This is a genomic window from Actinoplanes sp. CA-252034 (assembly GCF_050956125.1).
Lineage (GTDB): Bacteria > Actinomycetota > Actinomycetes > Mycobacteriales > Micromonosporaceae > Actinoplanes.
Map to the genome: position 1 here is coordinate 9,947,234 of NZ_CP191846.1, position 54,796 is coordinate 10,002,029.

General features: G+C 69.9%; 60 protein-coding genes (2 of these 60 cut by a window edge). 31 read left to right on the top strand and 29 right to left on the bottom strand.

The features are described 5' to 3' along the window. On the bottom strand, positions 1–153 hold the 5' portion of the coding sequence (gene mshB, locus ACQPZW_RS44880) for an N-acetyl-1-D-myo-inositol-2-amino-2-deoxy-alpha-D-glucopyranoside deacetylase (RefSeq protein ID WP_433792084.1). The gene continues 714 nt to the left of window position 1, outside the view; only the first 153 of its 867 coding nucleotides appear in the window; the start codon lies at positions 151–153; the stop codon falls past the left edge of the window. A 93-nt stretch (positions 154–246) separates the two neighbouring features. Here mshB and ACQPZW_RS44885 point away from each other — a divergent pair, with 93 nt between their 5' ends. From ACQPZW_RS44885 to ACQPZW_RS44920, 8 genes are all read left to right on the top strand, one after another. Next, positions 247–2,007: a prolyl oligopeptidase family serine peptidase gene (locus ACQPZW_RS44885; protein ID WP_433792085.1), complete on the top strand. Its 1,761-nt coding sequence runs from the start codon at positions 247–249 to the stop codon at positions 2,005–2,007. 68 nt (positions 2,008–2,075) lie between these two features. After that, positions 2,076–2,633, top strand: coding sequence for a Uma2 family endonuclease (locus ACQPZW_RS44890; protein ID WP_433792086.1), 558 nt, complete (start codon positions 2,076–2,078; stop codon positions 2,631–2,633). Between the two features lie 31 nt (positions 2,634–2,664). Then, positions 2,665–4,101 (top strand): TldD/PmbA family protein, encoded by a 1,437-nt coding sequence (locus tag ACQPZW_RS44895; protein ID WP_433792087.1) that lies wholly within the window; start codon positions 2,665–2,667, stop codon positions 4,099–4,101. 280 nt (positions 4,102–4,381) lie between these two features. Further along, positions 4,382–5,839, top strand: coding sequence for a TldD/PmbA family protein (locus ACQPZW_RS44900; RefSeq protein ID WP_433792088.1), 1,458 nt, complete (start codon positions 4,382–4,384; stop codon positions 5,837–5,839). Positions 5,840–6,030: 191 nt separating this feature from the next. Further along, positions 6,031–6,825 (top strand): hypothetical protein, encoded by a 795-nt coding sequence (locus ACQPZW_RS44905; protein WP_433792089.1) that lies wholly within the window; start codon positions 6,031–6,033, stop codon positions 6,823–6,825. Positions 6,826–6,840: 15 nt separating this feature from the next. Further along, a complete protein-coding gene (locus ACQPZW_RS44910) occupies positions 6,841–8,736 on the top strand; it encodes a fumarate reductase/succinate dehydrogenase flavoprotein subunit (RefSeq protein WP_433792090.1) in 1,896 nt (631 codons plus the stop codon). Further along, the gene (locus tag ACQPZW_RS44915) at positions 8,733–9,716 is read left to right on the top strand and encodes a succinate dehydrogenase/fumarate reductase iron-sulfur subunit (RefSeq protein ID WP_433792091.1); all 984 of its coding nucleotides are present in this window, start codon (positions 8,733–8,735) and stop codon (positions 9,714–9,716) included. Before ACQPZW_RS44910 ends, ACQPZW_RS44915 begins: the two co-directional genes overlap by 4 nt. Before the next feature lie 366 nt (positions 9,717–10,082). Further along, the gene (locus ACQPZW_RS44920; RefSeq protein ID WP_433792092.1) at positions 10,083–10,661 is read left to right on the top strand and encodes a GNAT family N-acetyltransferase; all 579 of its coding nucleotides are present in this window, start codon (positions 10,083–10,085) and stop codon (positions 10,659–10,661) included. 14 nt (positions 10,662–10,675) lie between these two features. Here the strand turns inward: ACQPZW_RS44920 and ACQPZW_RS44925 are convergent, their stop codons facing one another. Continuing rightward, positions 10,676–11,458, bottom strand: a complete 783-nt coding sequence (locus tag ACQPZW_RS44925; protein ID WP_433792093.1) for a TetR/AcrR family transcriptional regulator — start codon at positions 11,456–11,458, stop codon at positions 10,676–10,678. An 89-nt stretch (positions 11,459–11,547) separates the two neighbouring features. Between ACQPZW_RS44925 and ACQPZW_RS44930 the strand changes: the two genes are divergently transcribed. From ACQPZW_RS44930 to ACQPZW_RS44985, 12 genes are all read left to right on the top strand, one after another. Next, positions 11,548–13,113: an MFS transporter gene (locus tag ACQPZW_RS44930; protein WP_433792094.1), complete on the top strand. Its 1,566-nt coding sequence runs from the start codon at positions 11,548–11,550 to the stop codon at positions 13,111–13,113. Between the two features lie 9 nt (positions 13,114–13,122). Further along, entirely contained in the window at positions 13,123–13,758 is a 636-nt protein-coding gene (locus tag ACQPZW_RS44935) for an alpha-ketoglutarate-dependent dioxygenase AlkB (RefSeq protein WP_433792095.1), read from the top strand. Between the two features lie 127 nt (positions 13,759–13,885). Next, complete coding sequence (locus tag ACQPZW_RS44940; protein ID WP_433792096.1) at positions 13,886–14,593, top strand: ABC transporter ATP-binding protein; 708 nt, start codon at positions 13,886–13,888, stop codon at positions 14,591–14,593. 250 nt (positions 14,594–14,843) lie between these two features. After that, positions 14,844–15,563, top strand: coding sequence for an ABC transporter ATP-binding protein (locus tag ACQPZW_RS44945; protein ID WP_433792097.1), 720 nt, complete (start codon positions 14,844–14,846; stop codon positions 15,561–15,563). Between the two features lie 27 nt (positions 15,564–15,590). Continuing rightward, a complete protein-coding gene (locus ACQPZW_RS44950) occupies positions 15,591–16,469 on the top strand; it encodes a branched-chain amino acid ABC transporter permease (RefSeq protein ID WP_433792098.1) in 879 nt (292 codons plus the stop codon). After that, on the top strand, positions 16,466–17,524 hold the full coding sequence (locus tag ACQPZW_RS44955; protein ID WP_433792099.1) for a branched-chain amino acid ABC transporter permease: 1,059 nt from the start codon (positions 16,466–16,468) through the stop codon (positions 17,522–17,524). Before ACQPZW_RS44950 ends, ACQPZW_RS44955 begins: the two co-directional genes overlap by 4 nt. Continuing rightward, the gene (locus ACQPZW_RS44960; protein WP_433792100.1) at positions 17,521–18,792 is read left to right on the top strand and encodes an ABC transporter substrate-binding protein; all 1,272 of its coding nucleotides are present in this window, start codon (positions 17,521–17,523) and stop codon (positions 18,790–18,792) included. The genes ACQPZW_RS44955 and ACQPZW_RS44960 overlap by 4 nt, the downstream gene beginning before the upstream one ends. A gap of 44 nt (positions 18,793–18,836) precedes the next feature. Continuing rightward, entirely contained in the window at positions 18,837–19,583 is a 747-nt protein-coding gene (locus tag ACQPZW_RS44965; protein ID WP_433792101.1) for an SDR family oxidoreductase, read from the top strand. After that, positions 19,580–20,356 (top strand): SDR family oxidoreductase, encoded by a 777-nt coding sequence (locus tag ACQPZW_RS44970; protein WP_433792102.1) that lies wholly within the window; start codon positions 19,580–19,582, stop codon positions 20,354–20,356. Before ACQPZW_RS44965 ends, ACQPZW_RS44970 begins: the two co-directional genes overlap by 4 nt. Continuing rightward, entirely contained in the window at positions 20,353–21,333 is a 981-nt protein-coding gene (locus ACQPZW_RS44975; RefSeq protein ID WP_433792103.1) for a phosphotransferase family protein, read from the top strand. The genes ACQPZW_RS44970 and ACQPZW_RS44975 overlap by 4 nt, the downstream gene beginning before the upstream one ends. Beyond that, a complete protein-coding gene (locus ACQPZW_RS44980) occupies positions 21,333–22,532 on the top strand; it encodes an acyl-CoA dehydrogenase family protein (RefSeq protein WP_433792104.1) in 1,200 nt (399 codons plus the stop codon). Before ACQPZW_RS44975 ends, ACQPZW_RS44980 begins: the two co-directional genes overlap by 1 nt. Further along, positions 22,529–23,131, top strand: a complete 603-nt coding sequence (locus ACQPZW_RS44985; RefSeq protein WP_433792105.1) for a TetR/AcrR family transcriptional regulator — start codon at positions 22,529–22,531, stop codon at positions 23,129–23,131. The genes ACQPZW_RS44980 and ACQPZW_RS44985 overlap by 4 nt, the downstream gene beginning before the upstream one ends. Before the next feature lie 111 nt (positions 23,132–23,242). Here ACQPZW_RS44985 and ACQPZW_RS44990 read toward each other — a convergent pair whose 3' ends face one another. The 4 genes from ACQPZW_RS44990 to ACQPZW_RS45005 all read right to left on the bottom strand — a co-directional run bounded on the left by ACQPZW_RS44990 (position 23,243) and on the right by ACQPZW_RS45005 (position 27,044). Beyond that, the gene (locus ACQPZW_RS44990; RefSeq protein ID WP_433792106.1) at positions 23,243–23,806 is read right to left on the bottom strand and encodes a DUF6886 family protein; all 564 of its coding nucleotides are present in this window, start codon (positions 23,804–23,806) and stop codon (positions 23,243–23,245) included. A 76-nt stretch (positions 23,807–23,882) separates the two neighbouring features. Continuing rightward, entirely contained in the window at positions 23,883–24,971 is a 1,089-nt protein-coding gene (locus ACQPZW_RS44995; RefSeq protein WP_433792107.1) for an alcohol dehydrogenase catalytic domain-containing protein, read from the bottom strand. A 34-nt stretch (positions 24,972–25,005) separates the two neighbouring features. Further along, positions 25,006–26,418, bottom strand: a complete 1,413-nt coding sequence (locus ACQPZW_RS45000; protein WP_433792108.1) for an aldehyde dehydrogenase family protein — start codon at positions 26,416–26,418, stop codon at positions 25,006–25,008. Beyond that, a complete protein-coding gene (locus ACQPZW_RS45005; protein WP_433792109.1) occupies positions 26,415–27,044 on the bottom strand; it encodes a TetR/AcrR family transcriptional regulator in 630 nt (209 codons plus the stop codon). Before ACQPZW_RS45005 ends, ACQPZW_RS45000 begins: the two co-directional genes overlap by 4 nt. Positions 27,045–27,146: 102 nt before the next feature. Between ACQPZW_RS45005 and ACQPZW_RS45010 the strand changes: the two genes are divergently transcribed. After that, the gene (locus ACQPZW_RS45010) at positions 27,147–28,682 is read left to right on the top strand and encodes a long-chain-fatty-acid--CoA ligase (RefSeq protein WP_433792110.1); all 1,536 of its coding nucleotides are present in this window, start codon (positions 27,147–27,149) and stop codon (positions 28,680–28,682) included. Here the strand turns inward: ACQPZW_RS45010 and ACQPZW_RS45015 are convergent. Then, positions 28,679–29,104, bottom strand: coding sequence for a (deoxy)nucleoside triphosphate pyrophosphohydrolase (locus tag ACQPZW_RS45015; RefSeq protein WP_433792111.1), 426 nt, complete (start codon positions 29,102–29,104; stop codon positions 28,679–28,681). The two genes, ACQPZW_RS45010 and ACQPZW_RS45015, sit on opposite strands and share 4 nt — an antisense overlap. 183 nt (positions 29,105–29,287) lie before the next feature. Here ACQPZW_RS45015 and ACQPZW_RS45020 point away from each other — a divergent pair, with 183 nt between their 5' ends. Beyond that, entirely contained in the window at positions 29,288–29,599 is a 312-nt protein-coding gene (locus ACQPZW_RS45020; RefSeq protein ID WP_433792112.1) for a 4a-hydroxytetrahydrobiopterin dehydratase, read from the top strand. A 24-nt stretch (positions 29,600–29,623) separates the two neighbouring features. Then, entirely contained in the window at positions 29,624–29,986 is a 363-nt protein-coding gene (locus tag ACQPZW_RS45025) for a PH domain-containing protein (RefSeq protein ID WP_433792113.1), read from the top strand. Between the two features lie 10 nt (positions 29,987–29,996). On the opposite strand, the gene ACQPZW_RS45030 is transcribed toward ACQPZW_RS45025, so the two are convergent. After that, the gene (locus tag ACQPZW_RS45030) at positions 29,997–30,893 is read right to left on the bottom strand and encodes a hypothetical protein (protein WP_433792114.1); all 897 of its coding nucleotides are present in this window, start codon (positions 30,891–30,893) and stop codon (positions 29,997–29,999) included. Positions 30,894–31,152: 259 nt separating this feature from the next. Between ACQPZW_RS45030 and ACQPZW_RS45035 the strand changes: the two genes are divergently transcribed. Beyond that, a complete protein-coding gene (locus ACQPZW_RS45035) occupies positions 31,153–31,332 on the top strand; it encodes a hypothetical protein (protein ID WP_433792115.1) in 180 nt (59 codons plus the stop codon). 118 nt (positions 31,333–31,450) lie between these two features. Here the strand turns inward: ACQPZW_RS45035 and ACQPZW_RS45040 are convergent, their stop codons facing one another. The 3 genes from ACQPZW_RS45040 to ACQPZW_RS45050 are packed head-to-tail and all read right to left on the bottom strand — an operon-like array spanning position 31,451 to position 33,969. Next, complete coding sequence (locus ACQPZW_RS45040; RefSeq protein WP_433792116.1) at positions 31,451–32,182, bottom strand: Type 1 glutamine amidotransferase-like domain-containing protein; 732 nt, start codon at positions 32,180–32,182, stop codon at positions 31,451–31,453. After that, a complete protein-coding gene (locus ACQPZW_RS45045; RefSeq protein ID WP_433792117.1) occupies positions 32,179–33,012 on the bottom strand; it encodes a nucleotidyltransferase domain-containing protein in 834 nt (277 codons plus the stop codon). Before ACQPZW_RS45045 ends, ACQPZW_RS45040 begins: the two co-directional genes overlap by 4 nt. A gap of 48 nt (positions 33,013–33,060) precedes the next feature. Next, positions 33,061–33,969: a G5 domain-containing protein gene (locus tag ACQPZW_RS45050; protein ID WP_433792118.1), complete on the bottom strand. Its 909-nt coding sequence runs from the start codon at positions 33,967–33,969 to the stop codon at positions 33,061–33,063. Positions 33,970–34,213: 244 nt separating this feature from the next. On the opposite strand from ACQPZW_RS45050, the gene ACQPZW_RS45055 reads away from it, so the two are divergent. After that, complete coding sequence (locus ACQPZW_RS45055; protein ID WP_433792119.1) at positions 34,214–34,663, top strand: MarR family winged helix-turn-helix transcriptional regulator; 450 nt, start codon at positions 34,214–34,216, stop codon at positions 34,661–34,663. Positions 34,664–34,717: 54 nt separating this feature from the next. Beyond that, positions 34,718–35,338, top strand: a complete 621-nt coding sequence (locus tag ACQPZW_RS45060) for a phosphoesterase PA-phosphatase (protein WP_433792120.1) — start codon at positions 34,718–34,720, stop codon at positions 35,336–35,338. A gap of 4 nt (positions 35,339–35,342) precedes the next feature. Here the strand turns inward: ACQPZW_RS45060 and ACQPZW_RS45065 are convergent, their stop codons facing one another. Next, a complete protein-coding gene (locus ACQPZW_RS45065) occupies positions 35,343–35,930 on the bottom strand; it encodes a TetR/AcrR family transcriptional regulator (protein ID WP_433792121.1) in 588 nt (195 codons plus the stop codon). A 62-nt stretch (positions 35,931–35,992) separates the two neighbouring features. On the opposite strand from ACQPZW_RS45065, the gene ACQPZW_RS45070 reads away from it, so the two are divergent. Both ACQPZW_RS45070 and ACQPZW_RS45075 read left to right on the top strand, forming a co-directional pair. Next, complete coding sequence (locus ACQPZW_RS45070) at positions 35,993–36,469, top strand: GNAT family N-acetyltransferase (RefSeq protein WP_433792122.1); 477 nt, start codon at positions 35,993–35,995, stop codon at positions 36,467–36,469. Between the two features lie 4 nt (positions 36,470–36,473). Further along, positions 36,474–37,052, top strand: coding sequence for a Uma2 family endonuclease (locus ACQPZW_RS45075; protein WP_433792123.1), 579 nt, complete (start codon positions 36,474–36,476; stop codon positions 37,050–37,052). An 11-nt stretch (positions 37,053–37,063) separates the two neighbouring features. Here the strand turns inward: ACQPZW_RS45075 and ACQPZW_RS45080 are convergent, their stop codons facing one another. Both ACQPZW_RS45080 and ychF read right to left on the bottom strand, forming a co-directional pair. After that, entirely contained in the window at positions 37,064–37,153 is a 90-nt protein-coding gene (locus ACQPZW_RS45080; RefSeq protein WP_433792124.1) for a DUF1905 domain-containing protein, read from the bottom strand. 509 nt (positions 37,154–37,662) lie between these two features. Beyond that, entirely contained in the window at positions 37,663–38,751 is a 1,089-nt protein-coding gene (gene ychF / locus ACQPZW_RS45085) for a redox-regulated ATPase YchF (protein WP_433792125.1), read from the bottom strand. Positions 38,752–38,773: 22 nt separating this feature from the next. Here ychF and ACQPZW_RS45090 point away from each other — a divergent pair, with 22 nt between their 5' ends. Then, the gene (locus ACQPZW_RS45090) at positions 38,774–40,234 is read left to right on the top strand and encodes a recombinase family protein (protein ID WP_433792126.1); all 1,461 of its coding nucleotides are present in this window, start codon (positions 38,774–38,776) and stop codon (positions 40,232–40,234) included. A gap of 17 nt (positions 40,235–40,251) precedes the next feature. Here the strand turns inward: ACQPZW_RS45090 and ACQPZW_RS45095 are convergent, their stop codons facing one another. The 15 genes from ACQPZW_RS45095 to ACQPZW_RS45165 form a co-directional block, all read right to left on the bottom strand. Continuing rightward, positions 40,252–40,434 carry a hypothetical protein gene (locus tag ACQPZW_RS45095; protein ID WP_433792127.1) on the bottom strand — a complete coding sequence of 61 codons (183 nt, stop codon included), beginning with the start codon at positions 40,432–40,434 and terminating at the stop codon, positions 40,252–40,254. A gap of 894 nt (positions 40,435–41,328) precedes the next feature. Then, positions 41,329–42,903 (bottom strand): hypothetical protein, encoded by a 1,575-nt coding sequence (locus tag ACQPZW_RS45100; RefSeq protein ID WP_433792128.1) that lies wholly within the window; start codon positions 42,901–42,903, stop codon positions 41,329–41,331. Continuing rightward, positions 42,900–43,733, bottom strand: coding sequence for a DUF7221 family queuine tRNA-ribosyltransferase-like protein (locus tag ACQPZW_RS45105; protein ID WP_433792129.1), 834 nt, complete (start codon positions 43,731–43,733; stop codon positions 42,900–42,902). Before ACQPZW_RS45105 ends, ACQPZW_RS45100 begins: the two co-directional genes overlap by 4 nt. Beyond that, positions 43,730–44,686: a bifunctional DNA primase/polymerase gene (locus ACQPZW_RS45110; protein ID WP_433792130.1), complete on the bottom strand. Its 957-nt coding sequence runs from the start codon at positions 44,684–44,686 to the stop codon at positions 43,730–43,732. Before ACQPZW_RS45110 ends, ACQPZW_RS45105 begins: the two co-directional genes overlap by 4 nt. Positions 44,687–45,047: 361 nt before the next feature. After that, a complete protein-coding gene (locus ACQPZW_RS45115) occupies positions 45,048–46,739 on the bottom strand; it encodes a DNA cytosine methyltransferase (RefSeq protein ID WP_433792131.1) in 1,692 nt (563 codons plus the stop codon). Next, positions 46,736–47,176, bottom strand: a complete 441-nt coding sequence (locus tag ACQPZW_RS45120) for a DUF4326 domain-containing protein (RefSeq protein WP_433792132.1) — start codon at positions 47,174–47,176, stop codon at positions 46,736–46,738. The genes ACQPZW_RS45115 and ACQPZW_RS45120 overlap by 4 nt, the downstream gene beginning before the upstream one ends. Further along, positions 47,173–47,880 carry a MazG-like family protein gene (locus tag ACQPZW_RS45125; RefSeq protein ID WP_433792133.1) on the bottom strand — a complete coding sequence of 236 codons (708 nt, stop codon included), beginning with the start codon at positions 47,878–47,880 and terminating at the stop codon, positions 47,173–47,175. The genes ACQPZW_RS45120 and ACQPZW_RS45125 overlap by 4 nt, the downstream gene beginning before the upstream one ends. After that, on the bottom strand, positions 47,877–48,206 hold the full coding sequence (locus ACQPZW_RS45130; RefSeq protein WP_433792134.1) for a hypothetical protein: 330 nt from the start codon (positions 48,204–48,206) through the stop codon (positions 47,877–47,879). Before ACQPZW_RS45130 ends, ACQPZW_RS45125 begins: the two co-directional genes overlap by 4 nt. 11 nt (positions 48,207–48,217) lie before the next feature. Continuing rightward, the gene (locus tag ACQPZW_RS45135; RefSeq protein WP_433792135.1) at positions 48,218–48,466 is read right to left on the bottom strand and encodes a hypothetical protein; all 249 of its coding nucleotides are present in this window, start codon (positions 48,464–48,466) and stop codon (positions 48,218–48,220) included. Between the two features lie 142 nt (positions 48,467–48,608). Further along, complete coding sequence (locus tag ACQPZW_RS45140; protein ID WP_433792136.1) at positions 48,609–50,825, bottom strand: cell division protein FtsK; 2,217 nt, start codon at positions 50,823–50,825, stop codon at positions 48,609–48,611. Further along, complete coding sequence (locus ACQPZW_RS45145; protein WP_433792137.1) at positions 50,822–50,971, bottom strand: hypothetical protein; 150 nt, start codon at positions 50,969–50,971, stop codon at positions 50,822–50,824. Before ACQPZW_RS45145 ends, ACQPZW_RS45140 begins: the two co-directional genes overlap by 4 nt. Beyond that, entirely contained in the window at positions 50,971–51,138 is a 168-nt protein-coding gene (locus ACQPZW_RS45150) for a hypothetical protein (protein WP_433792138.1), read from the bottom strand. Before ACQPZW_RS45150 ends, ACQPZW_RS45145 begins: the two co-directional genes overlap by 1 nt. A 91-nt stretch (positions 51,139–51,229) precedes the next feature. Beyond that, entirely contained in the window at positions 51,230–51,922 is a 693-nt protein-coding gene (locus ACQPZW_RS45155; protein WP_433797824.1) for an NUDIX domain-containing protein, read from the bottom strand. 195 nt (positions 51,923–52,117) lie between these two features. After that, complete coding sequence (locus ACQPZW_RS45160) at positions 52,118–53,221, bottom strand: hypothetical protein (RefSeq protein WP_433792139.1); 1,104 nt, start codon at positions 53,219–53,221, stop codon at positions 52,118–52,120. Next, complete coding sequence (locus ACQPZW_RS45165) at positions 53,221–53,490, bottom strand: DUF6284 family protein (RefSeq protein WP_433792140.1); 270 nt, start codon at positions 53,488–53,490, stop codon at positions 53,221–53,223. The genes ACQPZW_RS45160 and ACQPZW_RS45165 overlap by 1 nt, the downstream gene beginning before the upstream one ends. Positions 53,491–54,148: 658 nt before the next feature. Between ACQPZW_RS45165 and ACQPZW_RS45170 the strand changes: the two genes are divergently transcribed. Together ACQPZW_RS45170 and ACQPZW_RS45175 are read left to right on the top strand one after the other, a co-directional pair. Further along, complete coding sequence (locus ACQPZW_RS45170; RefSeq protein WP_433792141.1) at positions 54,149–54,385, top strand: hypothetical protein; 237 nt, start codon at positions 54,149–54,151, stop codon at positions 54,383–54,385. Between the two features lie 163 nt (positions 54,386–54,548). Continuing rightward, positions 54,549–54,796, top strand: the 5' end (the start) of a protein-coding gene (locus ACQPZW_RS45175) for a hypothetical protein (protein ID WP_433792142.1). It continues 1,138 nt past the right edge of the window; the window shows 248 of its 1,386 coding nt (coding positions 1–248); it begins with the start codon at positions 54,549–54,551; its stop codon lies off the right edge, out of view.

Consider the following 54,796-nt stretch of genomic DNA (forward strand, 5'->3'; position numbering starts at 1 on the left):
GATCTCACCCTCCTCCCCGAGGGTGCAGGTCACCAGGGTCACGTGGGCTCCGGCCGAGACGTAGTGGGCCATGGTCGCGCCGGTGCCGATCACCTCGTCGTCGGGGTGCGCGTGGACCAGCAGCAGGCGGCGGGCGGGCAACTCTTCAGTCACGGCCGATACTGTACGCGCGACCACCGACGAGTTCGGTCCTCCGGCCCACGGTTTGCCCGGCGCGAGTCACCTCGGATCGGCGATGCTGGAGCAGTGGAGTACCCGAACGCCGTGACCGTCGGGGCCGATGGCGCCCGAGTCGTGTTCCTCCGCTCGGCGGAGCTCTGGTCGCTGGACCTGCCCGCCGGGGTGGAGCGCCGGATCGCCGTGGGGCCGGTCGCCTCCTACGCGACCGATCGCGACGCCCGGGTCGCCGCCATGGTCCGCAACGGTGAGCTGCTCCGGGCCGACCTGGTCACCGGTGCGGTCACCGTGATGCCCACGGCCGGGCCCGCGTTCGACGCCCGGCCCGACCCGCGCGGCCACGCCATCGGCTACCTCACCGACCCCGGCGAGGCGGCGTCGCTGCACGTCATCGGGCCGGACGGTGACCGGCTGCTGGCCGGGGAGCCGGGCAACGCGTGGCGCGAGCACGGCGGGACGATCTCGTGGGGGATGCCGGGGACGTGGGCGGGCGAGTTCGGGCGTACCCGGGGATGGTGGTGGTCGCCGGACGGATCACAGATCCTGGCCGTGCGCAGCGCCCGGACGGTCAGCCTGCATCTGCTCGATCTGGACGACGGCTGGGTCGACGTGCACTGGGACCGGGAGACCTACCCCTACCTCGCGCAGGTCCGCTGGGTCGGCGGCGGCCCGCTGATCACCGTGCTGCGCCGGATGCAGCAGCACGGCCTGGTGCTCTCCATCGACCCGCGCACCGGTGAGACGCAGGTGCACGCCGAGCTCGCCGACGCCCGCTGGGTGGAGCCGATCCCGGGCACGCCGCGGCATCTGCCGGACGGGCGCGTGCTGGTCGGCGGCGAACTGGCCCACGACGGCTTCGACGCGCGCTGTCTCTTCGCCGACGGCAGCCTGCTCACCCCGCCCGGCCTCTACGTGCGCCGGGTGGCCGGCACCCTGCCGCGTCCCGGCGGGCCCGCCGGGACACCGGACCTGATCGTCGAGGGCAGCCTCGGCGATCCGGCGGTGCGGGAGGTGTTCCGGGTGCGTACCTCGCTCGGCGGGGGCGGGCCCGAGATCACCCGGGTGGCGTCGCTCACCGGCACGGAGCGGGTCACCGTCGGCGGCGACGTGCTGGTCGCCGGGCGCCGCGTGTGGCACGGCGACCGGGTGATCCCGCTGCGAGCGGAGACGCCGGACCCGTCCGGGCATCCCGAGCCGGTGCTGGAGCGGGTCACCGACCGGCGACTTCCGGCCGCGGTCCTCTACCCTGCCGGGCACGTCGGCGGGACCAGGCTTCCGGTGCTGGTCACCCTGGGCGACGGGCCGGGGCATCAGCAGGTCCTCGCGGACCCCGCGGCATGGCGGGAGCGACAGCGGTTCGCCGACTCCGGGTTCGCCGTGGTCAGCGTCGATTCCAGGGGTACGCCCGGAGTGGCCCCCAGTTTCGAGAAGGCGGTCCACCGGCGCCTCGCCGACGTGGTGCTCGCCGATCAGGCCGACGCCCTGCACGCCCTGCACGGCAAACACCCCGACCTCGACCTCGGCAGGGTCGCGGTGCACGGCCGTGGGCTGGGCGGATGGCTGGCCGCGCTGGCCGTGCTGCGCCGGCCGGAGGTCTTCCACCGGGCGGTCGCGCACCGGCCGGTCGTCGACTGGGCGCTGCTGCCGACGCCGGTGGCCGAGCGCTATCTGGGCGATCGGGGCGACTCCCCCGACGTGTACGCCCACCACTGTCTGCACGAGGCCGGCACGTCCCCGGACGTGTTGCTGGTCGGCGCCGAGCTGGACGGTTTCGCGTCGCGATCTGCCGTCACCTTCGAGGAGGAGCTAACCTTCTTGAAGGACAGCTAGTCACCAGGGAGCTAGGCGTGGAGCATGGTCCTATGCGACAATCGTCACCCGACAACCCGGGAGACGCCATGACACCGTCCCTTCTTCTCGGCAACAGGACCACCTGGACCGAGTCGGAGTTCCTGGCCATCGGCGAAACGCCCGAGCGCATCGAGCTTTTCGACGGGAGCCTGCACGTGACCCCTGGACCGACGCCGATTCATCAGCGCTTCGCCTGCAAGCTGCTGATCATCTTGACGCCCCCCGCCGAGGCGATCGGTCTCTTCGTCCACGAGGGCATCAACGTGCGGGTCGGCATCAATCGGATCCCCATTCCCGACCTCGCGATCACCACGATGATCGACTTTGAGGAACTCGTCGTGGACGCCTCGGCCGTCCGGCTGATCTGCGAGATCCTCTCGCCATCGAACGCGACCACGGACCGGGTGCTGAAGATGCGGTACTACGCGGATGCCGGCATCCCCTGGTATCTGCTCGTCGCACCGAAGACCGCGAGATTGACCCTCTACAAGCTCGAAGGCTCCGAGTACCGGGAGCACAAGACCGCCGCTCCCGGCGAACTGCTGGAGCTGACCGATCCCGTGGTCGCGACCATCGATCCGGCGGATCTGCTGCCGCCTCGCTGAAACTGTCGGACCCGGCGCATAGGGTCGGGGCATGACCCACTTCGATGAGGCGGGGGCGGCGGTGCAGGCCGCGCTCGATGCCGGCGCCCGCTATGCCGACGCCAGGGTGATGGTGCGGCGATCCGAGACCATGTCGGCCCGTGACGGCGACGTCGAGGATCTCGGCTTCGACGAGAGCGCGGGGCTGGGCGTGCGAGCCCTGGTCGGCTCCGGGTGGGGCTTCTATGCCGTGCCCGATCTGACCGGGCAGTCCGCACGGGCCGCCGGGAGACGCGCCGCGCAGATCGCCGCCGCGAGCGCCGCGGTCCCCGGTCTTCCGGCCGAGCTGGTTCCGGCCGACCCGATCGTGGCGAGCTGGGCCTCCGACTGCGTGATCGATCCGCTCGGGGTGCCGCTCTCCGACAAGGGCGACCTGCTGGTCCGGGCGACCCAGGCGGCCAAGGCGGCGGGTGCCGACGTGGCCGAGGCCAACTACGCCATCTGGGATACGCGTAAGTGGTTCGTCTCCAGTGAGGGCCACCGCATCGACCAGCACATCCGTGAGTGCGGCGCGGGCGTGACCGCGATCGCCATCGGTGACGGCGAGGTGCAGCGCCGGTCGTGGCCGTCGCATCGGGGCCAGTTCGGCACCCGGGGCTGGGAGCTGGTCGACGAGATCGACCTGGTGGGCAACGCGCCGCGCATGGCGGAGGAGGCGCGGGCGCTGCTGACGGCGCCGCTGTGCCCGTCCGGCGAGACGACGCTGGTGCTCGGCGGTGAGCAACTGGCCCTGCAGATCCACGAGTCGGTGGGGCACGCCATCGAGCTCGACCGGATTCTGGGCTGGGAGGCCGCGTTCGCCGGCACGAGCTGGCTGGATCTGAGCCGGCTGGGCTCGCTGCGGTATGGGTCCGAGCTGATGAACATCACGATCGACCCGACGTTCCCGGGCGCGCTGGGCAGCTTCGGCTTCGACGACGAGGGCACACCGGCGGCCAAACGGCACGCGGTCCGCGACGGCCTGTGGGTGGGGGTGCTGGCCGGGCGTGACTCGGCGGCGATCGCCGGGCTCGACTACGCGGGCAGTGTCCGGTCGGACGGCTGGTCCCGGCTGCCGATGGTGCGGATGACCAACGTCGGCCTGGAGCCGGGGCCGCACACTCTCGACGAGATCATCGCGGCCACCGACGACGGCGTCCTCATGGATGTCAACCGGTCCTGGTCGATCGACGACCGGCGGCTCAACTTCCAGTTCGGCTGCGAGATCGGCTACGAGATCAAGAACGGCAGGCTGGGGCGGATGCTGCGCAACCCGACCTACACCGGGATCGGCCCGAGGTTCTGGCAGTCGATGGACATGCTCTCCAGCGAGACGATCGCGTGGGGCACCCCCAACTGCGGCAAGGGCCAGCCCGGCCAGATCGGGCACACCGGGCATCCAGCGGCGCCCGCCCGGTTCACGAACGTCCGGGTGGGGGTGCGGGGATGAGCCACCGTTCTCCCGGTCGCGGTCGCCCCGGCCTCCTTCCCCGCCTTCTCCCCCGTCTTCTTCCCGGCGGCGGGCCTGTTGCTCGGCCCGGGCCTCGTCCCGGCGGCGGATCTCTTGCTCGGACCGGGCCTCGTCCCGGCGGCGGATCTGTTGCTCGGACCGGGCCTCGTCCCGGCGGCGGATCTCTTGCTCGGACCGGGCCTCGTCCCGGCGGCGGGCCTGTTGCTCGGACCGGGCTTCGTCCCGGCGGCGGATCTCTTCTCGGAGCGAGGGTGGTGGCATGAGCGGCGAGGGCGGACGGGCCGGGGCCGAACTGGAGCTGGCGGCCCGGGTCATCGAGATCGTGCGGGAGCTGGCCGGCCGGTCGGCGGAGGCCGAGGTGAACGTCCGGCACGACGCCGAGGCGCTGACCCGGTTCGCCAACTCGACGATCCATCAGAACGTGGCTTCGGCGGTGACCGGTGTCCGGCTGCGACTGCACGCCGACGGCCGCACGGCCGGCGGCTCGACCACCGTGACCGGCGCCGACGGCCTGCGGGCACTGGTCGAGCGGACACTCGCGGCGGTGCGGGTGTCGCCGGTCGACAGGTCCTGGGCGGGCCTGGCCCCGCCGGCGCCGCTGCGGTTGTCGGCGGGGCATCCGGGTTCGGGTGAGCGGTCGGGGCTGGCTTTCGGGTTCGACGAGGCGACCGCACGGGCTGATCCGGCCGAGCGCGCCGAGCGGGTCGGTGACTTCGTGCGGGCGGCCGGCGGCCTGGAGACGGCCGGCTACTGCCGCACGGTGTATGTGTCGGCTGCCTTCGCCAACAGCGCGGGCCAGGCGGTCGAGGGCCGGACGGCGGAGGCCGCGATGGACGGCATCGCCCGCCACGGGGGCGCGGACGGGGTGGCCCGACTGGCCGCCTCTCGGCTGACCGACCTGGACGGCGCGGTGCTCGGCGCCCGGGCGGCGGCCAAGGCACGGGCCGCCCACGGTCCGGTCGAGCTGGCACCGGGCCACTACGAGGTGGTGCTGGAGCCGGACGCGGTCCGGGACCTGCTGGAGAACCTCGCGGTCTTCGGCTTCGACGGCAAGGCCCACCACCAGCAGCAGAGCTTCGCCGAGCTGGGCAAGGGGCAGTTCGACCCGTCGGTGACCATCGTGGACGAGCCGCTGGGCAGCCGCGCGGAGCCGGCCGCGGATCTGCCGTTCGACGACGAGGGCACGCCGCGCAAGACGCTGGTGCTGGTCCGGGACGGGGTGACCACGGCGGTGACCCACGACCGTACGTCGGCGGCGCTGGCAGGCGCCGAGTCGACCGGGCACGCCTCGCCGGCGTCGCGCTCGTGGGGCCCGAAGGCGACGCACCTGCGCCTGGAGGCGGCTCCGGTGCCGGGCGCCGCTCCGGGCACGGGCGGCACCGGCCCGATCGCCGACTCGGCCCGTCCGCTGGTCGCCGGGATGCGCCGGGGTCTGCTGATCACCGATTTGTGGTATACGAGGGTTCTGGATCCGAAGGCGCTGGTGATCACCGGTCTGACCCGCAACGGGGTGTGGCTGGTGGAGGACGGCGAGGTCACCGCACCGGTGAGCAACGTGCGGTTCACCCAGTCCTATCCGCGGGCGCTGGGCCCGGGCAGGGTGCTCGGGATCGGTGGCGAGACGGTGCTGCTGCCGGAGTCGTGGGGCCGGGCCCGCTATGCCGCGCCGGCCCTGCACCTGGCGGAGTGGAACGTCACCGGCAACGCCTCGGGATAGATCATCTACTTCATAGGCGATGATCTTTGTCCGCCGGGATGATGTTTTTGTGACCCAGTCCGCAAAGAGTCAGACCTTCGGCGTAACGTGTGCCCCACATCACTGTCGCGGCGCGACGGCGAAGTGGGGCATCACTGTGCCCTGACCTCGTCACATCGCGACCCTGCACACGGCACTGTCAGGGAGATGGAATGACGACGACGGCAACGAGGCCGGGCGGCGGCGGCAAGGCGCGCGCGGCGATCGCAGCGCGAACCCTCCGCACCGACCGGTGGTGGCTCGCGCCTCTGGTGACCTTTATCGGCCTGGGCGCGTGGGTCACCTACGCCACCGTCCGGGTGTTCATGCACAAGTGGTTCTTCGTGGACGAGTTCCACTATCTGACCCCGTTCTACTCACCCTGCATAACCGACGCGTGCGGCGATGCGGCGATGTTCGGCACTCCGCTGCCGAAGTTCTTCCTCCTCCCGGAGGCGGCGTTCACCCTGCCGTTCCTGCTGCTGTTCCGGTTGACCTGCTACTACTACCGGAAGGCGTACTACCGGGCGTTCTGGCTGTCGCCGCCGGCGTGTGCGGTGCCGGACGGCCACAAGAAGTACACCGGTGAGACCCGCTTCCCGCTGATCTTCCAGAACGCGCATCGGTATGCGTTCTACGCCGCCGTCGTCATCTCGTTGATCAACACCTGGGACGCTGTGGTGGCGCAGACGACCGGGCTCGGGCTGGGCAACGTGATCCTCTGGATCAACGTGATCATGCTGTGGGCGTACACGCTGTCCTGCCACTCCTGCCGGCACATCGCGGGTGGCCGGCTGAAGCACTTCTCCAAGCACCCGGTGCGTTACCGCTTCTGGACGTTCGTGTCCAAGCTCAACACCCGCCACATGCAGCTGGCCTGGATCACGCTCGGCACCCTGGCGCTGACCGATTTCTACATCATGGGTCTCGCCGCCGACTGGTTCACCGACCTGCGCATCATCAACTGAGGAGTAGGCGGAGCAATGAGCACCAGGATCGAGCGACACCTGTACGACGTCGTCGTGATCGGGGCCGGTGGCGCCGGCCTGCGCGCGGCGATCGAGGCCCGGATGGCCGGTAAGCGGACGGCGATCATCTCGAAGTCGCTGTTCGGCAAGGCGCACACGGTCATGGCCGAGGGCGGCGCCGCGGCCGCGATGGGCAACGTGAACAGCAACGACAACTGGATGGTGCACTTCCGGGACACCATGCGGGGCGGCAAGTTCCTCAACAACTTCCGGATGGCGGAGCTGCACGCCAAGGAGGCGCCGGAGCGGATCTGGGAGCTGGAGACGTACGGCGCGCTCTTCGACCGGACCAAGGACGGCAAGATCTCGCAGCGCAACTTCGGCGGCCACGAGTACCCGCGTCTCGCGCACGTCGGCGACCGTACCGGGCTGGAGCTGATCCGTACCCTGCAGCAGAAGATCGTGTCGTTGCAGCAGGAGGACTTCGCCGAGACCGGCAGCTACGACTCGCGGATCCGGGTGTTCCAGGAGACCACGATCACCGAGCTGCTGCTCGATGGCGACCGGGTGGCGGGGGCGTTCGGCTACTACCGGGAGTCGGGCGAGTTCATCCTCTTCGAGGCGCCGGCCGTGGTGCTGGCGACCGGCGGGGTGGGCCGCAGCTACAAGGTCACCTCGAACTCGTGGGAGTACACCGGCGACGGTCACGCGCTGGCCCTGCGCGCCGGGGCGACCCTGATCAACATGGAGTTCCTGCAGTTCCACCCGACCGGCATGGTCTGGCCGCCCAGTGTGAAGGGCATCCTGGTCACCGAGTCGGTCCGTGGTGACGGCGGGGTGCTGCGCAACTCCGAGGGCAAGCGGTTCATGTTCGACTACGTCCCCGACGTCTTCCGCAAGCAGTACGCGGAGACAGAGGAGGAGGGCGACCGCTGGTACACCGATCCGGACAACAACCGCCGCCCGCCCGAGCTGCTGCCCCGCGACGAGGTCGCCCGGGCCATCAACAGCGAGGTCAAGGCGGGTCGTGGCAGCCCGGCCGGCGGTGTCTACCTGGACGTGTCGACCCGGATGCCGGCCGAGCAGATCATCCGGCGGCTCCCGTCGATGCATCACCAGTTCAAGGAGCTGGCCGACGTCGACATCACGAAGGAGCCGATGGAGGTCGGGCCGACCTGCCACTACGTGATGGGTGGCATCGAGGTCGAACCGGACACCGGCGCGGCGTTCGGCGCGGTCCAGGGCCTGTTCGCGGCGGGTGAGGTGTCCGGCGGCATGCACGGGTCCAACCGGCTGGGCGGTAACTCGCTGTCCGACCTGCTGGTCTTCGGCAAGCGCGCCGGGGAGCACGCGTCGGCCTACGTGGAGACGCTGGGGGCCCGTCCGAAGCCGTCGAAGGTGGACGTGGCGGCCGCCGCCGAGGTGGCGCTCGCACCCCTGGTCAATGAGGACGGCGAGAACCCGTACACCCTGCAGCAGGATCTTCAGGCGGTGATGGGTGACCTGGTCGGCATCATCCGGCGCGAGGGCGAGCTCTCCGACGCGCTGAAGAAGCTGCAGGAGCTGCGGGTCCGCGTCGCGAACGTGGGCGCGAGCGGCGGCCGGCGGTACAACCCGGGCTGGCATCTGGCTCTGGACCTGCGCAACATGCTTGTCGTCTCGGAGTGCACGGCCAAGGCGGCCCTCGAGCGGGAGGAGTCGCGCGGCGGTCACACCCGCGAGGACTTCCCGAAGATGAGCCCCGAGTGGCGTCGCGTCAACCTGGTCTGCTCGCTGGAGGAGTCCGGCGAGGTGCACCTGGAACGCAAGTCGGTGCCGCGGATGCGTGACGAGTTGTTCAACCTGTTCGAGCGCAGTGAGCTGGCCAAATACCTGACCGATGAAGAACTGGCCGAGAGGGAGGCAGAGTGAAACGCCGATTCCGTGTCTGGCGCGGTGACGCATCCGGCGGCGACCTGCGCGACTTCGACGTCGAGGTGAACGAGGGCGAGGTCGTCCTCGACATCATCCACCGCCTGCAGGCCACCGAGGCGCCCGACCTGGCCTGCCGGTGGAACTGCAAGGCCGGCAAGTGCGGCTCCTGCTCGATGGAGATCAACGGCAAGCCCCGGCTCGGCTGCATGACCCGGATGTCGACGTTCGAGGAGAACGAGACCGTCACGATCACGCCGATCCGCACCTTCCCGGTGATCCGCGACCTGGTCACGGACGTCTCGTTCAACTACGAGAAGGCACGGGAGACGCCCGCGTTCGCCCCGCCGCCCGGCGTCGCCCCCGGTGAGTACCGGATGAAGCAGATCGACGTGGAGCGCAGCCAGGAGTTCCGGAAGTGCATCGAGTGCTTCCTCTGCCAGAACACCTGCCACGTGATCCGCGACCACGACGAGAACAAGCCGGCCTTCTCCGGCCCGCGATACTTCATCCGCGCCGCCGAGCTCGACATGCACCCGCTCGACTCCCTCTCCGACCGGAAGGAGTACGCGCAGGCCAGCCAGGGCCTCGGCTACTGCAACATCACCAAGTGCTGCACCGAGGTCTGCCCCGAGCACATCAAGATCACCGATAACGCGATCATCCCGATGAAGGAACGCGTGGTCGACCGGCGCTACGACCCACTGGTCTGGCTGGGCCGCAAGATCCTCCGCCGCGATCAGCTCGGGTCCGACAACATGGCGCCCAGCACCTCTCCCGGCGTGGCCGGCACCTCCGGCGGCGTCCCTGGCAAACGCGCCCGCCTGCCGGAGAACGCGCCGGTCGGCCCCGACGGCCACATGGACATCGCCGAGCTGGTCGCACCCTTGCAGGGCGGCCTCTCCCCCTTCGGCGACGACGTCACCTTCCCGCTGCCGCCGGAAGAGGTCACCTACAACCACCCCAACCCCGACAGATAACCCCTCAGCGGTACGGGAAGGGCCGTCCCACCAACCCACCCCGTCCCGTCGGCTACCACGCGAGGCCCCAGCCGGTCCCGGCCGAAACGCGGCCGCCGGGCTGGGGCCTCCGCTCACCACCCCACCCCGTCTCGCACGGACCTCAGTCGGCTCACCGGGCACCGCGCCATCCGCACGTCGTTTCGCCTCCCGGGCGTCCCGCCGCCCGCGCGGTTTCCCGTCCCTCCACCGCCTCATCCCGTTCCCATCCCCCTGGCCGCCTCATCGGCGCCGCGTCAACGGTTTCGCGGCGCCGCCTCGCCGGCTGTTCCGCGCGGTCTCTGCCGCCTCATCGGCGCCGCCTCGGCGGTGTCCTACAGTCGCTGGGTGCCTTTGCTGACCACGCCCGCGCTGCCCACCGGAACCCTGTCCGAGCGCGAGCAGCCGGAGATCCACGGTGACCGGCTCACGATGCGCCCCTGGCGGGAGACGGACGTCGCAGCGGTGGTTGCCGCTTTCGCCGACCCGGCGATCCAGCGCTGGCACTGCCGGAGCCTGTCCCCGGACGAGGCCCGCGAATGGATCGCACTTTGGCAGTCACGGTGGCGGGCCGAGACCGACGCCGGTTGGGCGATCACCGAGAACGAGCAGGTCACCGGCCAGATCGCACTACGACACGTGGACCTACCGGAAGGCCTGGCACAGATCTCCTACTGGGTGCTGCCGGATGCCCGTGGCCGACGTCTGGCACCCCGGGCCCTGACCGCGCTGACCGGCTGGGCTTTCCGGGACCTCGGACTGCACCGCCTGGAGCTCTCCCACTCGACGGCCAACACCCCGTCGTGCCGGGTCGCCGCCCAGTCCGGTTACCTGCTGGAGGGAACCAGGCGCAGCGCGGCCCGCCACGCCGACGGCTGGCACGACATGCACGCCCACGCCCGGCTGGCCACCGATCTCACGCCCTGACCCGCGAGCGGCACTCAGGTGCCGGCCGGTTCGGTGCCGGCCGGTTCGGTGCCGCCCTCGCTGACGGCCAGGCTCGCGCCGCGGTCGAGCCAGAGCTCGAGGCCGTCGAGGATGCGCTCGAGACCGAAGGCGAAGCTCTGATCCCAGACCTGGTCGGGGTCCATCTCGGTGACGCCGCTCTCCTCCCGCCAGCGGGCGTACTCCGGGTACTCCCCCGCGGTCTTCTCCATGAACGGCTCCAGGCTCTTGCGCAGCTCGGCGGCGGACTTCCCGGACCGGTGGACGGCGGCCCCGACGGCGGCCTGGGTGGTCGTCGCCCCGATCACGTGCGCGGTGACCAGCGAGTGCACGTGTGACAGGGCGGGCCCGGTGAACCCGGCGGCGGAGAGCAGGGCGACGCTGCGGTTGCCCATCCGCATCACGTTGGGGCCGATCGTGGGCCGCACACCGAGCAGCCCGATCACCCACGGATGTCGTAGCAGCATGGAGCGCATGCCGCCGGCCATCACGGACACCCCGATCCGCCAGGGCGCGTCACCGGCCTCCGGCACGTAGATCTCGCCCATCACCTCGTCGACGGCCAACTCCAGCAGGTCGTCCTTGGTGGCGACGTGCCAGTAGAGCGAGGTGGCACCGGAGCCGAGCCGCGCGCCCAGCCGGCGCATGCTCAGCCCGGCGGTGCCCTCGGCGTCGAGCAACTCGATAGCCGCGCGGACGATCTGCTCACGGCTGAGGGTCGGCTGACCGGTGCGCGGACGTGCGGGGCGGGTCCACACCGAGTCGGTGAAGTCGGGCATGAGGTCATCTTAAAGGTCATCGCACACTGTTCGATTTGACTGGTACGGTGTTCGAGCCATCCCGAACACTGTACGAGGGAGGAATATCGATGGCTGACCGTCACCCGCGGCGCTGGCTGATCCTGGGCGTCCTGTGCCTGAGCCTGCTCGTGGTCATGGTGGACAACATGGTGCTCAACATCGCGATCCCGGCGCTCATCCGGGACCTGGGCGCGAGCACCGCCGACATTCAGTGGATCATCGACGCGTACATCCTGGTCTTCGGCGGCCTGCTGCTCACCGCCGGCAGCCTCTCCGACCGGCATGGCCGCCGCCTCGGACTGGTCGTCGGCCTGACCGTCTTCGGTGGCGCCTCGGCGCTGGCCACGGTCTGCGAGACACCGGGCCAGCTGATCGCGGTCCGCGGCCTGATGGGCCTCGGTGGGGCTTTCCTGATGCCCGGCACGCTCGCCATCCTCACCACCGTCTTCGACGAGGACGAGCGCAAGAAGGCCATCGCCATCTGGAGCTCGGTGCTGATGCTCGGCGCCCTCGGCGGTCCCGCGCTCGGCGGGTTGCTCCTGGAGCACTTCTGGTGGGGCTCGGTCTTCCTGATCAACATCCCCATCGCGGTGCTGGGCATCGTGGCCGCGCTGCTGATCATCCCGGAGTCGCGGGGTCCGGCCTCCCGCCCGGACACCGTCGGAGCGCTCCTGTCCACGATCGGCATGACCGCCCTGATCTGGGGCGTCATCTCGGCGCCGGAGCACGGATGGGAGTCGTGGCGCACCAGCGGCGCGGCCGTGACCGGCGTGGTGGCTCTGATCGGGTTCGTCCTCTGGGAGCGCCGCGCCGACCAGCCGATGCTGCCGCTGTCGCTCTTCCGCGACCGCAATTTCCGGGGCGCGAGCCTGTCGCTGGTGTTGCTCTCCTTCTCGGCCGGCGGGGTGATGCTGGCGATCACGCAATATCTCCAGTTCGTCCTCGGGTACGAGCCGATCAAGGCGGGGGCTGCCTTCATCCCGATGCTCCTGACGACGATGGTGTTCAACGGCATCGGTGTGGTGGTGGACAAGCGGTTCGGCGCGCGGGTGGCGCTGACCGCCGGCCTGCTCCTGGTGGCGGGCGGCTTCGCGGTGCTCGCCTCGCTCGATTACTCGGACGGCTATCTCAAGCTGGCGGCGGCGCTGGTGCTCATCGGCATGGGCAGCGGCGTAGCGTCCCCGGCCGCCGTCGGCACGCTGCTCGGCGCGCTCCCGCCGGAGCGGGCCGGCGTCGGGTCGGCGGTCAACGACACGGTGCAGCAGGTCGGCGCCGCGCTCAGCGTGGCGGTGCTCGGCAGCATCCTGACCACGGCCTACCGTGCGGCGATGCCGTCGGGAACGGCTGGGCCGGCGCGTGACTCGCTCGGGGAGGCCCTGGGGGTCGCGGCCTCGACCGGGGACGCGGGGCTGGCCGAGGCTGCCCGGGCCGCTTTCGTGGATGCCATCGCGGTCACCTCTCTGGTCGGCGTGGTGGGCGGGATCGCCGCGGCGGTGCTGGCCGCCACGGTGTTGCGCCCGAAGCCTGCCACGGATCCGGGGGCGGCCGGCCCGTTGTCCACAGAAGCCGAATCAGCGAATCAGTTGTCCACAGATTCGCAAGCGACACCGGCCGGAATCGAACGCCCGTACTAACATGGCGCCATGACCAGCGCTTACCAGCCTTCGATGTTCGACCTGATGTCCGGGCCGGCCGAGGCGGTCGCGTCGTTGACCGGCCGCCTCACCCGGCATCGGCTCACCGCCGGCGCCTGGGTCGACGTGCTGCCCGGCTGGCTGCACGGCTCGGATGCCGTCTTCGAGACGCTGCTCGGCATCGACTGGCGAGCCGAGCGGCGCAGGATGTATGACGACGTCGTCGACGTCCCCCGGCTCCTGCGGTGGTTCGGCCCGCGGGAGCAGCTGCCACACTCCGCCCTGATCGAGGCCCGCGCCGAGCTCAACCGGCACTACGCCGATGAGCTGGGCGAGGAGTTCGTGACCGCGGGCATGTGCCTCTACCGTGACGGCCGTGACAGCGTCGCCTGGCACGGCGACACCATCGGGCGGTCCGCCTCGGAGGACACCATGGTCGCCATCGTCTCGTTCGGGTCGCCGCGCAACCTGCTGCTGCGACCACGGGCGGGTGGGCACGAGACGCTGCGGTTCCCGCTGGGGCACGGCGATCTGATCGTGATGGGCGGCTCCTGTCAACGCACCTGGGAGCACGCCGTGCCGAAGACCGCGAAATCGGTCGGACCGCGGGTCAGCGTGCAGTTCCGGCCCGCCGGAGTGGCCTGATCAGAGCAGTTCGGTAACGCGGGCATTGCAAGTGGTTGACGAGTGCGCCGAGAAAGTTACACTCCAAGTGTAAATAGTTGATGCTCCATCTCCCTTACAGGACTTCCACCGGTCCGGCGAGGCGGTCATGTCAACAGATTCCCAGCTCAAGGAGCTCGCGCTCCACGACATCTCGGTCCGCTTCGGCGGCTTGACCGCTCTCGACAGTGTGTCCCTGCGCGTGGCGCCGGGGCGGATCGTCGGCGTGATCGGGCCGAACGGCGCGGGCAAGACCACCCTTTTCAACGTCATCTGTGGTTTCGTGCAGCCGACCTCCGGGTCGCTCACTCTGGACGGCAGCCCGTGGCGGCCCCGCCCACACCACCTGAGCCGTCTGGGCATCGCCCGGACCCTTCAGGGGGTCGGCCAGTTTGCCGGCATGACAGTGCTGGAGAACGTGATGGTCGGCGCCCGCCACCGCCACGCCGAGTCCGAGGCGCTGGCCGCCCTGGAGCGGTGCGGCGTCGCCCGCTATGCGAGCGCCTATCCGGGCGCGCTGCCATACGCGATCCGGAAACGCATCGAGCTGGCCCGCGCCCTCGCGGCGAAGCCAGGCATCCTGATGCTGGACGAGCCGGCCGGCGGCCTGGACGCCGACGAGATCGCCTGGCTCGGCGCTCTGATCAAGGAGACCGGCACGACCGTGCTCCTGGTCGAGCACCATATGGACCTGGTGATGTCGGTCTGCGACGAGATCCTGGTCCTCGACTTCGGCAAGCCGATCGCGCTCGGCTCGCCAGGGGAGATCAGCGCCAATCCCAAGGTCACCGAGGCCTATCTCGGCGCGGCGGCCTGACCCTCTCCGCACCATCCGTTTCGCCAGGGGCCTGACCGGCCTCTGAGCGCGCATATCCGGAATGCCGGGCCACAACCCGGGATCTCCCTGCCATCTCCGGAAAGCCGGCCATCACCCGGCTCTCCTTGTCATCTCCGGAAAGCCGGCCATTTCCCGGCCTATTCGGCATACCCGGAAACACATCCACGAGCGGCCCCGAAGGAGGAGCGCCGATGATCACGCGTACCCCCGCGTCGGCGGGAAGACGCCGATGAGCGGCGCGTTGTTGCAGGTCGAAGGCATCACCGCCGGCTACGGCGCGGCGCCCGTCCTGCACGATGTGGACCTCACCGTCCAGCCGGGCGAGATCGTCGCCGTGCTCGGGGCGAACGGCGCCGGCAAGACGACCCTGCTGCGGACGCTGTCCGGCCTGGTCAAATGCACCCGCGGCCGAGTCCTCCTGGACGGCGACGATCTGGCCGGCACCAAGGTGGAGCATCTGGTGCGGCGCGGCATCGCGCACGTCCCCGAGGGCCGCGGCGTGGTCACCGAGCTCACCGTCGACGAGAACCTACGGCTCGGCGGCCTGTGGCGGCGTGACCGGGCCGACGCGAAAGCGGCGCTCGACGAGGTGTACGAGTTGTTCCCCTCACTGGCACAGCGGCGGACCTTCGCCGGGCACCAACTGTCCGGAGGGGAGCGTCAGATGCTCGCCCTGGGCCGGGCACTCGTCGGGCGGCCACGGTTGCTGCTGCTCGACGAGCCGTCGCTGGGCCTCGCCCCGAAGGTGACCCTCCACATCATGACCCTGCTACGTGACCTGAGGGCGCGTACCGGGCTGGCCGTTCTGCTGGTCGAGCAGAACGTTCGCAGTGCGCTCTCCATCGCCGACGAGGGCGTGGTGCTGTCACTGGGCCGGGTGGTGGTGCGCAACCGGGCGTCGGTGCTCCGCGACGACGCCGATCTCCGTCACGCCTACCTGGGGTTCTGACATGAGCGAGCAAGCCGTGGTGACGGCATGAACGAGTTCATCTATCTGACCTTCGACGGGCTCAGCCGCGGGCTGGTCTACTCCGCGTTCGCGCTGGCCCTGGTGCTGATCTGGCGGGCGGCGCGGATCGTCAACTTCGCACAGGGCGCGATGGCGGTGGCGGCGGTGTACGTCGCGTATTCGGTCACGAACGCCACCGGGTCGTACTGGCTCGGCTTCGGGGCGGCGCTGCTGGCCGGGCTGGCGCTGGGCGTCACCGTCGAGCGGGTGGTGATGCGGTTCGTGGACCACTCGTCGCCGCTCAACGGGGTGGTGGTCGCGCTCGGGCTGGTCCTGATCCTGCAGGGCGTGCTCGGCATCGTCTACGGCAACGAGTTCCTCCCGTTCGCGACGCCGTTCAGCCGGGACGCGTTCGAGGTCGGCGGGGTGGCGATCCTGTCGCGGTACGACCTGTTCGTCATCGCGGCGGTGGGCATCGTGGTCATCGCTCTCACGCTGCTCTTCACGCGTACGGCGATCGGGCTCCGGATGCGAGCGGCGGCCTTCGCTCCTGACGTGTCGAGGCTGCTCGGTGTGTCGGTGGGCGGCATGTTGACGCTCGGCTGGGCACTGGCCGCGGCCGTGGGCTCGCTGGCCGGGATCCTCGTCGTCCCCACCGAGCTGGGTGTGCACCCGACGGCGATGGACGTGGTCTTCGTGTCGGCGTTCGCGGCGGCCGTCGTGGGCGGTCTGGACAGTCCGATCGGCGCTGTCGTGGGCGGGCTGATCGTCGGCGTCCTGTTGTCGTACGTCAGCGGATACATCGACGTCACGGTCGCCCCGATGGCGGTTCTCGCTCTGCTCGTCGTGGTTCTGCTCGGCCGGCCGGGCGGACTGTTCTCCAGCTCGAAAGCGAGGGTGGCATGACCGGCCGCACCGCAGCGAAACACCAGGCCGATCCGACGAAGGCCGTGCCGGAGACCGCGCCCGACGTGGGTCCGGCCCTCCCGAGACGCCGCCTGCGCGTGCACCCGGTGATCGTGATCGCGGTCGGCGCGGTCCTGGTCGTCGCGCTGACCTACGTGCTGCCGCCGTTCCGTAACTATCAGCTGGCCACGGTGGGCGCCTACTTCTGTGTGACCGCGGGACTGACCGTCCTGACCGGACTGAACGGGCAGTTGTCGCTGGGGCACGGCGCGCTGATGGCGACCGGTGCCTACACACTGGCCCTGGCTCAGAACAGGTGGGAGAGCCTACCGCTCAGCTTCGCCCTCGCGGTGCTGGTGACGACGGCGGTGGGCGCGGTGATCGGCCTGGCCGCGGCCCGGTTGCGCGGGCCCTACCTGGCCGGCCTGACGCTCGCCGTCGCGATCGTCGTCCCGTCGGTGACCAGCACGTTCGACGAGACGTTCAACAGCGATCAGGGCCTGTCGGTGTTCCTGAACCCGCCTCCCGAGCAGTACCCGATGGAGCAGTGGCAGGCCTGGCTGTGCTGGAGCGCGGCACTGGTCGTGGTGCTGCTGCTGGCGCTGCTGGTGCGCGGCCGGTTCGGACGGGATCTGCGGGCGGTCCGTGACGACGAGACCGCCGCCAAGCTGGCCGGGATCAACATCGCGCGTACCCAGGTGCTGGCTTTCGTGGTGAGCGCCGCCTGTGCCGGTGTCGCCGGCGCCCTGTTCGCCTATCTCGCGCAGAGCGTGTCGCCTGGCGCCTTCCCGTTGACGCTCTCCCTGTTCCTGCTCATGGCGATCGTGATCGGCGGCCTCGGGAGCCTCTTCGGGGCGTTGTGGGGCGCATTGCTGCTGGTGGTGCTGCCCGCGCTGTCCCAGTCCGTCGGTGAGCAGACCGGCTCGCAGCGGCTGGAGGGAAACCTGGCGCTGATCGTCTTCGGTGTCGTGCTCGTCGTCGTCATGCTCGCCGCCCCGGGCGGCCTCGCATCCATCCCATCTCGAATTTCACGCCTGATCAGGAGGAACCGATGAAACGCATGGCAACGGCGGCTCTGTCCGTCGTGCTGCTGGCAACGGCCGGCTGCACGAACGAGGGCGGTGGCGGCAGCAGCTCGGGCGGCGGCGCGAACGTGCCGGGCGTGACCGACACGGAGATCGTGGTCGGCACGCACATGCCGCTGACCGGCCCGGCCGCGGGCGGCTACTCGAAGATCGCGCCGGCCACCAAGGCGTACTTCGACTACGTCAACGCGAACGGTGGCGTGCACGGCCGGAAGATCACCTACAAGATCAAGGACGACGGCTACAACCCGGCGAACACCCAGACCGTGGTGCGTGAGCTGGTGCTGCAGGACAAGGTCTTCGCGGTTCTCAACGGCCTCGGGACGCCCACGCACACCGGTGTGCTCGACTTCCTCAAGACCAACCGGGTGCCCGACCTCTTCGTGGCCAGCGGCAGCCGCAGCTGGAACCAGGCCGACAAGTATCCGGGGACGTTCGGCTTCAACCCGGACTACACGGTCGAGGGCAAGATCCTGGGGACCTACATCAAGGAGAACCTGGCCGGGAAGAAGACCTGCTTCCTGGGCCAGGACGACGACTTCGGCCGGGACAGTCTGGCCGGCGTGGAGAAGGTCCTCGGTGCGGTCACGGCCAAGGAGAGCTACGTGACCAGCAACCCGAACGTCGGGCCGCAGATGGGCGCGCTCAAGGCGGCCGGCTGCGAGGTGGTCGTGCTCGCGACTGTGCCCGGTTTCACTGCCCTGTCGATCGGAACCGCTGCGAAGATTGCGTTCAAACCGCAGTTCGTCGTCAGTAACGTGGGCTCCGACCCGACCACCGTCGGCAAAGCGCTCGGGGCGGGTGCTCCTCTGCTCGAAGGCGTGGTGGCGACCAACTACCTGCCACTGAACACCGACGACGCGAACCCGTGGATCCAGCTGTTCAAGAAGGTCAACGCGGAGCACAACGGCAACGCCGAGTTCGACAACAACATCGTGTACGGCATGTCGGTCGGATACCTGTTCGTGCAGGCGCTCCAGGCCGCGGGTAAGGACGTGACCCGCGACAAGCTGCTCGAAGCCGTCACGAAGAACGGTTTCCAGGGCCCGGGCCTGGTGCCGCTGCGATTCTCGGCCACGGACCACTCGGGGTACGGCGGAGCTCAGCTCACCAAGGTCGAGGGAGGTAAGGCGGTGTTCTTCGGCACGCCGTACACCACCGACGACGCCGAGGGCCCCGTCGCGGCGTACCAGGGGCAGGCCGTGACACCGCCACCGAGCGGTGTGCCTGCCGCGTAATATCTGCACTTGCACTGCAAAAATACGACTCAGGAGGTTGGGCGATGGCCGACCAGGTAGCAATCGTGACCGGAGCAAGCCGGGGAATCGGGTTCGCCATCGCGCAACGCTTCATCGCCCAGGGGGCGAGAGTCGCCGTCACCGGCCGTGACGCCGACGCCCTCGAGGCCGCCGTGAAGGAGCTCGGCGGCCCCGAGGTGGCGCTCGGCGTGGCCGGCAAGGGCGACGACCCGGCACACCGGGCCGCCGTCGTCGACGCCGTGCGGGAGCGGTTCGGGCCGGTCACCACGCTGATCAACAACATCGGGATCAACCCGGCGTACGGTCCGCTGGCCACCCTGGACCTGAACGCCGCCCGCAAGATGGCCGAGGTCAACCTGATCGGCACGCTGGGCTGGATTCAGGAGGCGCTGCGCGGCGGGCTGGCCGAGACCGGCGGTTCGGTCGTCAACATCTCGTCGGTCTCCGGTGTCCGCCCGGCGCCGGGGATCGCGTTCTACGGCACCACCAAGGCCGCCCTCATCCACCTCACCGAGGAGCTCGCGGTCGAGTTGGCCCCGAAGATCCGGGTCAACGCCGTCGCGCCCGCGGTCGTGAAGACGCGGTTCGCCTCCGCCCTCTACGAGGGGCGGGAGGCGGAGGTGGCGGCCACGTATCCGCTCCAGCGGCTCGGCAACACCGACGACGTGGCCGGCACCGTGGCTTTCCTCTGCTCGCCGGACGCCGCCTGGATCACCGGGCAGACCATCGTGATCGACGGCGGCATCACCCTGACCGGGTCAGTCCAGTGAGCCTCAAGCGCGTGGTGGTCACCGGCGCCGGCGGCGGGATCGGGGCGGCGCTGGCCCGCCGGTTCGCCGCCGACGGTGCCCGGGTCGTGGTGAACGACGTGAACGCGGAAGCGGCCTGGGCGGTCGCCGGCGAGATCGGCGGCATCGCGGTTCCCGGCGACGCGGCCCGCGAGGAGGACGTCCGGGAGCTGGTCGAGACGGCCTTCGCGGAGCTGGGCGGGATCGACCTGTTCTGCTCGAACGCCGGGGTGCTGTCGGCAGGTGACGAGACGACGCCCGACGCTCAGTGGCAGCGCGACTTCGGGGTCAACGTGATGTCGCACGTCTACGTGAGCCGGGCGCTGCTGCCGCGCTGGCTGGACAGCGGCGAGCCGAAACGGCTTTTGATCACGGTGAGCGCGGCCGGGCTGCTGACCCTGTTGGGCAGCGCCACCTACTCGGTGACGAAGCACGCGGCTCTGGCCTATGCGGAGTGGCTGCGCGCCACGTACGCGCATCGGGGTCTGATCGTCCAGGCGCTCTGCCCGCAGGGTGTGCGCACCGACATGCTGACCCGCGGCAACGACCGTGGCAGTGGCGCGGCCTCGCTGCTGGCCGAGGGCGCCCTGGCGCCCGAATCGGTCGCCGACCTGGTCGCCGGCTCGCTCGACGGCGGTAACTTCCTGATCCTCCCGCATCCCGAGGTCGAGGGCTACTACCGCTTGCGCGCGAGCGATCCGGATCGTTGGCTGGGGGGCATGAACAAACTCCAGCGCGGATTCGAGTCCCAGTGAAGGGCCTCGACCTGGAGAGACTCCAGGCCTACCTGGACAGCCCGCCGCTTTCCGGGACGATGTTCGCGGGCGGCAGGTCGAACCTGACGTATGCGGTCACCGACGGCGTCAACCGCTGGGTGCTGCGCCGGCCGCCGCTGGGGCACGTGCTGCCCACCGCGCACGACATGGTCCGCGAGCACAAGGTCCTCGACGCGCTCTCCAAGGTCGGCTTCCCGGTGCCGGCCCCGGTGCGGCTCTGCACCGACACCGAGGTGATCGGGGCGCCGTTCTACCTGATGGAGCACGTGGACGGGACGATCTACCGGGACGCCGCGCTGATCGAGAAGGTCGACTTCCGGGCGCTGACGTTCACCCTGGTGGACACACTCGCCGACCTGCACTCGCTGGACCCGGCGGCGATCGGCCTGGGCGACTTCGGCAAGCCGGAGGGCTTCAACGCCCGGCAGGTCCGCCGCTGGAAGCAGCAGCTCGACGCGTCGCGCAGCCGGGAGCTGTCCGGCATCGACGAACTGCATGCCCGGCTGGCCACCGACATCCCGGCCGGAGGTCCGGGCGCTGTCGTGCACGGCGACTTCCGCCTGGACAACGTGCTGGTCAGCGATGAGCTGGCGGTCAATGCGGTGCTCGACTGGGAGATGTCCACACTGGGTGATCCGCTCAGCGACCTGGCCCTGATGCAGATCTACGCCGGTCGGCCGCTGCTGGAACGCGACGGTCGGCCGCTCGCTCCGATCGACATCCCCGGGCACCCCACGCTCGACGAGATCGCCGCCCGCTACGCCGAGCGCAGCAAGCGCGACGTCAGCGACCTGCACTGGTATATCGGCTTCGCCGCGTTCAAGCTCGCCGTCATCCTGGAGGGCGTGCACTTCCGTTACACCAAGGGCCAGACGGTCGGCCCCGGCTTCGACACCGTGGGAGCCATGGTCCCCGCCCTGGTCGAGCAGGGCCACCGAGCGTTGGAAGGACACTGATGGACTTCGAGTACGACGCGAAGACCGAGGACTACCGCAAGCGGCTGCTCGCCTTCATGGACGAGCACGTCTACCCGGCGGAGCCCACCTACCACACCGACGGGTGGGAACCGCCGACCGCGCTGGAGGGGCTGAAGGCGGCCGCCAAGGAGGCCGGCCTGTGGAACCTCTTCCTGCCCGGTGACCACGGCGCCGGTCTCACCAACCTCCAGTACGCGCCGCTCGCCGAGATCACCGGCCGTAGCCCGGCGATCGCCCCGGCCGCGCTGAACTGCGCCGCCCCGGACACCGGCAACATGGAGGTCCTGGCCGACTTCGGGACCGACGAGCAGAAGGAGCGGTGGCTCAAGCCGCTGCTGGCCGGTGAGATCCGCTCCGCCTTCGCGATGACCGAGCCGCAGGTGGCCTCCTCCGACGCGACCAACATCGGCACCCGCATCGACCGCGACGGCGACGACTACGTCATCAACGGGCGCAAGTTCTACATCAGCGGCGCGATGAACCCGAACTGCAAGATCTTCATCGTGATGGGCAAGACCGACGTCGACGCGCCACGGCACCTGCAGCAAAGCCAGATCCTGGTGCCCCGCGACACGCCGGGTGTCACCGTCGAGCGGGGCATGACCGTGCTCGGTTACACCGACGGCGACCACGGCGGCCACGCCGAGATGGTCTTCGAGAACGTCCGGGTGCCGGCGACCAACCTGATCGGCGAGGAGGGCGGCGGGTTCGCGATCTCCCAGGCCCGTCTGGGACCCGGCCGTATCCACCACTGCATGCGGTTGATCGGCATGGCCGAGCGGGCGCTGGAGCTGATGTGCACGCGGGCGCTGGTCCGTACGCCGTTCGGCAAGCCGCTCGCCGAGCAGGGCGTCATCCAGGACTGGATCGCCGAGTCCCGGGTCCGGATCGAGCAGGCCCGCCTGCTCGTGCTCAAGGCCGCCTGGCTGATGGACACGGTCGGCAACAGGGGCGCGCACACCGAGATCCAGGCGATCAAGATCGTCGTGCCGTCCACCGTGGAGTGGATCGTCGACAAGGCGATCCAGACGCACGGCGCGGCCGGCCTCGGACAGGACTTCCCGCTTGCCGGGCTGTTCGCCAGCGCCCGTATGCTGCGACTCGCCGACGGGCCGGACGAGGTGCACAAGCGGTCCCTGGCCCACCGTGAGCTCAAGCGTTACCGGAGTGGTTCGTGACCAACCCCACCACGCGGGTCGACGGGCGTACTGCGCGGTCCGAACGGACCCGCAACGCGATCATCGACGCGCATCTCCAGCTGATCGGCGAGGGGGACATGCGTCCCACCGCCGACCGGGTGGCCAAGCTGGCCGGCGTGTCGCTGCGCGCCCTGTGGAGCCACTTCGCCGACATGGAAGCGCTGATGGCGGCGAGTGGCCAGCGAGTTCTGGAGCAGCGCGACGCGTCGTACCGGCCGATTCCGGCGGACCTGCCGCTGGCCGAGCGGATCGAGGCGTTCTGCCGTCAGCGGGCCCGCCTGCTGGAGGAGATAGGGCCCGCGGCGCGGGCCTCGGCGCTGAAGGAGCCGTTCTCGGCCGGCTTGCAGCGGTACCGCAAACTGCACACCACTCGGGTCCGCGACGAGCTGACCTCCACCTTTCCGGCGGAGATCGGCAGTGACGAGGAGCTGCTCAACGCGCTGACCGCGGCCAGTCTCTGGCCGACGTGGGCCACATGGCGTGACGCCATGGGTCTGCCGGTGGACAGCGCCCAGGCCGCGCTCGCCCGGGTCGTGACCGCCCTGATCAACCCTGCCGGGGCAGCAGCCACCCGCTGAGCAGACCGACCGCGCCGACCACGCGAGGCCAGGCCCCGCGCGAGGTCCGGCCCGCGTGAGGCCGGACCCGACGTGAGACCAGGCCCGACGTGAGACCAGGCCCCGCGGACCTCACAGGATCGCGGCGGAGCGAGGGTGTGGCCGGGGTGCGGCGTTGCGGAGGCGGATGCCGCTGAAGGCGATCGTGCTGGTGACGACCTGATCCCAGAAGGGCCACAGGTTGTCGAGCAGGCGCAGCTGGATTCCGGCGGCGGCGTGACAGGCGATCAGGTCGCCGACCGGTTCCGGTGGGCCGAGGGGCTCGACCGGTGTGGTGGCCACGTGAGCGTGTGACTCCGGCTCCCCGATCGGGCAGAACGGCCCGGCGGGGAGCCGGTACGCGTACAGCCGGATGGTCCGCATCGCCTCCCACCAGGCGTACTCGATCGCGTGGACGCGGTCGCCGCAGCCCGCGCCGATGATGCGTTCCCGGTCCTCGTCGGTGGTGACGCCGGGCCGCACCCAGGCGAGCGCGCGCGGGCACTGCCGTGGGAACCAGTAGTCCGGGGCCCGATCGTGATCGACGGCCCACACGTAGGCCTCGGGCTGCTGGGCGGTGGCCGCGACGTGCGGCACGAACCGCGTGATCGTCGGATCCTCGGAGAAGTGCAGCACCTGACCCGGTTCCGGACGCATCAGGTCTTTCTATCGCACCGCCGGCGCGGACGTCGGCCCGGAGAGATCCGACGTCCGCGAAGGCGGCGCAGTGTGGTCAGAGGATGGCTACGGAGCGGGCGCCCTCGCCGCGGGACATCCGGTCGAAGGCGGCGGGCACCTCGGCCAGCGTGATCCGGTCGGTGATCAGGTGGCTCAGGTCGAGCCTGCCGTCGAGGACGTCGCGGGCCAGGGCCGGAACCTCCAGGTCGGTGTCGGCCTGCCCGTACACCGAGGCCCGCAGAGTCCGCGCCGACGAGAAGATGTCCAGGGCGCTGAGCTGCACCATGTCGTCGGCCGCACCCATACCGACCACGGTCACCTGGCCGCCGGAGCGGGTGGCCCGCCAGGCGGCGCGGATGGTCGCGGCCCGGCCGACGCATTCGATGGCGTGGTCGGCGCCTAGCCGGTTCGTGCGGGCCCGGATGTCCTTGGACAGGTTGTCCGAGGAGACCACGAAGTCGGTGGCCCCGGCCGCCTCGGCCAGCCCCTTCTTGGCCTCGGAGACGTCCACCGCGATCACCTGGCCGGCACCGGCGGCACGGGCCGCGGTGACGACCGACAGACCGACCCCGCCGAGGCCGATGACCACGACCGATTCGCCGGGCGCCACCCGGGCGGTGTTGCGCACCGCGCCGGTCCCGGTCAGGACGGCGCATCCGAGCAGAGCCGCGAGATCGAAATCAAGCTCGGAGGGTACGGGTATGACCGCGTTCTCCGGCACCACCACCTGTTCGGCGAACGCCCCCACGCCGAGGGTCACGTGGACCGGCACGTCGTCGAGGGTGATGCCGTTGGACAGTGCCGCGACCCCGTGCGAGGTGCTGCACAGCCACGGCTCCCCGTGTTCGCAGAACCAGCAGCTCCGGCAGGCGGGCTGCCAGTTGAGCACCACGTGGTCACCGACGGCGGCCCGGGTGACGTGCTCGCCGATCTCGACGACCTCACCGGCCGCCTCGTGCCCGAGGATCAGCGGGTGCGGCGGCCGGAGCGTGCCGTTCACCATGGACAGGTCGGAGTGGCAGACCCCGGCAGCCCGGACCCGGACCCGCACCTGGCCGGGCCCGATCTCGGGGAGCCGCAGCTCGGCCAGCGCGGCGGGGACGCCGGCCTCCCGGACGACGAGCCCGGACATGTAGTGACTCACCGTGTGACCCCCAAGCCGCCGATCAACCGAACGCTCATCTCTGGATCGCCTTCACCTGCTGGAACTCGGTCAGCCCGTAGGCGCCGAGCTCACGGCCGATACCGGACTGCTTGTACCCGCCGAACGGGGCGAACGGGTTGAACGAGCCGCCGTTGACGTCGACGGCGCCGGTGCGCAGCCGACGGGCCACCGCGACCGCCCGCGCCTCGGAGCCCCACACGGCGCCGGCCAGCCCGTACTTCGAGTTGTTGGCGATCGCCACGGCCTCGTCGTCGTCGCCGAACGCGATGATCGACAGGACGGGACCGAAGATCTCCTCCTGGGCGATCTCGCTGTCCGGGTCGACGTCGGCGAAGACGGTCGGCGCCACGAAGTGCCCCTGGCCGGGGACGGGGGCGTCGAGGCCGCCGGCGACGAGCCGTGCCGTGGCGCGTTCGATGAAGCCGCGGACGCGTTCCTTCTGCCCGGCGGAGGCGAGCGGCCCGAGCCGGGTGGCCGCGTCGAACGGGTCGCCGAGGGTGTAGCCGGCGGCGGTCTTGGCGGCCAGTTCGACGGCCTCGTCGTAGTGGCTGCGGTGGACCAGCATGCGGGTCCATGCCGTACACGTCTGGCCACTGTTGAGGAAGGCGTTGCCGACGCCGACCTTGACCGCTCTGACCACGTCGGCGTCTTCGAGGATCACGTTGGCGGACTTGCCGCCGAGCTCGAGCGACACCTTGGCGATGCGGTCGGCGGCGGCGTGGCTGATGGCGGCGCCGGTGCGGGTGGAGCCGGTGAACGACACCATGTCGATGCCGGGGTGCCCGGCGATGGCCGACCCGACGGCCGGGCCGGTGCCGGTGACCAGGTTGAATACGCCGGGCGGCAGGTCGGCCTCGGCGACCGCGTCGGCCAGCAGGTACGCCGTGAGCGGGGTCAGCTCGCTCGGCTTGAGGACCACCGTGCATCCGGCCGCCAGGGCCGCGCCGACCTTGGCGACGACCTGGTGCAGCGGATAGTTCCACGGGGTGATCGCACCGACCACGCCGATCGGCTCGTGGACGACCAGGGAGTTCCCGATCGTCTCCTCCTGCGCCGGCTGGGCCGCGAGTTCCGCGTACCCCGCGAGGACCGTCAGGGGCAGGCCCGTCTGGACCGCCTTGGCGATCTTGAGCGGGGTGCCCAGTTCGAGGCCGACGATCCGGGCGATCTCGTCGGCGCGGGCGGTGAGCGCCCGGTGCAGCCGGCCGAGGGCAGCGCCGCGCTCGGCCGGTGTCAGGCCGAAGGCCCAGCCGTCGAAGGCGGCGCGGGCGGCGGAGACGGCGAGGTCGACGTCCTCGGCGGTGCCGGCTGGCACGTGCCCGAAGACCTCCTCGGTGTACGGGTTCTCGACTCCGATGCGCTCGGTGGAGGCGGACGGCACGTACGCGCCACCGATCCAGTGCTCATCACGGAAGACCGACGTCATCGGCGTACCCCCTGGTCGTAACGGTCGGAAAGGCTGTTGATCAGCAGGTCGAGCCCGAGCTCGAACGCGCCCTCGTCGACGGCGTCGCGATGCGCGGCGAGCTCGTGGGCGCGGTGCAGGTGCGGAAAGCGGTCGTACAGCTCCGGGTCGGCCTCGAAGCCGAGGGCGAAGGAGCCGAGCGCGGAGCCGGTGATCAGGTATCGCATCAGCGCGCCGATGTGGGTGGCCCGCGCCCGGGACCAGCCCGCCTTGATCAGCGCGCCGTAGACGGCCTCGGCCATGGCCAGCCCGGCCGGACGACGGCCGGGCCCGGTGGCCAGCACCGGGACGATGTGCGGATGCGCGGCGAGCACGCTGTGGTACGACTTCGCCCACAGCCGCAGCCCTTCGCGCCAGTCGTTGCCCCGGAAGACGGTGATGTCGACCTGCGCGACGACGGCTTCAGCGACCGCGTCGACGATCTCCGCCTTGGTGGCGAAGTGGTTGTAGAGCGACGGTCCCTGCACCCCCAGCTCGGTGGCGAGGCGCCGCATCGAGCAGGCGTCGATTCCCTCCGCGTCGATGAGAGCGGCGGCCGCCTCGACGATGCGCTCCCGCGTGAGGAGGGCTTGCCGGGGGCGGGCCATACCGGAACTCCTGAAGAAAGACGAAATCAACACTGGACGTGTAAAAACTTACGCCGCTAGTTTAAGCACAGCTGCGACGTACATCACTAAGGGAGATCAGCCATGACGACGCTTTCCCTCGCCACGGTTCTGGCCGAGGCCGCCCGCCGGTACCCCGAGAAGGTGGCGATCGTCGACGAGGCCGGCGGCCGGATTCCCTATCGCGAACTCTGGGCGCAGACCCGGTCGTACGCCGCCGGTTTGAAGGAATTGGGCATCGGCCGCGGCGACACGGTGGCGGTGATGATCCCGAACGTGGGCGATTTCCCGCGGGTCTACTACGCCGCGCTCGCCGTCGGCGCCCGGATCGTGCCGGTGTCGCTGCTGCTCAACGCCGAGGAGGTCGGCTACGTGCTGGCTGACAGTGGCGCGAAGCTCCTGGTCACGCACTCGGCGTTCCTCCAGGTCGGCGCGGCCGCGGCGGCCGCGACCGGCACCCCGCTGGCCAATGTCGGCCCGCTGCCGGAGGGTCTGCCGCAGTACCCGCCGCGCCTGGACCAGATCTCGGCCGGGCTGGAGCCGGTGCGGACCTACGTGACGGTCGAGGCCGAGGACGTCGCCGTCATCCTCTACACCAGCGGCACGACCGGGAAGCCGAAGGGCGCCCTGCTCACCCACCTCAACCTGGTGATGAACGCGGCCGTGAACGTCTTCGACGTGCACCCGCTGACCGGAGACGACGTGGTGATGGGCTGCCTGCCGCTGTTCCACACGTTCGGCCAGACCGTGGGGATGAACGCGACGTTCCGGCTCGGTGGGACGCTGGTGCTGCTGCCGCGGTTCACCGGCGAGGCGGCGATCGAGCTGATGATCAGGGAGAACGTCACGATCTTCCACGGCGTGCCGACCATGTACATCGGACTGCTGGAGGCGGCGGCCAAGGCCGACAGCCTGCCGAAGCTGAAGCTGTGCGTCTCCGGTGGCGCGTCGCTTCCGGTGGCGGTCCTGGAGAAGTTCGCGGCGGCTTTCGGTTCGACCATCTGGGAGGGGTACGGGCTGAGCGAGACCTCACCTACGGCGACCACCAACCAGCCCTCGTTCGGAGCGAAACCCGGCACGGTCGGGCACCCGATCTGGGGTGTCGAGGTGGAGATCGCCCGCCCGGAGGTGCCGGAGAGCATCGAGTTCGTGCCGGACGGGGAGCTCGGGGAGATCGTGATCCGCGGGCACAACGTGTTCGCCGGCTACCTGAACCGGCCGGAGGCGACCGCGGAGGCCCTGGTCGACGGGTGGTTCCGGACCGGAGACCTGGGCGTGCGCGACGAGCAGGGCTTCATCAGCATCGTCGACCGGACCAAGGACCTGATCATCCGCGGCGGCTTCAACGTCTACCCGCGTGAGGTGGAGGAGGTCCTGGCCCGGCACCCGTCGATCCAGCAGGTCGCGGTGATCGGCGTGGCCGACGAGACGCTGGGTGAGGAGATCTGCGCCGTGGTGGTGCTCGAGGACTCCGGACTCACCGGGGACGAGCTGATCGAGTGGTCCAAGGAGCGGCTGGGCAAGCACAAGTACCCGCGTCAGGTGCGGTTCACCGAGTCGCTGCCGCTCGGCCCGAGCATGAAGGTCCTGAAGCGGGAGCTGCGCAAGCAGTACAGCTAGGCCTTGAGCAGCGGTGGCAGCTCGGCGACGATCGGAACGTCGGCGGGCAGCCACGGGACACTGTCCAACTGGTCCACGGTCAGCCAGCGCATGGAGCGGTGCTCCAGCGCCTCCGGTACGTCGCCGCCGAGCAACTCGACGGCGTAGACACGGAGGACGGCACGGCCGTGGGCCAGTGGCACGTCCGGCCCGACGCGGGCGCCGACCTCGACGCGTACGCCCAGCTCCTCGGCGCACTCGCGGGCCAGCGCCTGCTGGTCGGTCTCCCCCGCCTCGACCTTGCCGCCGGGGAACTCCCATCGGCCGGCCGCCTCGGGTGGGGAGCTGCGCTCACAGGCGAGGACCCGGCCGGCGGTGATGATCACCGCCGCGACGATCACCCTGGGTGATGGCGCCGGTTTGACGTATTGTTCGGGCCGCATGCGATCCAAGATCTCACGAAAGTTCATCGTTCAGGTTGCCCGGTGGTGCCCCGATCGTCACGCAAACACGGATATGTGGGCGTGGACAGGGGTGCCCGGGAGGACGAAACTGTGGGGCACCGACCATGACGATCCGGCGACAGTTCGGCCACAAGCCGGCAACGACGCTAAGGGGGGTGCGGAGTGCGGGCGAGAAGACGCCGGGACACCGGCTCGGATTATCTCAACGACGCCCTGGCGTTGTTGAGCGGCTGGACCCGCGACGGCGTCCAGTTGCGCCGCGATCTGGCGTGTGACGACAGTCAGCACGCCGCCTTGACCGAACGTATCAAGGTGGCGGCGGACACTCTTCACATACGGCCAAGCATCCGGCGAATCAACGGTCACACACAGATCTGCCTGGGGTCGCAGGACGGCACGGCCATCACCGACGGTGAGGTCACCCTGGCGGCCCGGATCGAGGACTTCTATCGCACCGTGGTCGAGAGGCCATGATCCGGGCGGACTACGCTGCGCCGCATGACTGACGTGGTGTACGACAACAAGGGTCAGCTCGAGCAGGTCCAGAGCGGACTGCTGGAGGGCGAGCAGATCATCGCGGTCTATGACGCGATCGGCGCGGGGACCGGGTTCATCGGACTCACCAACCGCCGGATCATCATTCAGGACCAGTCCTATGTCGGGAAGCGGTTCGCCATCACCAGCATCCCGTACTCCAAGGTCAGCAGCGTCAGCGTGGTCAGCAACAAGAGCTGGGCCGGCCAGTTCTTCTCCTCGGGCACGATCGCCATCGCGGTCGGCACCAGCACGTACGAGGTCGAGTTCCGTGGCTCGGAGAAGGCCCACCACGTGCACAACCTGATCCTCAGCCAGGCATCCTGACCTCGGCCGGTCACTTCCCGCCGACCGCCTGCGTCAGATCCCATACGTACCGGCGGCCGGCGGGTCGCTCGTCGCGCCACACCACGTCCCAACGGCCGCGATGATCGCGTTCCGGCTCAGCGAACCGTCCGTACCCCTGCCGCTCCTTGACGCTCGGCGGCTGATCGCTGTCCGGGAAGCTGAAGGTGACCTGGAGGGTGAACGCCGCCGAGGTGCCACTCGCGATCGGCAGCCGGTCCTCCCAGACCAATTGGTCCCAGCCGCGTTCACGCAGCGGGCCCCAGAGCCCGCGGGGACGATACTCGACCTGCCATTCGGTGGGCGTGGTGATCGCCGGCTCGAAGATCAGCCACACCCGGAGCAGCCTGCTCTGCTCCAGCGGCAGGGCGGTGATGCCGCCGCCGGCCGGCCGCAGCATCTTGAACGCGATCTCGTCGAGCCGGGTGAGCCGGTCCGTGCCGGTCGGCACGATCGGCCGCATGGTCCGGTTGGTGACCAGCGGCTCCGGGGTGGTGATCCGCTTCTCCACGATGCGGTCGCTGTCGTCGTCGGCGCCGATCAGGACGAGGACTTCGAGGATCTCCGAGTAGAGCGGCTTCTCGCGGTCGCTGATCCGCTGGATGGCGTCCAGGTAGTGCTGGTGGCCGGCCTGCTGCAGGGTGAGCAGCCGGGTGGCGTCCTGCAGGTCGGTCTTCAGCTCGCGGATCTTGACGACGAACGCCAGTTGCCACAGGCGGACCACGAAGTAGAGCAGGCAGGCCAGGAAGATCGCGGTGAGGGCCCACTGGGCGAACCGGACGGGTATCCCCGCGAGTTGCGCGACGCCCGACGCCAGGCCGATGAGCACGACCGAGACGTTCAGGGTGCCCCTGAACAGGGTGTGAGAGATCGTCGGAGTCTCCGGCATCGTCCCAATGATGGCGAAACGATCGTTACCGACAAATCCTCATAAAGAGTGAATGGCATCGCTCGGGGACGGCTGTTCGCCCGATATCCGTTGTCCGATCAGTGGAACGGTCATGCCAGTCCGGCCCACCCGCGATTATTTTTCGCGGCCAACCCTTGCCCACCGTTTCCGGCCCGTCGCATGCTACCGGGAGTTCCACCAGAGTCGATCCCCAACCTCGCGGAGGCGATCCCCGGTGCTGAGCCACATGCAGAGGCCGTTGACCCGGAGATACCGGACCGAGATGTTCGGTCACGACCTCGACGCCCTGTCGATGCCGGGCGGGGGTGAGGGCGGGCAGCCACATCGGCGACTCCTGATCGGCCACAACGCCATCTTCGCGGCCGCGATGCTGCTCTCCGCGGTGCTGGTGGGCCTCGCCACGGTCGCTCTGCACTGACCACGCCGCGGCGAGACCACGCGCGTCAGCTTCCGCCTTCGCCGCCCTTGCCGGTCCGGTCGGACATGGCTCTCCCTCACACGAACTGATGGACTCCGGAAGTCACAACGCCTTCAGCCTAGGTCAGGACGCGGGTCGGCAACGGCGTCTCGAGCACGGTCCCGTCGGCGGCGCGCCTCAGTTCGTACCCCCGCGGCCCCTGATGATCGGCGACCGCCTCGGACAGTGACGTGCCCCGGAAGATCAGCCCCGCGCCGTCGTCGGTGGCGTAGCCGTCCGGCAGGATGCCGGACCCGATGAGCTCGTGCATCACCGGCCGCCGCCGCTCCTCGGCGTCGTAGTGCACGCCGTTGCTGAACGGCAGGAACCCCAGGCCACCGGTGAAGCCGCGCAGCTCCGGGCCGAAGCTGTCGGTGCTGCCGCCGACGTGCCAGCAGATCGAGCCGGCCGAGACGCCGCCGAGCACCACGCCGGCCTGCCACGCCTCGTGCAGGATCTCGTCGACGCCGTGCACCCGCCAGACCGCGCACAGGTTCGCGACGCTGCCCCCGCCCACCCAGATGACGTCCTGGGCGAGCAGGTGCGCGCGGATGTCGGCGACGTTAGGCATCGGGAAGAGCTGCAGGTGTGACGCGACGAACCCGGTGCCGGCGAACGCGGCGTAGTAGGCGCCGATCCGCGCCTCCGCGTCCCCGCTCGCCTGGCCCAGGAAGCAGATCCGGGGCGTCTTCGAGTTCGCCAGCTCGGCGGCGAGACGGTGGGCCCGTCCCGGCCGCAGATCGAGCGGGCCACGGCCGCCGGATCGCAGAAAGGCGCTGGTGGCGAGGATGGTGGGGACGTCGGCGGTCACCGCATCATCATCACGCACGCGTCGGTGGTCTCCAGGACGAGATCGGCGATCAGATCGATGGCGCTGCTCAGGCGGACCGGATCGCCGTCGACCGCGGCGAACACCGCGTCCATCCGCGACCGGAACCGCTCCGGCGCACCGGGCAGCAGGGCGGCTGCCGCCACCGCGCCCTTCTCGTTGACCAGCCAGTGTCCGGCCGCGCCGTGCAGGGCGTGCGCGCACACTCCGGCAATCCGGAACAGGCACCCCGCCACGTACGCGCTGTCGCCGCGCGACACCGCCTTGCGTGCCACCCCGATCAGGAAGTCGGCCTCCCACAGCCCGGCCACCAGGGCCTCCGCCAGCGGGCGCGGGTAGATCAGGGCGCGGCGCCGCAGTCGCTCCAACTCCCCGGTCGGATCGGCGAGGATCCGGCTCAGGGCCAATTCGCCGGGGTACGAGAAATCGGGCACTCCGAGTGGATGACCCGCCTGCACGTGGAATGCATAGCGCCCCTGCTCCGCATCGGCCCAGCACCGGTGCACCCGGTCGGTGTCGCGGTAGATCCAGTCGACCGGATGCCCGTCGATCCGCAACCAGCCCCCGCCGTCCACCCACGGCCCCCAGCCACCGGGCTCGGTCAGCCCGGCGCCCGGCCCGGACACCTCGGTGGCCAGCTCGCCGAGCCGCCCGGTGTCCAGCGGCACCCGGTAGTAGAGGCCCAGGTCGTAGTCGGAGTCCTCGGTGTGCGTGCCGCGGGCCCGGCTGCCACCGAGAACCACTCCCACCACGCCGGGCACGGTCAGCAGCCGGTGGGCGAGATCGGTCAGCCGGGTGTCGGTCAGCGCCATGCCGCTACCGTGTTACCCGGCCGGCGCGCACGCAAGGATCGGTGACCGTCAACACAGTTCGCCGGTATCCGGCACCCCCGCGTCGAACCTGCCGAGCCCCAGCAGCGCCCGGTCCTCCTCGGAGATCAGGATGTCCCCCGGACTCTCGTCAGCGGCGCGTGCCGGCACCGGGACGGCCGGGTCGTCGGCTCCGCCGGCCGGGCAGGCCATCGCGGTCCGCCCGAACGGCAGGCAGATGCCGAGGAACTGGTCGCACTCCACGTCCGGCTCCACGGGACGGGCCGAGCCGACCGTCACCACCCGGTTCCGCGGCTCCCGCGTCACCGCGCTGCTGAGCAGGCGCCGGGAGCTCGGCTTGCCGTCGGTCAGCGTCACCAGGTAACGCAGCGTCCGCTCACCGGCCGCGCCGCGCGTCGTGACCCGGCGGGTGCCGCGGAGCATCGACGGGTCCCGGACCACCTGGGTGTCGAACGGGACGGCCCGGGTCTCGACGTCGGTCCGGGTGGTGACGACCGGTGCGGCCGCCGCTTGGCGCAGGGCCGGGACCTCAGCGAGGGTACGGGCGCGGCGCGGCCCGGTCCGGTCGGCGCGGTCGTCGGCCACCCGGGCCCGGCTGAGTTGCTCGGCGGCGGTCGCGACCCGCGGCGCCGGTGCTCTCCGACCTGTCGACGGCGCCGCTGTGCTCTTCCCCGTCGCCGTCCCCGTCGCCCTCGCCGTCGCGGCGGTGGTCGGCGCGCTGGTCGGGGCCGTGGTCTCGCCCTGCCGCCGGAGCGGCGGCTCGGCGGCGGCCGCGGCCCGGCTGACGACCTCCGGATCGTCCTCGAGCCGCGGTGCGCCGAGGTCGGCGTCGATGGGCTGGGCGGTGATGTCGCTCGGGCCGGGAGCGGTCATCGTGGAGACGGCGCCGGCCACGCCGCCACCGACGATCACGAACATCGCACACGCGCCCGCGGTCATCCGGACTCCGAACGGCAGTCGGGCCCACCAAGACTTTCGTGGCATTTCGAGCAGATGCTGCCAAGAGTCACTAGTTGTCTGGTTTTGCACCAAAGCATTGTCACTTCTTCCGGCTCTCGGGCAAGTCACCGCCCGTCACCCGAAAAGCTGACGCCCGCGCCCCGTCACCACTCTCCCGCGTTACTCCGACGAGGAGCAGAGTCGGCCGACCGGGGGCGTGCGCCGCAGCCGTACGATCGTTGCCATGCCCGCGCCTGTGCCACTCAGCCCGGACGAGGAGGCCGTGATGCGCGCCCTCGGCCGGTTCCTGCTGGTCATGCCACGCGCCCTCGACGCCGACCTGATGCGGGAGCAGCGCATGTCCGCCAGTGAGTACGCGGTGTTGCGCAACCTCTCCGAGACTCCCGGCCACCTCATGCGAATGAGCGAGCTCGCCACCGCCTGCGACATGTCACTGAGCGGCATGACACGCCTCGCCGCCAAACTGGAGTCACTCGGCTGCCTGCGCCGCATCCGCTGCGAGGAGGACGCCCGGGGCGCCAACGCGGTCCTCACCGAGAAGGGCATGGACCGGCTGCGCGAGGCCTGGCCGACCCACCTGGCCAGTGTCCGCCGGCACATCTTCGACCACCTCGACGGGCTCGACCTGCGCCGTCTGGCCAACGCCTTCGACGCGATGGCCGCCGAGCACTGATCTTCCGCGTTTCGTGGCGCCGGGCCGGGGGCTCCGGGTTGCGATGATCTAACGGTGCTGAACGCTGCCACCGACGACACCCGGACGGCCCCGGGCGCCCTCGACCGGATCGCCGTCGTCGTCTCCGAGGTGCTCGCCCCCGCGGTCCTGGTCGCCGTGCTCCTGCTCACCATCGGGTGGCACGCCGGCGACACACCCGGCGTCTCCCGCTGGTGGGGACTGCCCGGCGCCCTGTTCGCCGCGGTCATCCCGCTCGGCTACGTCCTGCACGGCGTACGCAAGGGCCGCCTCACCAACCATCACATCCCGGAACGCGCCGACCGCCGGATCCCCCTGCTCTTCGGCACCGCGTCGCTGGTGGCCGGCCTGCTGCTGATGCTGGCTCTGGGCGCGCCCCGCGAGGTGCTCGCCCTGCTCACCGCGGGCGGCGTCGGCCTGGCCGCGTTCGCCCTGGTCACCCACTGGTGGAAGATGTCCATCCATGCCGGGGTGGCGGCCGGCACGGTGTCCGCGCTGACCGTCGTCTACGGCGAGATCGCCCTACTCGGCGCCCCGCTGGTGCTGCTCGGCTGTTGGGCCCGGGTCCGGCTCACCGCGCACACCCCGGCCCAGGTGGTCGCCGGCGCCCTGGTCGGCGCCCTCATCGCCGGAACCGTCTTCCCACTCCTGCGCTGACCGCTCACCCCAGGCCGTACGCCGTCAGGGTGGCGTCGAGCATCCGCTCCTGGTCGGTTGCCGGGAAGGCGGCCGGGTCGGCGGCGGCATAGACGGCCACCCCCTCGGTCATCGCGATCAGCGCCAGAGCGACAGTGGCGACCCGCCCGGCCGTCCACTCCGGAGCGGCCGCCGCGGTGAGCCGCTCGACCCGCTCCCGCCACGCCCGGTTGTTGCGCCTGTGCTCGGCGATCAGCTCGTCGTCGGTGACCGCCGCAGCCAGAAAGCCCATCCACACGATCGCCTCCTGCCGGGTCTGCTCGTCGAGCGCCATCCCCTGATGCAGGACGGCCCGCAACGCCGCCCGCGGCGACCCCGCCTCCGCCTCCAGCGCCTCGACCCGCGCCCGGGTCACTCCGTGCAGCAGCTGCCGCGCGTGCAGCAGGAGCGCCTGCCGATTCGGGAACCGGTGCATGACCAGCCCGGTCGTGCACCCGGCCGCCGTGGCGACGGCCCGCACGGTGAGCCGTTCGAGACCCTGCTCGGCCAGCACGCTCCACACCGCCCGGGACAGCGTCTCGCCCTGCGCCAGCCGATTCGCGGTACGTGACACCCGTCGCACCCCACTTTCCGTAACGGCTGTTACCGTAACACCTGTTCCGAATGGAGGCTGCCATGACCTGCACCATCGAACCCCGCCCCTGGGACGACCCCGACGGCGCCGCACTGAGGGCCGCCCAGCGCACCGAGCTCGACGCCCGCTACGGCACCGGCGACCACGAGCCCGGCACCCCACCCTCCGCCGCCGACATCGACCTGTTCCTGATCGCGCTCGACGCCGACGGCGCCCCGGCCGGCTGTGGCGCCCTCCGCCGGCTGGACGCGACGACAGCCGAGGTCAAGCGTATGTACGTCACTCCGGCCGCCCGCGGATCCGGCGTCTCGACCGCCATCCTGCGGGCCCTGGAGGCGGCCGCCCTGGACCGCGGCTGGACCACGATCAAGCTGGAGACCGGCCCGGCCCAGCCCGACGCGATGCGCTTCTACGAGCGAGAGGGGTACCACGAGATCCCCCTCTTCGGCGCCTACATCGGCTCCGGCCTCTCGGTCTGCTACGAGCGCACTCTGACCCTCAGCAGTCCGCTACCCTAGTCCCATGACCGCCCTACCGGAGTGGATGCATCCGCCACGCGCAGAAGGCTGGTTGGCGGAAGACCTGGATCGCCTGCCCGAGGCTCCTCGGCACACCGAGCTCATCGACGGAGCGCTCGTCTTCATGATGTCGCCGCAACGCGCCTGGCACGCACGACTCGTCACCGCACTGACGAACGCGCTGACCACTCAGGCTCCGGCCGGATTCGAGATCGAGCGGGAGATGACCATCCGGCTGGACGCCCGCAACCGTCCCGAGCCGGATTTGCTCGTGACTTCCGCCGCCTACGATCCCGACCGCACGTTCTTCGATGCGGCGGAGGTCCTTCTGGCGGTCGAGGTGGTCTCGCCCGAGTCAGCTCACCGGGACCGCGGTGTGAAACTTCGCAAATACGCGGAAGCCGGCATCCCGCACTACTGGCGGATCGAGGACGAGGACGGGGCGCCGGTCGTCCATGCTTACGAGCTGGACGAGCCGACCAGGTCCTATGTCGCCTCAGGCATTCACCGTGGTGTGCTCCGCCGGCCGGTGCCGTTCGACATCGACATCGACCTGGCCGGCCTCATCCCGCCGCGTCCCTGAAAGCGCCTCGGTCAGGATCTTCCGGCCGGGCGCAGGGTGACCGTGACGTGGTCGCCTTCGCCGACGCCCTCGGCCTTGCGGACGGCGTCCTTGAGCGGCACCAGGTAGCGGCCGTCCTTCGGAAACAGCGCCGTCCGGAACTCGGTGCCCCGAGCACCACCTGCACCGGCACCTGGCCCCAGTAGATCAGGGACCGGGCCTCTTCCTTGAGTTCAGCGCTGTCAGCCTCGGACATGGCGACGAAGAAGAACGGCGCCGGCCCACGCCACTCGATGACCTCACCGTCGAATACCCACTCCACAATGACGGATTCAACCAGCATCGCCTGCAGCCCGACGGCCCGGACCCGCCTCCCGCACAGCTTGACCATGCCGCGGTGTCATCGGCGCGAGGCGGCCCCCGTCTCGACCTGACGACAGGGGCGGCAGCAGAGAACTCCCGTTTACCCACCCGCGCCCGGATAGCCTCAGCAGTTCCCTCCGGCAGCGACAGGCTGACCCGCGTCGCCGGCCCTTCCCCGATGCGGAATACCGCTTCGCTCATAGCCCTAGTGTGTCAACGAGTAGGAAAAGTGCCACGCACGGCCTAGGCGGCAGACGTTGAACCGGAATCAGACATTGAATCTGAATTCCACGACGTCGCCGTCCTTCATGATGTAGTCCTTGCCCTCCATGCGGACCTTGCCGGCGGCCTTGGCGGCGGACATGGAACCGGCGGTGACCAGGTCGTCGTAGCTGACGATCTCGGCCTTGATGAAACCGCGCTGGAAGTCGGAGTGGATGACACCGGCCGCCTCGGGAGCGGTCGCGCCGACCGGGACCGTCCAGGCCCGGGCCTCCTTCGGGCCGGCCGTCAGGTAGGTCTGCAGGCCCAGCGTGTCGAAGCCGACCCGAATCAGCCGGTTGAGGCCGGGCTCGGACTGACCGGTCGACTGGAGCAGCTCCAGCGCGTCGGCCTCGTCCAGCTCGATCAGCTCGGACTCGATCTTCGCGTCCATGAAGACGGCCTCGGCCGGAGCGACCAGGGCACGCAGCTCGTCGAGGAACGCCGCGTTGCCCAGCTCGGTCTCGTCGACGTTGAACACGTACAGGAAGGGCTTCGTCGTCAGCAGGTGCAGCTCGGCCAGCAGCTCCAGCTCGATGCCGGCGGCTGCGGCGCCCTGGTAGAGGGTCACACCGTCGTTGAGCAGCTTGAACGCGGCCTCGGCAGCGGCCACCGTGGCCGCCTTCTCCTTCTTGAGCTTCGCCTCCTTCTGCAGACGGGGCAGCGCCTTCTCGACCGTCTGCAGGTCGGCGAGGATCAGCTCGGTGTTGATCGTCTCGATGTCGTCGGCCGGGGACACCTTGCCGTCGACGTGCAGCACGTTGGGGTCGGAGAACGCGCGCACCACCTGGCAGATCGCCGACGCGTCACGGATGTTCGCAAGGAACGCGTTGCCACGGCCCTGGCCCTTGGACGCGCCGCGGACCAGGCCGGCGATGTCGACGAAGCTCACCGGCGCCGGCAGGATCTTCTCGCTGCCGAACAGCTCGGCCAGCTTCCCCAGCCGCTCGTCCGGCAGCCCGACCACGCCGACGTTGGGCTCGATCGTCGCGAACGGGTAGTTCGCGGCGAGCACGTCGTTCTTGGTCAGTGCGTTGAACAGGGTGCTCTTGCCGACGTTGGGCAGGCCGACGATTCCGATGGTGAGAGAAGACATACGAACGCAGTACCCTTCCGGCATGGCCTATCGCGACCTGGGCGTCATCCGCCTGTCGAGTTATCACGACGAGTCTACGAGTCCGCTCAGACAGCGAAACATGGTCACGGCCAAGAGTGCATCGACCGGTGGCGAGATGGTCGGGTGGGCAGAGGACATCGGCGTCTCCGCCCTCAAGGTCTCACCGTTCAAACGCAAGGCTCTCGCGCCCTGGTTGTCCGCGCCGGAGACCTTCGATCGCATCCTTGTCTGGCGTCTCGATCGCATCGTCCGCAAGGCGTCTGACCTCACGGAACTTCTGGACTGGATCCAGAAGCACGACAAGACTCTCATATCGACGACTGAGCACTTCGATACGAGCACGCCCATGGGCCGAGCAATGATCGTCCTGGCCGGTGTCTTCGCCGAGCTTGAGGCCAGCATCGCCCAGGAGCGCATCAAGAACGCGAAAGCACACCTGCGGCGGGTGGGCCGCTGGCACGGCGGATCAATCCCCTACGGCTACATGCCGGCGCCGGACCCGGAGACCGGTGGGCGCCTTCTGGTCGTCGACCCTGATTCGGCGCCGACCGTGAAAGAAATCTTCCGGCGGGTCATCGCCGGTGAACGGCCTGGCACCATCGCCCACGACCTCAACGAACGCGGCATTCCGTCGTCGAAGACCCGAGCCGACCAACTCATGGGCCGCAAGGACAGGGACCTCAAATACTGGAGTGCGAGTTCGGTTGCACACATCGTCCGGTCGCCCTCCCGTCTCGGATACGCCGTGGAGGACGGCGAACCAGTGCTAACCCCCGATGGTGCTCCAGTCCAACGCGCCGAACCTCTTGTCACCGTCACCGAATGGCAGGCGGCGATCGGCCGGCTAAATGCCAAGGAGGACCGTGCGCCGCTTCGCAAGGATGCGAACCCTTTCCTCGGCGTTCTGAAATGCGCACGATGCGGCGGAAATCTCACGCGCCAACGCGGAGCGAAGGCCACACATGCCGATTACTACCGATGCATCGCCGCACAGACACGTAGGCTAGGCCCCGGAAAGTGCACCTTCAGGGCCACTTCAAACGCCGCATGGGTCGAGGCGGCCCTGTCCGATGCGGTCCTTCATCACATCGGCGACCTGCCGGTGATGATCCGTGAATTCGACCCCGGCAATGACGCCTCTCAGGAACTCGAAGAGACGCGGGTAGGTCTTTCGGTGCTTGCCCGCACCGTCACCACGCTGAAAACCGAAGCAGCACTCAGCGTCTTCACTGAACAGGTTGCGGCCATGGAAAGGCGCATCGCCGAATTGGAGGCCATCCCCACAAGGCCTGCCGGATGGACGTACAAGGAGACGGGGACGACCTACCGGGATCGCTGGCTAGCCGACGAGCCCGGTAGGCGTGAACTGCTCGAATCTGCAGGCATCACCGCGTCGGTGGAACCGGAAGCCGTCGACCTCAACATCCCGGAGGATCTCCGGACGCGCCTGAATCTGCCATGACTAAACGCCGGAAGCGGTCACGCCGCGCGGCGTCGAGCGATATTGCACACGTGGGAATCCGCATCCGAGTAAACGATCCGAGGTTTGGTGCCGTCCGGGCCGATCACGACAAAGCTAGCGCGCCTCCCTTTGGCACTGGTCATCTCCAGCCCCCACAGGCTTTGCCGCTCGCCGCGAACACCTGAGGTTTCACCGATCATGACTGTTCGATGCATTCCCGGAACTATCACATTCATCCGGAGGCGACGGGCTAACCGGATCGCTGTCGCGCCTGCGTAGGAACGGTCCGGCACGTCTACTCGGAGGATGCGCCAGCCCGGCGCCGGGTCATACGGTCCTTCCGACCAACTGAGATCGGATGTCGCCATGCAGGGCGCCGCGCTAGTGCGTCCGGATGGCAGCAACACAGTGACGCGATCAATGCCCTCCAGATTGTCCAGTGTGCTGGCCACGCCCCGGCATGCCCTGCCAGCTCGATCGCAGACATGACGGCTGACAAGAACTAGGCGATTCGGCATGTAGCCAGCAACATCGAGCAGGATCCGCCTCATTAGGTGCGCGTCCTGACTCAGGTCGGCTACGGCAAAGACTGCCTGTTCATGCTGTTCGGAGGTGTGGATGGTTCGCTCCTCCCACAAGAGATGAACGCCCAGAACGGCCTGTGCGCCCGTTCTGCACGCGAGAGGTGTTCGAGGGACAGTGGCCGGGCCAATCCGGTGGAACGGCTTAGATCGGGCCGCTGGGAGCGCCGTGGGGCCAAGATTTCGGGTAGCTGAGGGATAGCCCATGGGCGGGTTTGCCTCAGGGGCTCTCAGCGGGCCGGTCTCGCGGGCATCGTTGTGGCGGGGGGAAACCGCTAAATCAACTCCGCAACTCCGGGTGCCGTCGTTGACCTGCGGTTTTAGGGCGCGGAGTTGGCCTGAACTCAACTCCGGCCAACTCCGCAACTCCGGAGATCAACGGCCTCAAGATCGTCCGGAGTTGCGGAGTTGGCCGGAGTTACGGATTTCCCAACTCCGGAGACTGTTCTCCCTGGTGACGGTCCTGTTGTCCCGGCGTTCCGGAGTTGCGGAGTTGATTTAGCGGTTTTGAGGTCACTCGGCTTTCTGGACGCGGAAGATGTTCCGGTCGCCGTTCGGGGACCTCTCGGCGCGGAGCACGTAGTCACCACGCCACCTGCCGTTCTGACCGGTCAGGAGTTTGCCGAGGTGGAAGGGGTTGGGTAGGCGCCCGGATTGGGTGGTGATGAACTGGCCGTCCCACGGGTCGTGGATGTCGGAGCCGAGGTGCATCGGTTCGGCGTCGCGGCGTAGTTCGGCGGCGGACATCGGCTTGTCGCCGTGTTTGGTGTGCCAGCAGGACAGGAACCCGCGCCAGCGGGTTTCGTCATCGTCGTTGGCTCTGACGTCCTCGATGTTGGTGAGGAACCCGCCGATGCCATGGTGATGCAGGAACCCGCCTAAGGCTTGTGCCCACGGGGTGAACTGGCGCATCGAGACTCCGATGGCGCGGGGTGCGCCGGCGCGCGTCCAGTCGAGCACCAGGATGAGCAGGTGCCAGAGCACGATGTGCTGATTCTTGGTGACGGTGATCCACTGATCGAGGTGCGGGATCCCGAACCCCGACTGATCGCGGGACTCGGGGCGGGGCATGTTCGGATCGAGGTGCACCCGCACGGTCCGGGAGGCCATGTCCCCGCCGACCTGGAGGTTGTTGCCGGTGGCCATCCAGAGCCGGTCGTTGACGGTGGCGACGTTGCGCGACGCTCCGAGCTGCCGATCCGACCACACCCCGGTGGTTACCAGTTGGGCGAGCACGGCGGAGTCGATGACGGTGCCCTCGGCGAGGTTGTCCCAGATCACCACCCCGACCTGCTCCGCGAGTACGGCCGTGATCGATTTGCGGAGTTCCTCATCGGCGTAGGCCCACGGCATGACCCGCTGGCCGTAGAGCATGCCCGGCCCCGCCGTCAAGATCGTCTTGCCGGATGCGGGCATCGTCGCGTCGATCAGCGCGAACGGCGTCAGCGACCGGGTGAAGTGCCGCAGGATCGGCGTGACCAGCAGCGCCACATAGTTGGCCCGGTCCGCCTCCGACGACCAGGGAAAATCGGCGAGGAACCGGCCGGTCAGGAACCGCCGGGCCTTGTCGACCTGGGCCGGGGTCGGCGCGTCGGGGACCTGCGGCAGATCGACCTTCGACGCCAGGTAGAGCCCGGTCGCCGGGTCGTAACCGGGCTGCTGCAAAAGGGTGCCGTCCCGGCGTAGCACCGGGGCGCCGATGATGCCGCGCAGGGCGGGCAGGCCGGGCCAGGTCTTCGCGGCCAGCACGGCGGCCAGGACTTCCCGTGCGGGGGTGCACTCCTCCTCGTAGGTCTCCGGTTCCCCGGCGTCGTTCTTGCGGGTCTTCATCCGGTACGCGAATGCGTGTTCGGCCAGTAGGCCAGCCAGCATCGCCGGGTTGAGGCCGGACGCGGCGACCGGGAGCGGCGAGTCCTCATCGGCGGCCCCGGTCAACCCGCCAGACACGGTCTCCATGTGCACCAGTTCCCCGGCCGACACGTACGTTGCCGGGAGCAGCCCATCGAGCAGGGTCGTCTTCAGTTCGCGGATCGTCTCCGGGCCGGTGCCGACCTTGACCCGCCGTCGTCCGTTCCCGGTGTCGGTCATGCCGCAACTCCTTCCGTGGTGGTGAACAGCGACGGCTGGATCCACGCCGCTGTGCGAGCTGCCAGCAGCGGCACGATGTGCCGGTGGTGCCAGCGGTAGGCAAACCGGGGGCAGTTCGCACAGTTGATGTGACCGGTACAGCCCGTTAGCGGCGGTTGCCGACGCGCCGCGTAGGACCATGCGAGGCTGTCGGCGGAGGCCAGCAGCGCGCCGAAGCGCTGCAACCCTTGGACCTTGAACCCGAACCCGTGCAGGCGGGTGACACCGACGCTGTGCAGGTTCGTCAGGATCCGTCCGGCATCATCGGTGGACTGGCGGCGACAGACCGACCCCACCCCGACCAGTGGCACACCGTTGAGGTCAACACCTGCACGGGCGTAGAGGTCGACACATTGCAGGTAGTCATCGGCTTGCCAGCCCTGCACGACCGGGGTCACCAGGTCCGGCGGCAGGTCGGCATCGACGGCCAGGTCCCGCAACCTCAGGTAGTTGTCCACCGTCAACTGCTGGTGCCGGGCCACGGTCAGCCCGGTGCGGGCGAGGATGAACGGCTCGCACATCCAGTCCTGCGGCGCCACCCATGCCAGCATCCCGACCTCGTGGTGGTAGCGGCGTACGCGGTCGATGTATTCGGCGGGTGTCGGCCCGTGATCCCACGTGCCGTTCATCGACAGTTCGGTGAACCCGCCGGAGTCTGCGGCCCACGGCTGTGCCGCCCGCGGCAACCTGCGGTAACGCCGCAACCGGCGGTCGGAGACGAACAGCGGCACCGGTGAGGTGGCAAGCCATGCCGGGTGGTGACTGCCGAGGAAGAACCGCAGCGTCCTCATGCGACCTGCCTCGGGCGGCGTGCCCCGGCGCTCAGGCCGGAGCGGATGGCCCGTTCGGCCTCCCGGTCGCTCAGCCCGATTCCGAGGGCGGTTGGGGTGAGTGCCTCGTACACCTCTGCCTCGGTCAGGGCGCCACCGGCGGCGAGCTGCCCGAGGGTCGCAGCGGCGACGAACAGCGCGTTGTTACGGCCCGGCTCCCGGGCTTCGGCGAGCTTGTCGAGGGTGCGGTAAACAGCGCCCCGCACGTACGCATCCCGCCTGTATGCGGAGAAATTGCCCACCACCTTGCGCGGCGCGGCCGATTCGGCGGGGCGAAGCAGGGCAGCGAGCCAGCCAGGCAGCACGATCGGGCGCCGGCCGTGCACCACCCGGTATGGCCGTCCACAGGCGGTGGATCCGGCGGCGACGATGTAGCCGCCGTGCGCGCGGGTATCGATCAGCCAGCCGAGTCCGCCCCGGTCGCCCTGGGTGTTGCGGAGCGGCGGCCCGTCCGTCGGGTGCTGGAACACCAGGTGCCGGCCGCCGCTGGCGGTGCCCACGGTGTACGTGTCGTCGGGTACCGGTTGTCCGTGCTGGTGGCACAGGTCGGTGAACACGTCGATGCCGTGGTGGTAGTGCTCGTGTCCGGGCGGGGGTTCCGCGTCGGGTTTGCGGGTGTCGAGGTCGATCACCACAAGCCGGGCAGGGCCGCAGGCGATGCCGATGTTGTACGGGATGCGCCACGCCCGTTCGATGCGGGCCGGGTCGCAGGTGGCCCGGGGTTCCCAACCGGTGTGCCCAGCTTGGCAGCGCGGATCGGTGCGGGGGCAGCGGTCTTCGGCGTGGTCAGGGAAGGCGGGTTTCTTCGGGTGGTCCGGGTCGTGGGGCCGGTTGTCGGGACGTAGCGGGAAGACGTGCCAGCCGCGGGCGGCGTGGCCGAGAGCGGCGGCCCGCAGCGGGCCGGGTTCGAGCATGGTTGTCCTCCAGGATCGGAGCGGGCGGGCGGCGGCCAGGGCGGAGCCTGGTCGGGGTAGCGGTCGGACAGGTCACGGCGCCGAGCCGTGCGCAGAGCGCGTTCGTCGGGGCTGATCGCCGGAGCGGCCGGACAGGCGAACACGTCGTGCACCCACAACAGGTGGCCCGCGTGCGGTGCGGTGTCGGCCTGTCCGTTGGCGCCGCAGGGCAGACACACCCACCGGATCACCCGCCGCCCGACGGTCGGCCGGGCGGAGGGGTCGCATCCGGGATGGGTGGTATGCCCGCCGACGGCTGCGGCCGGATGTAGCGGGATGCCGCACCCGGCCGCGCACACCAGCGCGGCCGGGTGGGCGCCGGTCATGCCGCGAGGTCGAACGAGTCGCCGGTGATGGCCTCGACGACGGCGGCCACCAGGTCGCGGGCGGCGGGTGGCGTGACGGCGTTGCCGAGCATCCGGACCTGCTCACGCTTGGAGCCGAGCAGCACGTAGCCGTGCTCGAACGCCATGCCGGCCCGGATCTCGTCGACGGCGAGCATCCGGAACGTGCAGTCCTGCACGGCGATCGCCGTGCCGAGCAGCGCGTCGCCCTGGATGGTGGTCTGAGCGGGTAGCGGTGCGTCCAACGGCCGCAACGCACGGGCGTCGTAGGGCATCAGCGCGTGACCCCAGCCGATCAGAGACTGCCGCGGTCCGTCGGCCAGGACGGTGCGCATCGGCTCGTCCAGTGGCGTGGACATCTGTCCTTGGTCACCGCGGGCGGTCTGGTTGCGCATCAGCAGCCCCTGGTGGGTGCCGCCCGCGGCGAACGTCAACAGCGGATGCTCACCGGCGGGCTTGGCCACACCGTTGTTGCGCAGCGGCACCACCAGCGCGTTCTCGTGCCGCGCCGTCTGAGCTCGCAACGGCGCCGACATCGGCCGGGCCTGCTTGCCCTCCCGCCCTTCCACCGGCACCAGCAACGCCTCGGTCTCCCGCGTCGTCCGAGCCCGCATCGGCATGGTCACCGATTGAGCGGCGTCGTTCCACGTACCGCCGGAGGGCACCAGCATCGGCGGACACGCCACCGCCTTCGACGCCGTGGTGTGCAGCGCCGTCAACGGCCGGGTCACCGGCCAGGACCGGACACCCGGGCGCCGCTCGAACGTGTGGCCAGCCGCCTCCAACGTCACCGGCTGCGTGTAGCGGCGGAGCCCGGCCTCGATCCGGGCGACCGTCTTGGGCTGCAACGGCTTGGCCCGGTCACCGATCCGCTGACCCGCGATCGACCAATCGATCGCGGAGGCCGCGGGCAGGACGTACGGCTGAACCCGGGCGCCCCGGCAGCCCACCGACGGGCAGCGGAAGTGATATTGCTGGCCGTAGCGCATGGCGCGGCGTTTACCCGGCTTGACCACCATGACCGCCCGCACGTCCCCGCAGGACGGGCACCAGGCGCGCGGCCGGGTCCACTTCGCGAAGTCGGGCCGCGGGTACTCCTTGCGCCAGAACACGAAGTACACCCGGTCGCGGAGCTGCGGGGCACCCGGACCGAGGCCGGTAGCGAACGCCGAGTTGAGAACCTGAACGTGGTGGTCGTAGCCGAGTTTGTCCATCCGGGCGAGCCACTCGTCGAGGTGCTCCCACATCAGAACGTCCGTGACGTTCTCCACCAGCACCGCCCGGTATCGGTGGACCTCGGTGAACCGGGGGACGTCCTGCATCAGCATCCGGGAGCGTTGAGCGGCCTCGTCGGGCAGCGGCTCCTGGTACTCCTCACCCAGGGCGAGTTGCACCGGCCTGCCGTCGTAGTCGACCTTCTTCCCGCGCGCGACCGACCAGTTGGTGCACTCGGGCGAGAACCAGCCGATATCCGTGCTCGGGTGCCGCCGCGGGTCGATCGCGGCGATGTCCGCGACGTCATGGTCGGCGTGCGGCAGGTTCGCGTTGTGGGTCTGGATGGCCAGGTCCCAGTGGTTCGCGGCCATCCGGACACGCACCCCGGGAACCTGCTCCATACCGGACGACGATCCGCCGGCACCGCAGAAGTAGTCCGCCACCGTCAACGTCATCGCGCCACCGCCCCGGCAGTGGTGTGATCGTGCCACGCGTTATCGCACCAGGCTGGTCCGTCACCGTCGTCGATCACGCCGCGGTCGGCCGGGGTCGTGCTCGTGCAGGACGCACAGAGGCTCGCGGCGGCGAGTTCGAGCAGCACATCGGCGTGGCACGGCAGATCGAGCGGGCACCAGCACGCCAGGTCCCGGCCGGCCAACTCCGGCAGGCCGTCGAGAATCGCCCAGCGACGCTGGCCAGCGTCGGCGTATCCGAGGTGGTCACCGCCGGACAGCCACTCGCGGAACAGGGTCACCGCCTGCTCCCGGCCGAAGTAGTCGGCCGGGAACGGGTTGCCGAACCGGGTGGGCCGGCCGACGTAGACGGCACCTGCGGGCATCCGCCAACCGGCAGTGCGGCGCCGCTGGATCCGGGTGCTCATACGGGTGGTCATGCAGCCACCGCCGTCTTGTCGACGTGGACGTTGCTGATGTAGCTGGTTCGAGCGGCGTGGTCGGCCATGCACGCGTCAGTGATGTAGCTGGCTTGGAAGGACACCCGGCCGAACGTGCGCTGAGCGTAGAAGTGGGTGCTGTCGCCGGTGGGCGGCTTCCCGCGGTGGTCGGTGACGGCGACGTCGAGGGCGGCGGCGAGCCGGGTGATTTCGGCGATCCCGGCCTGGTCGCCGTCGGCGAACACGCAGTGGCTGATGTCCCCACGGACGTCGGGATTGGCGGCGAGGAAGTCGGCCAGCGGGCGCAGGTCGGCGTGGATGGCCTGCCCGCTGGTGTCCGGCGTGCTCGCCGGGGTGTGGTCGCTGTCCGGGGCACCGGAACCAGCGGCTCGGCGGCGCAGGTAGTCGAGGCGGTCGGCGAGTGTCGCATCGAGTTGGCCGGGCTGGATGGTCTCGGCGAGCACCAGCGCGGACATGGCAACGTCGATGGCCTCGTTGACCACGTCACACCAGGTGTGGGTGACGCCCTTACGCGGGTTCTGGCCGAGTACGCCGATGACGGCCTGAGCCATCTCCCCGGCCTCTTCCTGCACCTTGAGGGCCTGGCACAGCGTCTGCGGCAGACCGGCCAGTTCCGGATTGCTGCGGGCGGCGAGTTGGGCGGAGATACGTCGAGCGGCGTCGGTGATCGTCGGGGTGGTCATGCTGCTTGCCTCCTGTCGAGGGCGGGACGGTGGGCGCCGGTGGCGAGGGTGCCGGGGCGCAAGGCAGTGACGGCGTTCATGAGCCGTCGGATCAGGTGCAGGGTGAGGCCGACCTGTCGGACGGCGATCGGGTCGCGGTGGTCGAGGCGGATGCGGATGGTGATCTCGGCGTAGTCGCGGTCCCCGGCCCGGACGCGAGTGACGATCCCGCGGGCGCCGGTGGCGTCGACGACGATGTCCGGCGACCGGTGAGTGTCGATACCGCACCGGTGGTCGCGAGTGCACCAGTCGGGGTGATCGGTGGTCCGCCGTTGAATGCGGGCCATGGTGCGCGCCTTCACCGGTTGCCCGCCTTCTGTTCGCTGCGCAGGTACTCGTAGAGGCGCCGTCCGATGCGGACGCGTTTGCCGGTGCCCTCGCAGCGGCGGCACTCGCGGAAGACCTTGCGGTTGGCACGGGAGTAGACGCGTCCGCCCTCGCAGCGCGAGCGGCGGCAGCGGCCGAACGGGAAGATCGCACAGTTGACGGCGTAGAACGCTGCGTAACCGACGGCGGTGAGGGTGGCTAGGAGCACGAGGGTGGTCACGGATTGCCTCCAGGGCCGGTTTTCGGGTGCGAGGGGGCAGCACTCCTAGGAACTAGGGCGCTGATCAGGTATCTGATTCGGTTCTAGGAGGGGTCCTAGGTCTAGGAGGGGTGGGGTCCTAGACCTAGGACCGATCCGCGGGCTACTTGCTCTTGCCGCGCCCGCCGTTGCCGTCACGGTCGGTGAGGGCCTTGAGGATGTGGTCGCGGGTGAAGCCCTGCCGGTTGCCGGACTCGCCGGTGTCCGGGTCGGCGCCCCACACCTGTCCCGGCTTGACGTCGTGGGCCTTGAGCGCGGCGCGGAGCTGGTCGGCGGTCAGGTCGGCGTAGATCTCCGGCCGCAGCTCGGCGAGCAGGGTGACCAGCACGCTGGTCCACAGCTTCGGCTTCTTGTCGCTCATGACCGCGGCCGCGTCTTCGAGGATCGTGTCGCGGCGCACGGCGGTGGTGTCGAGGGTGACACCGGCGGCGTGGCCGGTGATGTTGTTCGCCTTCTCCCGCAGCGTGCGGGCGCGCTTGACGATGGCCTCGGCGCCGGGGGCGTCGATGAAGAACGTACGGGTGATCACCGGGTCGTCGCCCTCACCGGCCAGGTAGCCGATGCCACGGTCACGGCGGGAGAACATGGTCGCCTTGATGCCGTTCTTGTACGACGACGTCCCGAGGACCATGTCGTTCTCGGTCTGACCCATGACCTTGAGACAGAACCGCAGCACCGCGTTCGCACTGATGCCGGTCGGCAGGCTCTTGGCGTCCGGGCGCTGGGTGGCCAGGACCAGCGTGATGCCGGTCGCCGGGCCGCGCTTGACCAGGTCGGTGCAGATCTCCTCGAACTCGTCGCCGTACTTGGGGTGCTCGAACCACACCTGGCACTCGTCGACGCCGATCACGATCGGGTGCAGGCCCAGCTTGCGGTTGTTGGCGAGCTCGTCGGTGACCTTGTTCTCCGGGCACAGGTCGCGCGGCAGCTCCCGGATCACCTTGGTCCGGCGCCGCATCTCGGTGCGCATCTCACGCATCGCGGCCAGGTCGTAGGCGATGTCCTCGTCCTCGTCGCCGGCCCGGTAGCGGTGGCTGACGGGCTCCAACGGGCTGAGGTCGCCGGTGCCCTTGAGGTCGAACGGCAGCACCCACGCCCGCGGGTCGAGCGCGGCGATCAGCAGCACCAACCGCAGGGCGAACGTCTTGCCCATCCGGGGGATCGAACCGACGATCATCGACGCGAACATCAGCGTCAGCGTGACCAGCGCACCGCGGGGGTCGGTGCCGAACGGTGCGGCCTTGAACAGGTTCACCGTTCCGGACTTGACCAGCGGGAACGCGCTCTGCTTCGCCTTGGACATGTCCTTGTCGGCGACGAACAGCACGAGCCGTCCGGGGTGTTCCTCGGCGTTGACCTCCGGCCACACACACCCCAGCGGGCGGGTCAGCGCGGCGGCCAGTTCCTCGCGCTTGTCGACCACCGTCGAGGCGGTCACGCCGCGCGGCAGTTCGACCTCGCAGCGCCAGCCGACCCCGTTCTCCCGCTGGATCGGAGCCGGGAACCAGCGCTTACCGTCGTCCCCGCGGCGGATGGCGTCGTTGATGCCCTTGATGTTCAGCGCGGCGAGGGCGATGAACACCTCCGCGCTGGTCAGCGGTGCCGCGTCGTGCCGCACCACGGCCGTGCCGAGTAGCGGCTTGTCCGCCGGAGCGCCCACGATGCCGAACACCAGCAGCAGCGCGGCGAGGGCCGCGTACTGAGCGACGGCCGGCGCCAGCATCAGACCGCCGACGGCCAGCACGAACGCGACCACGAGGAACACGGTGATCATGCCGCGCCAGCGGACGCGCCGGTCGCGCTTGTTGGTCAGCCGGTCGTACATCTTGGCCTCTTCCGGCTTGTCGATCGCCGCCCGGACCACCGACTGACGTACCGGTTCACCTTCGAGGTCCCACAGCCACCGGTTGTAGCCCTTGCAGGCCCGGCCGAACCCGCGCGGCGCCCGTACGGCCAGCTTCCCGGCGTACACCGGCGTGCGGAGCAGGTGGAAGCCGAGCGAGTGGGCGCCGAATCCGGTTGCCCACGCCACGTTCTTGCCGAACTCGGTGCCGGAGCGCAGCCACGACGGGATGATCGGCACCCGCTCGGCGTCGCGGAATGCGGCCAGGGAGAACCGCGGCCGGCGCTGGGCGGCGATGCTGTCGACCAGCACCGGCCCGTCCTCGGCGTCGTCGAGGTCGGCCTCGGTCTCGGTGCGGTTGGCGGCCGGGTCGAAGGTGCGGCGGGCGCGGGCGGCATCCAGGTCCACGACCTCGGCGTCGGACATCTCGGCCTCGGCCTGGGTCCAGTCGAAGTTCTCCGGGGTGGGGTCGCTCATCGATTCGAGTCCTTCCGGGCGCGGTGGGCGGCGATCGCGGCGACGACGAACGAGACGGCGGCGATGATCCGAAGCCAGCCGGGCTCGTTGACGGCGAGGACGGTGAACAGGGCGGCGAGGGCGGCGAAGACGGCCCAGATCGGCATCAGCGGCCACCGCCGTTACCGATCGAGCGGCGGTCGCGGCCGGCCGCGGCGGCGGTGCGGTTGCGCTGGGCGTCCTCGGCCCGCGCACGGTCCTGGTCGGCCTTGATCTCGGAGGCGGAGCGGCCCAGGTAGGGACGGTTCCCGGCGCCCATGACGTTGCTTGACATACTGGTGACCTCCTGAAGGTCCTTGCGGCTGGTGGGGTGACCGGCGGTCCGGCGTCTGCTTGGCGGTAGAGGGCCGGACCGTCGGGCGGAGTCAGTAGGCGATGGGGCCGAGGGCGTCGGTGAGCAGGTCGCGGTGGGCGCGGAAGATCTCGCCGTGGTGCACGTCGGCGAGGTAGACGGCGAGGATGTCGACGTTGTCGGCGCGGACCCACGCGGCACGGACGGCGTCGTCGGCGGCCTCGATCTCGGGGAAATCGGCGAGGGCGCCCAGGTCGATGCGGGTCAGGAAGGTGACCATCCACGCCTCATCGCTGGCGCGCGGGTCCGGCACGTACTTCGGCGCGTCCATGCGGGTGAGCAGCGTCCGGGTGACCAGGCCGGTCTCCTCGAACAGCTCCCGGCGGGCGGCGTCGGCCGGGTCCTCGCCGGGGTCGACGTAGCCGCCGGGTAGTGCCCATCCGTGGCCGTCGGAGCGTTCGATCATCAGCGCCCACCGGCGTCCGGCCCGATCGGTGAAGGTGACCAGCGCATCGGCGCACACCTGCTCGCCCCAGTGGCCGAGCTCGTTGCGGCCGTAGCGGACCTTGGTGGTCTCGCACGGGTTGACCGGTCGGCCGTCGACCAGCTCGAACGGGATCGCCGCGGTGTACAGCCGCCGGGTCCAGTTGATGCGGGTGGGGTCGGTCTCGGGGTCAGCCCATGACTCGCCGGCCGCGGCGGCGGCGAGCACGTCGGGGTGGGTGAACGTCACACCGGCGGCGGCTGGGAACGGCGGGACCGGCATCGGCTCGCGCTCCAGCAGCGCGGCGGCGGCGCACACCAGGTGTTCGGCGATGAGCTGCCGGTCGTGCTGGTCGTTGTTCAGCGCCGTCTCGGCCCAGCCGGTCAGCGCCCACAGGTCGGCGCGCATCGAGTGAAGCTCGCGGTAGATCTCGTCGTAGCTCTGCACGGTGTTGGTGCTCCTTCAGGGGTGGTCGGGTCAGGCGGCGGCGAGAGTGGGCGTTTGCGCAGGAACCGGGGCAGATGGTGCCGCCACGGTGGCGGCGGAATCCGGCAGATAGCGGCGGGCGGTCCGCTCACTGACTCCGGCCTTCGCGGCGATCTGTGCCACCGTGGCGCCGGGCATCCTCGCGGCGGCCTTGGCCACCTTCTCCGCCGACGCCGGACGCGGAGTGACCCGCTTCGCCGGGGTCTTGCGAACGGCAGTGGCGGGGACAGGTGCGGGCGGCAGTGCCGGTGCCGAGTCGGCGGCGGGCAGAGCCGGGGCGGTGTCGGAGGCGGCGGCGGGGATTAGCAGGTCCATGACCGAACGGGTGCGGGCCAGTTGGGCGAGCACGTCGGCGACCACGTCCTCACCGGCGGTCCGGGCGTCACGCAGCAGACGCGAGCGCCACCAGATCCGCGGCCAGCGGCCCGCCGAGACGCGGTAGTAGTTGACGACCATCCGGCGGGCCTGCCGAGCGGCGGCCATCGCGACCAGGTCCGGATCGTCGTCCGGGATCAGCCAGCCCCAGCGCTCCGCCAGGCGGCGCGGCGAGTACGCGAACCGCGACCGGTTCACCTTCTGCCCGGCGGCGGTCAGCGCCGCCCACCACATCAGGAAGATGATGCACGGCACCGCGAGACGCAGCAGCGTCTCCGTCCTGGTGGCCGCGTTCGACGCGACGATCACCCCGGACAGGGCGGCGATCAGCGCGGCGATCCACAGCATCCGGCCCGGACTGCCCGGCGTGACGATCGCGCCGTCATCGCCGTAGACCGTGGTCCGCCGGTACTGCTCAGCCGCCAGACTCGTGGCGGTCAGGAAACAGATCTCGAACACCGCGAACACCAGCACCGCGAACAGCGGCGGCAGGTTCAGGCCCTTCTCGTCCGTGGCGATGACCCACATGCCTTCGGCGTTCAGCAGCAGCGCCAGGTTCATGCTCACGGCCAGCGCGACCGGACGCAGCGGCTTCTTCGACCGCTTCGCCCACACCCCCAGCAACGCCAGGGCGACGACGCCGGCCACACCCGCGGCCAGCAGCAGCGGCCCGGCGTAGACGGCCCAGAACTCCAGGACCGGGACGGTGAGATCGGTCATCACGCCACCGCCCGACCGGCGTCCGGCCCGGTAGGGGCGAGATGCGCCAGCTCGGCGACGACACGCAGCGTGTGAGCCGTGGCCCGGCGAAGCCGACGCCGGTCCAGACCCGTCATCGCCGCCAGCTCCGCGACGTCGAGGCCATCGACCAGCGCATCGATCACGTCCGGATCGGCCAGCAGATAGAGATCCTCCTGAATCTGCGGCCACTCCGCCTCGATCGCGGCCAGGTCAGCCGCAGACGGCCCAGCAAAGTCGAAGTCGTTCATCAGTTTGCCCTTCAGAAGGTCAGGCGGCCCGCGGCGCGCGGCGGGCGGGAACCCGGCGACGCTCGGCACGGCAGCCGTTGCAGTGGGTCTCGTTCGGCGCTAGCGCCGAAAGGTCGGTGCAGCCAGCGCACTCACGCCAGACGGCGGACGAGCGGGCGGTAATCCGGACGACGGAGGCGAGGGAAGCCATCGGTATCTCCTTGCACTCGATCGGAGAACTAGAGAATCCGGTGCGGAAAGCCCCGTCGTCCGGGGCCGACCCACCAGGGCCGGCCACCGCACGCACACACGGGCTGGAACGTCGCTGAACAGCAACGGCCGGCACCCCACCAGACCCCGGAACACCGAGCGGTATGAGGAAGCCGTGCCCCGATCACGCGCCACGCTCACCCGGGACCTACCGGGGTCGGCCGCCAAGCGGCTCAATGCGAGGTAACTACTGCTCACGGGCTCGCCGTCACTGCACTGCTGGTGCCGCCTGGTCCATTCCCCGCTTCCCAGCGGGAGGTAGAGCACCTGACCGGTTCGCGATACGCGGTTCGGTCAACACCGCCTCTGTGGAGTTATCGAGAACCACATCTAAGTTGCGGCACCTCGTTGCGCATCAGAGTAATGGAGCACTCTCAGATGCGCAACAGGGCTGCGGTACTCTGTTCTAATGGCTGACGAACGGGACGCATTGATCGCCGCGACGAAGCGGTACGAGCAAACCGGAACGGCTCACGAGGATGCCCGCCAACAGGCAATCCAGGCCGTCCTAGCCGCTCTACGGGGCGGCATCGGCCCCACCGAGGTGGAGCGCTTGTCGCCCTTCACTGGCACCTACATCCGCAAGATCGCACGAGAGAACGGCGTGCCTCCTGCTGCACCGGGTCCCAAGCGGGTTGGTGCATAGTTAGTCGTCATTCCCTGCGCCTCCCGTTCGTGCGGCCCGCTTGCTGGCCACACCACAAGGGAAGCCGGTCAGAGCAGGCGGCGGCAGGGTGCACGCGGGGGTGCACGTGTGCACCCGAGGGTGCACACGTGGGGCGTGCTTACCGCACAGGGGAGGTAACCAGGTGGCAGCCAAGGAACCCAACCGACGCCTAGCGGCCGTAATGGAGTTGGCCGGGGTCAGCAACAAAGGCCTTGCTGTGCGCGTACGCGGCGAGGGCCGGCGGATCGGTCTGGACATCTCGCCCGACCACGTCTCCGTCAAGCGATGGCTGGACGGCTCCCGCCCCCATGAGGACACCATTCGCTGCATAGCGGCTGCACTTGGCGCCAAGCTAGGGCGGGTCGTGACCCTGACCGAGATCGGGTTCGA

What these genes read in the sequence shown, in the direction of transcription:
- ACQPZW_RS44890 (WP_433792086.1), top strand. Translation starts at nt 2,076, where the DNA reads ATGACACCGTCCCTTCTTCTCGGCAACAGGACCACCTGGACCGAGTCG.
- ACQPZW_RS44895 (WP_433792087.1), top strand. Translation starts at nt 2,665, where the DNA reads ATGACCCACTTCGATGAGGCGGGGGCGGCGGTGCAGGCCGCGCTCGAT.
- ACQPZW_RS44900 (WP_433792088.1), top strand. Translation starts at nt 4,382, where the DNA reads ATGAGCGGCGAGGGCGGACGGGCCGGGGCCGAACTGGAGCTGGCGGCC.
- ACQPZW_RS44905 (WP_433792089.1), top strand. Translation starts at nt 6,031, where the DNA reads ATGACGACGACGGCAACGAGGCCGGGCGGCGGCGGCAAGGCGCGCGCG.
- ACQPZW_RS44910 (WP_433792090.1), top strand. Translation starts at nt 6,841, where the DNA reads ATGAGCACCAGGATCGAGCGACACCTGTACGACGTCGTCGTGATCGGG.
- ACQPZW_RS44925 (WP_433792093.1), bottom strand. Translation starts at nt 11,458, where the DNA reads ATGCCCGACTTCACCGACTCGGTGTGGACCCGCCCCGCACGTCCGCGC.
- ACQPZW_RS44930 (WP_433792094.1), top strand. Translation starts at nt 11,548, where the DNA reads ATGGCTGACCGTCACCCGCGGCGCTGGCTGATCCTGGGCGTCCTGTGC.
- ACQPZW_RS44935 (WP_433792095.1), top strand. Translation starts at nt 13,123, where the DNA reads ATGACCAGCGCTTACCAGCCTTCGATGTTCGACCTGATGTCCGGGCCG.
- ACQPZW_RS44940 (WP_433792096.1), top strand. Translation starts at nt 13,886, where the DNA reads ATGTCAACAGATTCCCAGCTCAAGGAGCTCGCGCTCCACGACATCTCG.
- ACQPZW_RS44945 (WP_433792097.1), top strand. Translation starts at nt 14,844, where the DNA reads ATGAGCGGCGCGTTGTTGCAGGTCGAAGGCATCACCGCCGGCTACGGC.
- ACQPZW_RS44950 (WP_433792098.1), top strand. Translation starts at nt 15,591, where the DNA reads ATGAACGAGTTCATCTATCTGACCTTCGACGGGCTCAGCCGCGGGCTG.
- ACQPZW_RS44955 (WP_433792099.1), top strand. Translation starts at nt 16,466, where the DNA reads ATGACCGGCCGCACCGCAGCGAAACACCAGGCCGATCCGACGAAGGCC.
- ACQPZW_RS44960 (WP_433792100.1), top strand. Translation starts at nt 17,521, where the DNA reads ATGAAACGCATGGCAACGGCGGCTCTGTCCGTCGTGCTGCTGGCAACG.
- ACQPZW_RS44965 (WP_433792101.1), top strand. Translation starts at nt 18,837, where the DNA reads ATGGCCGACCAGGTAGCAATCGTGACCGGAGCAAGCCGGGGAATCGGG.
- ACQPZW_RS44980 (WP_433792104.1), top strand. Translation starts at nt 21,333, where the DNA reads ATGGACTTCGAGTACGACGCGAAGACCGAGGACTACCGCAAGCGGCTG.
- ACQPZW_RS44990 (WP_433792106.1), bottom strand. Translation starts at nt 23,806, where the DNA reads ATGCGTCCGGAACCGGGTCAGGTGCTGCACTTCTCCGAGGATCCGACG.
- ACQPZW_RS45000 (WP_433792108.1), bottom strand. Translation starts at nt 26,418, where the DNA reads ATGACGTCGGTCTTCCGTGATGAGCACTGGATCGGTGGCGCGTACGTG.
- ACQPZW_RS45005 (WP_433792109.1), bottom strand. Translation starts at nt 27,044, where the DNA reads ATGGCCCGCCCCCGGCAAGCCCTCCTCACGCGGGAGCGCATCGTCGAG.
- ACQPZW_RS45010 (WP_433792110.1), top strand. Translation starts at nt 27,147, where the DNA reads ATGACGACGCTTTCCCTCGCCACGGTTCTGGCCGAGGCCGCCCGCCGG.
- ACQPZW_RS45015 (WP_433792111.1), bottom strand. Translation starts at nt 29,104, where the DNA reads ATGCGGCCCGAACAATACGTCAAACCGGCGCCATCACCCAGGGTGATC.
- ACQPZW_RS45025 (WP_433792113.1), top strand. Translation starts at nt 29,624, where the DNA reads ATGACTGACGTGGTGTACGACAACAAGGGTCAGCTCGAGCAGGTCCAG.
- ACQPZW_RS45030 (WP_433792114.1), bottom strand. Translation starts at nt 30,893, where the DNA reads ATGCCGGAGACTCCGACGATCTCTCACACCCTGTTCAGGGGCACCCTG.
- ACQPZW_RS45045 (WP_433792117.1), bottom strand. Translation starts at nt 33,012, where the DNA reads ATGGCGCTGACCGACACCCGGCTGACCGATCTCGCCCACCGGCTGCTG.
- ACQPZW_RS45050 (WP_433792118.1), bottom strand. Translation starts at nt 33,969, where the DNA reads ATGACCGCGGGCGCGTGTGCGATGTTCGTGATCGTCGGTGGCGGCGTG.
- ACQPZW_RS45055 (WP_433792119.1), top strand. Translation starts at nt 34,214, where the DNA reads ATGCCCGCGCCTGTGCCACTCAGCCCGGACGAGGAGGCCGTGATGCGC.
- ACQPZW_RS45070 (WP_433792122.1), top strand. Translation starts at nt 35,993, where the DNA reads ATGACCTGCACCATCGAACCCCGCCCCTGGGACGACCCCGACGGCGCC.
- ACQPZW_RS45075 (WP_433792123.1), top strand. Translation starts at nt 36,474, where the DNA reads ATGACCGCCCTACCGGAGTGGATGCATCCGCCACGCGCAGAAGGCTGG.
- ychF (WP_433792125.1), bottom strand. Translation starts at nt 38,751, where the DNA reads ATGTCTTCTCTCACCATCGGAATCGTCGGCCTGCCCAACGTCGGCAAG.
- ACQPZW_RS45090 (WP_433792126.1), top strand. Translation starts at nt 38,774, where the DNA reads ATGGCCTATCGCGACCTGGGCGTCATCCGCCTGTCGAGTTATCACGAC.
- ACQPZW_RS45095 (WP_433792127.1), bottom strand. Translation starts at nt 40,434, where the DNA reads ATGATCGGTGAAACCTCAGGTGTTCGCGGCGAGCGGCAAAGCCTGTGG.
- ACQPZW_RS45100 (WP_433792128.1), bottom strand. Translation starts at nt 42,903, where the DNA reads ATGACCGACACCGGGAACGGACGACGGCGGGTCAAGGTCGGCACCGGC.
- ACQPZW_RS45105 (WP_433792129.1), bottom strand. Translation starts at nt 43,733, where the DNA reads ATGAGGACGCTGCGGTTCTTCCTCGGCAGTCACCACCCGGCATGGCTT.
- ACQPZW_RS45110 (WP_433792130.1), bottom strand. Translation starts at nt 44,686, where the DNA reads ATGCTCGAACCCGGCCCGCTGCGGGCCGCCGCTCTCGGCCACGCCGCC.
- ACQPZW_RS45115 (WP_433792131.1), bottom strand. Translation starts at nt 46,739, where the DNA reads ATGACGTTGACGGTGGCGGACTACTTCTGCGGTGCCGGCGGATCGTCG.
- ACQPZW_RS45120 (WP_433792132.1), bottom strand. Translation starts at nt 47,176, where the DNA reads ATGACCACCCGTATGAGCACCCGGATCCAGCGGCGCCGCACTGCCGGT.
- ACQPZW_RS45125 (WP_433792133.1), bottom strand. Translation starts at nt 47,880, where the DNA reads ATGACCACCCCGACGATCACCGACGCCGCTCGACGTATCTCCGCCCAA.
- ACQPZW_RS45130 (WP_433792134.1), bottom strand. Translation starts at nt 48,206, where the DNA reads ATGGCCCGCATTCAACGGCGGACCACCGATCACCCCGACTGGTGCACT.
- ACQPZW_RS45140 (WP_433792136.1), bottom strand. Translation starts at nt 50,825, where the DNA reads ATGAGCGACCCCACCCCGGAGAACTTCGACTGGACCCAGGCCGAGGCC.
- ACQPZW_RS45145 (WP_433792137.1), bottom strand. Translation starts at nt 50,971, where the DNA reads ATGCCGATCTGGGCCGTCTTCGCCGCCCTCGCCGCCCTGTTCACCGTC.
- ACQPZW_RS45150 (WP_433792138.1), bottom strand. Translation starts at nt 51,138, where the DNA reads ATGTCAAGCAACGTCATGGGCGCCGGGAACCGTCCCTACCTGGGCCGC.
- ACQPZW_RS45155 (WP_433797824.1), bottom strand. Translation starts at nt 51,922, where the DNA reads ATGCCGGTCCCGCCGTTCCCAGCCGCCGCCGGTGTGACGTTCACCCAC.
- ACQPZW_RS45160 (WP_433792139.1), bottom strand. Translation starts at nt 53,221, where the DNA reads ATGACCGATCTCACCGTCCCGGTCCTGGAGTTCTGGGCCGTCTACGCC.
- ACQPZW_RS45165 (WP_433792140.1), bottom strand. Translation starts at nt 53,490, where the DNA reads ATGAACGACTTCGACTTTGCTGGGCCGTCTGCGGCTGACCTGGCCGCG.
- ACQPZW_RS45170 (WP_433792141.1), top strand. Translation starts at nt 54,149, where the DNA reads ATGGCTGACGAACGGGACGCATTGATCGCCGCGACGAAGCGGTACGAG.